Genomic DNA, 57671 nt, shown 5'->3' with positions numbered 1-57671 from the left:
TTTCTTTTTATCATTATGATGATTGTCTTTCTTTCACGAAAGGAACTGTATCGAAAACAATTTGCCTATTCCTTTGGAAAAGCTTGTTTTGACGGTAGTTTGTTTGTTGGGAGTTTCATTCTCTACTCAATAGTGGGAGCAATTAATTCACCGCAATATACTATTCATCATGCAGTTCCTGATGCGCTTTTGTTTCCTTCAGAAAAGGTATGGTTATCTGGATTTTTAGGCCTTGTAATTGCAGCCCTAGTCTTATTCCTGATCCATAGATATCTTTCCGGGGAAATTTCATTCGAAGAAGAAGAGTTTCCTGAAAAAAGAATTCAAGCAATAATTGAGTGCTTCGCGGGTAATGAAACTAGTCATTTAGCATATTTAAGAGATAAGAGTATTTATTTTTTTCAATCTGCTGGCAAGGACAAATTATTTTTCATGTACCGTAAAAAAGCCGATAAATTAATTGTAATGGGTGAACCCGTTGGAGACCGAACCTTTTTACGAGAGGCCGTTTCACAGTTTATGAAGGAAGCAGACCAAGCAGGCTATCAGCTGGTGTTTTACGAGATTAATAGTGAAATGACCCTGATGCTTCATGAACTTGGTTTTGACTTTATAAAAACGGGAGAGGAAGGTTATGTAAAACTTTCTGAATTTACCTTAAAGGGTAAGAAGCAAAGGGCACAACGGGCTTTGATAAATAAATTTAAGCGTGAAGGTTATAGTTTTTCGTTAATAAAGCCGCCATTTTCACAAAGGCAGATGAATGAACTGAAAATAATTTCTGATAGTTGGTTGGGTTCTCAAGACGAGAAGGGCTTTTCTCTGGGTTTTTTTGACGAAGACTATTTAAATCGGGCACCTGTGGCTATAGTGCGTGATTCTAAGCAAAATACAGTGGCTTTTGCATCCTTAATGCCTTCCGGGGGGAAAAAGATTCTATCAGTTGATTTGATGAGGCATAAGAAAAGTGCACCATCTGGAATAATGGATAAAATTTTTATTAGCCTTTTCGAATATGGTCAAAAAAATGGCTACGAGTTTTTTAATATGGGAATGGCACCATTATCTAACGTTGGCCGCTCAGAATATAGTTTTATTGAAGAAAGGGCAGCACATCTAATATATGAATATGGTTATCACTTTTATGGCTTTCGTGGGCTGCGTTCATACAAGAATAAATACGTAACTGAATGGCATTCTAAATATACTGCCTATCGTAAGCGTAACTCTGTTTTGGTAACAATGCTGCAGTTAGCAAGTGTAGTTAATCAACATGCTGTTGATGAACATAGAAAGTTCAGTTTGATGATTGCACATTTTTTTAAATAAAAATTCGAAAAAAACTTCTTTTGGATACTCTCGGGTTGCTTGGGAATATCCAAAGGAAGTTTTTATTTATAGAAAAAATATTACTTAGTGTTAAGTCCAATATTGTAGTCTTCGTCTGACATTGCTTCCACATCGCCAAGAAGATAGCCATTACCGACCTGTGAAAAGAAATCGTGATTTGAAGTTGTTGTCGAAATTCCATTCATTACGACTGGGTCAACATCTTCAGCGGTATCGGGGAAAAGCGGATCTAGACCGAGGTTCATTAAGGCTTTATTCGCATTATAACGCAGAAAGGTTAATACTTTTTCAGCCCAGCCGACTTCATCATAAAGGTAATGTGTATATTTTTCTTCGTTATTGTAGAGGTCGTAGAGCAAGTCGTAGATCCAAGAAGACAACTTTTCCTGTTCTTTTTTATCCGCTTCACGAAAACCTAACTGGAATTTGTAACCAATGTAGGTTCCATGGACAGATTCATCACGCAAAATCAACTTGATGATTTCGGCAACATTTGCCAGTTTATTGTGTCCTAGCCAGTATAAGGGAGTGTAGAAGCCAGAATAAAACAGGAACGTTTCTAGGAAAACAGAAGCAACTTTTTTTTCAAGAGGAGTGCCCTCATGGTAGATGCTATCAATTTTTTGAGCTTTGTACTGTAAATACTTATTAGTATGAGTCCATTCAAAAATTTCTTCGATCTCTTTAGGAGTGTTCAACGTTGAAAAAATTGAAGAGTAGCTTTTAGCATGGACGGATTCCATAAATTGAATGTTATTCAGCACTGCTCGTTCATGCTGAGTACGGATATCTTTCATGAGGGAATCCATCCCGTCTTCAGATTGGACAGTGTCCAGTAAAGTCAAACCGCCAAAGACACGTTCAACTACTTTTTTGTCTGCTGGAGCAAATTTACGCCAATCAGAAAGATCATTTGAAAGGGGGATCCTCGTATCCAGCCAAAATTGTTCTGTTAATTTTTCCCAAGTAGCTTTATCGATTTGATCTTCCAGTTTATTCCAGTTGATTGCTTGATAATAATCTTTCATTTGTCTGGGTCTCCTTAATTATTAAATGACACAGCTTTCACATTCATTTGCGCCAACCTCATTTTGATCATCGGTGAATGTACGTACATAATAAAGTGATTTGATTCCTCTTGCATGTGCATAATTACGTAAGATAGAAAGGTCACGAGTTGTCATCTTATCCGTGTGCCCATCTTTCCATTCATACAACCCTGCTGGAATAGTTGAACGCATGAAAAGAGTTAGGCTCATTCCCTGATCAACATGCTGCTGGGCAGCTGCATAGACATCAATTACTTTGCGCATGTCAGTATCGTAAGCAGAGGTGTAATATGGCAAGGTTTCATTTGAAAGGTAAGGAGCAGGATAATAAATTTTACCGATTTTTCGTTCTTGGCGTTCTTCTATTCGATTAATTATAGGATGCAGGCTTGCTGTTGTGTCGTTGATATATGAAATTGAACCATTAGGCGCAACTGCCAGTCTATTTTGATGATAAAGCCCGTCACGTTGAATTGCTTCTTTTAATTCAGCCCAAGCAGCTTCATCTGGAATAAAAATACCTGCAAATATTCTTTTCACTTTCTCTGTTTCAGGAGCAAAGTTCTTTGTGAGATATTTTTCGAAGTAACTACCATCAGCATATTTGCTTTTTTCAAAACCTGCAAAAGTTTCATGGCGTTCCTTTGCGATAGTGTTTGAAGCTTTCAAAGTCCAGTAATTCAAGAGCATAAAGTAAATGTTTGTGAAATCAAGGGATTCTTTTGATCCATAATGAATTTTATTTTTTGCAAAAAAAGCGTGTAATCCCATAGCCCCTAAACCAATAGTATGCCCAAGCCGATTTCCCTTTTGAATTGAAGGGACAACATCTATATCTGAATGGTCTGTTACAAATGTAAGTGCCCGTACCATTGTTTCAACGGAATTGCCAAAGTTATCGGAAGCCATAAGATTTACAATGTTAGTTGAACCAAGATTGCAGCTGATATCTGTTCCTAACTTATCAAAACTTTGTGTATTGTTGACAATTGATGGCTGCTGGACTTGTAGTATTTCAGTACACAGGTTGCTCATTATAATTTTACCGTTAATTGGATTTTCTTTGTTAGCGGTATCAATGTTCAGAATATACGGATATCCCGATTCTTGCTGCAGTTTACTGATATCAGCTTCAAGTTCCCTTGCCTTAATTTTTTTCTTAGGTATATTCGGATTAGCTACTAAATTATCATATTCCTTGGTTATATCGACATAAGAAAAAGGAACTTTATATTCACGTTCTACACCCCAAGGATCAAAGAGGTACATATCTTTGTTTTCACGTGCCAACTCATAGAATTTATCAGGCACTACTAATCCTAGTGATAATGTCTTGACCCGGATTTTTTCATCTGCATTTTCCTTTTTTGCAGAAAGAAAGGAAACCACGTCTGGGTGAAAGACATTAAGATAGACCACACCTGCACCTTGACGCTGGCCCAGCTGATTGGAATATGAAAAACTATCTTCTAAAAGTTTCATAACAGGAACGACTCCTGAAGCCGCACCTTGTATGTTCTTAATAGGCGCTCCCGCTGCGCGAAGGTTGCTAAGGGAAATTCCCACGCCTCCGCCGATACGGGAAAGTTGCAGTGCAGAGTTTATTCCGCGTCCAATCGAATTCATATCATCTGTAATCTGAATAAGAAAACAAGACACAAGTTCGCCTCGGCGTTTGCGTCCTGCGTTAAGAAACGAAGGAGTTGCAGGCTGATAGCGCTGGTGGATAATTTCGTCTGCAAGAGCTAACGCAAGCTTTTCATCACCATCTGCAAAAAAGAGTGCATTTGCTGCAACTCGATCAACAAAGCTTTCTAAATAAAAGGCGTTATCGTTGGTTCTCATAGCGTATTGTGCGTAAAATTTGTATGCCGCCATGAAAGTTTTAAACTTAAAATGAACATTTTCCAAAAATTCATAAAGGTGCTCAATAAAATGAAAGTCATACTTTTCAATAAACGACTCTTCAAGGTAATCGTTTTTTATAAGGTAAGAGAAGCGTTCCCTTAAAGAGTTAAATGTTTTCAGATTTGGTGCCACATTTTCTTTTAAAAAGGCTGCTAAAGCTTCTTTGTCTTTGTTAAGCGGGATCTGCCCCTTAACAGGAATATTAATTTCATTATTCAGATCATAATAAGTTACTTTATTACTGTCTAATTGTTTAAGCGTCAATCTTAGTCACCACTTTCTGAATTTTTAGTACCCTGATGAATTTTACGTTAAAAATAAAAAGAGCTCAACGAGTTTTGAATGTCGCCGTCAACCACGCTGAGCAAATCATAGTATAAATCTTTTTATAAAAACCGACAATCAAGCAATAAATTTTTAATCGGTTTTTACTTGTAATGTTATACAACTAAACTTTTCAACAGATCTGGGCGAAATCCGTTAATAATTGGAGCATCGTTTTTCTCGATTACAGGAACGGACCGAAACCCCTTTTTCTTGAGGTAAGTGATATATTCAGGTTCACTGCTGATATTATGCTCCTCAAAAGAAATATGATGTTCCGTTAAGAATTTTTTTGTCATTTTGCATTGAATACAATTATTTTTTGTGTAAATTGATAATCTCATAGTTGGCACCTCGCATTGATATGTTGTATGCTTAGTATACATCATTTTACGAATTAATCAAGAAGCAAACACCATATATGGTATTTGCTTCTTTTGACGATATACGATATGTAGTAATTTTTGAAAAACCTTGAAAGTAAGGGGAACTAGGTTTAAGCCGTTTAGCAGATCTAAATTATGATATGAGGTAAAAAAGATGGTAAATTATTATTATTCAAAAAACCCAGAAGTAAAACATCAAGAGAAAAATTGGAATTTTGAACTTTTAGGCAAACAGCTATTTTTTATTACAGATAATGGAGTTTTTTCAAAAAAAACCGTAGATTTTGGTTCGCGGGTGTTGTTGGAGAATATCCCATTTTCAGATCTTTTACAAGGACCTGTCTTGGATGTTGGCTGTGGATACGGACCGCTTGGCCTGGCAATAGCAAAAAAATTTCCTCAAAAAAAAGTTGATATGGTGGATGTTAATGAGCTCGCTTTGGAATTGGCTCAAAAAAATGCTTTACTAAATAAAGTCAGTAATGTAAAAATTTGGGAATCAAATTTGTATAGTAATGTTGCTGAAAAAAATTATGCGCTCATACTTTCCAATCCGCCGATTAGAGCCGGAAAAAGAGTTGTACATGAAGTGTTATCCGATGCTTTTGCTCACTTAATGCCAGGTGGAAAGCTTATTATAGTGATTCAAAAAAAACAGGGAGCACCTTCTGCAAGAAAAAAGATGGAAGAAATTTATGGTAACAACCGAGTAGTGGGAAGAAACAAGGGGTATTTTGTACTTGAAAGCACTAAAATTAATCCTTAGGAAGGAGGGCTTCAATGCAATTGGATAAGCAGCAAAAGGAATATTTTATGCGTGAGGCTCTTTACGAAGCAAAAAAAGCTGCTGTGATCGGTGAAGTACCGATTGGTTGTGTAATTGTCTCAAAGGGTCAAATAATCGGACGTGGCCATAACTTGCGAGAACATAGTCATGATGCAACGATGCACGCTGAAATGCTTGCATTGCAAGAAGCCAATGCAGCTCTAAAAAGTTGGCGTTTACCGGATACTGAGCTCTTTGTTACCTTGGAGCCTTGTCCTATGTGCAGTGGAGCAATTATCAATGCAAGAATTAAAAAAGTGTATTTTGGTGCAATGGATCCTAAAGCAGGCACAGCAGGTTCTTTAATGAATTTGTTGGAGGACAGCCGTTTTAACCATCAAGCTGTAGTGGAGCAGGGATTACTAGTGGAAGAATGTGCGGCGATATTGAAAAAATTTTTTAAACAGGTTCGCAGAAAAAGAAAAAAATCCAGGCACAGAGACTAGCATTTTTATGTAATTTCATGTATTATAGAAAGTGCCGCAAGGCCTTGAGACAATGTCGTCCTTGTGAACTGTGTCAGGTCCGGAAGGAAGCAGCACTAAACTTGGTATGGCATGTGTCTCAAGTTAATATGACAAGTTACCTCTCGATCGTTGTGGTCGAGAGCTTTTTTTAAAATGAGGGGAAAAAAGGAGTGTCAAGATGGGATATCAAGCTCTCTATCGGGTATGGCGCCCACAGCGCTTTGCAGACCTGGTAGGCCAGCAAATGATTACGCAGACGTTGCAGAATGCAATTGTAACTGGACAAACAAGTCATGCATATCTTTTCACTGGACCGCGCGGAACTGGAAAAACCTCAGCAGCCAAAATTTTTGCTAAAGCTGTTAACTGCCATTTTCAAAAAGATGGCGAGCCTTGCAATCAATGCGATATTTGCCGTTCAATTACTTCGGGACGTTTAAATGACGTGATTGAAATTGATGCGGCTTCTAATAATAGTGTTGATGAAATTCGGGAAATACGAGATAAAGTCAAGTATGCACCAACAGTTGCAGATTACAAAGTTTATATCATTGATGAAGTCCACATGCTTTCTACAGGGGCCTTTAATGCGTTATTAAAGACGCTTGAAGAGCCTCCTGCCAACGTAGTTTTTATCTTAGCAACTACAGAACCTCACAAAATACCTGCAACTATTATTTCACGCACTCAGCGTTTTGATTTTCACAGAATAAGCAATCATGATCTCTTTGAAAGAATGAAATATATTCTGGAACAAAAGAAACTCAGTTATGAAGAAGGGGCTTTGCAAGTTATTGCTAAATCTGCTGAAGGCGGTATGCGTGATGCACTTAGTATTTTGGATCAGGTGTTATCGTTTGGGGATGATACAGCTACTTTAAAGAATGCATTATTAGTGACAGGAAGCATTACCCAAGAAAAGCTTTACAGTTATTTACAGCTTGTTTTTTCACAACAAACAGCCAAAGCTTTAGCTGAACTGCATCTCCTTTTAGAAGAAGGAACAGACGGTAATAGGTTGGTGGAAGCTACAGTAAAATATTGTCGCGATCTGCTGATGTTCCAAACTGCTCCGGAAATATTGGAGAAAGAAAGTTTGGGAAAAGTAAATGAAGGCATTAAAAGCCTATCAAAAAAACTTATACCAGAAGAACTTTATGCGGCAATTGATGTTTTAGATCAGGAACAGCGTAATATGCATCTGACGAGCCATACTGATATTTGTTTAGAAGTTATGACCGTTAAATTGACGCATTTAAAGAGTGAATTTTCTAGAAAAAATGCTGTTCAATATGCTGAACCGAAACAGCTGACTGTACTGAAAAAGCAAATGAAAGAGCTGCAACAGCTTGTCAAAAAATTACAGCAGGGAAATCTGGAAAATAATGTACTACAGCAGCAAAATAAGCACAAAAAAACAGGTAATATTGGTCATACCAAGCAGACTGAAGTTATTAATTTGAAAAAAATCTATCCAATTTTAACTGCTGCAACTCGAGAAAATTTGATACAATTAAAAGATGTGTGGACTGATCTAATGAGTATGCTGTCGATTACACAAAGAGCGATCATGAATGTCAGTGAACCGGTAGCAGCTAGTTCTAAGGGTGTGATTATAAGTTTCCGCTATGACTTTCTTTGTGAAAAAGCAAGCGGAAATGATGAACTTAAAGAAGATCTTGTGGCCGATTTAGAAAAGCTTACGAAAATTCGCTATGACTTTGTTTTTTTACCTCAGAATCAGTGGCCAGAAGTTAGAAAACAGTTTTTACAAGAACATGGAAATGAACTTGAAAAAGAAAATGAACAAAGTAAAAAAAAGGTTGAAAAAAAGCCAAGTGAACCGCTTGTTAAAAAGGCTGTTGATATCTTCGGCAAAAATGTAACTGAAATCGTGGATGTTAAAGAAGACTAAAAAGGAGTACTTGTAATTATGATGCGTGGAATGGGAAATATGCAGGGTATGATGAAACAGATGCAAAAAATGCAAAAGAATATGAAGAAGGATCAAGAAGAGCTGGAAAAAGAAGAATTTACCGGTAAAGCTGCTGATGAAGCTGTCGTAGTTAAATTTACTGGAAAAAAGAAAATGACGCATATTCAAATTAAGCCTGAAGCTGTTGATCCGGATGATGTTGACATGCTCCAAGACCTCGTGATTATGGCAGTTAATGATGCAATGGATCAGATAAATAATGAAACACAAAGAAAAATGGGAAAGTATACTCAAAATATTCCTGGCTTTTAAAACTTAGTTTATAACTTGAGAGGGATGTCTTTATGCAGTATCCAGAACCAATTGCCAAGTTAATCGATAGTTATATGAAATTACCGGGGATCGGGGAGAAGTCGGCGACTCGACTGGCTTTTTTTACAATTGACATGGAAGAAGAAGATGTCAAAAATTTTTCCCAGTCTCTTTTAGCAGCAAAAAGAGACCTTCGTTACTGCAGTGTCTGCGGCAATATTACTGAAAATGATCCCTGCATAATTTGTGCAGATAAAGGCCGCGATCAGTCAAAAATAATAGTGGTTGAACAGCCTAAAGATGTTATGTCACTAGAACGGATGCGGGAATATCACGGTCTTTACCATGTTCTTCATGGTGTATTGTCGCCAATGGAAGGGAAAGGGCCAGAAGATATCAATATTGCCAGTCTTTTACGACGCTTGCAGCATAATTCAGCAGTCAGTGAAGTTATTATTGCAACTAATGCTACTCCTGAGGGTGAAGCTACTGCGATGTACATTTCACGGTTAATCAGACCTGCTGATATTAAGGTAACTCGTCTTGCACATGGTCTCGCGGTCGGAAGTGATATCGAATATGCTGACGAAATGACACTTTTCAAGGCGATTGAAGGACGTCAGGAGATTTAAGTCAAAGAAAGAAGAGCGGGCAAATGTTCGGTAAAAAAAAGAAAAATCTTAAAGAAGTTTTCGATGAAAAGCTTTTAAATGCGGTTGATTTGGCGGCTTCCGAATGGGAACAAGCGAAACAAACACAAGCGGCTGTTCGAGAAGAAGACAGTGAGTTGAATGCGCAAACGAATCTGGCTGAGGCAAAATACACTCTTTTATATATGGAAGCCCGCAAAAGGAAAGTTAAGGGGCACTTGCAGTCTTCAATAATTGAGCACTAATTATAACAGATAGCATAATTACTCGTGGGACCGATCAGAGCAAGCAATATTTTGATCTGTCTCCTTTTTTATTATTAGACACTAGAACATTAGTAAAGTAAAATGAAAGAGTATCAGGTGAAAGAGGTTATTTAAGTGAGGGGAAAGTTTGTAACTTTTGAGGGTCCGGATGGATCAGGGAAAACAAGTGTTTTAAGGGAGATAACTGCTGGTTTTGTTCAACGGCATTTTGACAATTATCTTTTAACTCGTGAACCCGGTGGTAATCGGATAGCAGAAAAGATCAGGAATATAATTTTAGATAAGGAACTGAATGAAATGGATGCTCGAACTGAAGCGTTGCTTTACGCTGCGTCACGTAGACAGCATCTTGTTGAAACAGTTATTCCTGCACTTGAGTCGGGTAGACTTGTTTTCTGTGATCGTTATGTGGATAGTTCAATTGTTTATCAAGGAGCAGGTCGTAGGCTGGGTGAAGATGCTGTAGCACGGATGAATGCTTTTGCAACTGAGAATCTGCTTCCCGACCTTACCCTTTATTTTGACGTTCCGCCAGAAATTGGTCTGAAGCGAATAGTAAATTTTCGTAGTAATGAAGTGAATCGGTTAGATCAAGAATCATTAACGTTTCATAAAACGGTACACGAAGCATATCTGCGGCTTGCTAAAAAAGAAAAACGAATAATTACAATTGATGCAAGTCAGCCTTTTCATACTGTGGTGGATGAAGCTCTAAAACAATTGAAGTTGGCACTACCTAATTTTATTGAGTAACTTTTTAAAAAATGGAGGGAAACACTATGAAAATGATCATTGCAATTGTGCAGGATAAAGATAGTAATCGTCTCAGCAATCAATTTATAGAAGAGAATATTCGCGCAACGAAGCTTTCGACAACAGGTGGGTTTTTGAAATCTGGGAACACAACTTTTATGATCGGGATAGAAAATGATCGTGTTGAAGAAGTGCTTGAATTGATCAAGGAAACGTCACGAACAAGAAAACAGTTTATGACACCTCCGATTAATTTGGATGCCTCCATGGATTCTTCAGCAGCTTATCCTGTAGAAGTTCAAGTCGGCGGGGCAACAGTTTTTGTTTTACCAATTGATTCGTTTCAACAATTCTAGGACAAGATAAATGAATTCTATTACTGAAAAAGGGCTGCAGCCTCAACTTAATGACTACTTTGCAAAGATGATCAATAGTCAAAAATTGGCACACGCGTATATTTTTGCTGGTCCAGAGGGTTCTGGGAAAAAAGAATTAGCTACTTGGATTGCACAGGGGATCTATTGTGAAAATTGTGTTGCTGGTCATCCATGCCAAAAGTGCGCAGAATGTATTCGTATTGCATCCGGTAATCAGCCAGATGTAGTTCATGTTGCTCCAGAAGGCCTCTCTATCAAAGTTGACCAAATCCGGTTTTTAAAAGATGAATTCAGTAAAAGCGGTGTTGAAAGTAACCGCAAGGTTTTTATAATTGAAAATGCTGAAAAGATGACAAGTAGTGCTGCTAATAGTCTGCTTAAGTTTTTAGAAGAACCTAGCGGGCAGGTTATTGCCTTCTTATTAACTGAAAAGCCTAATTCCTTACTACCTACAATTATCTCACGCTGCCAGCTTTTTGAACTTCGTCCTTTAAGTGATAAGCAGTTGTTGTTTTTACTTGAAAAAGAAGGAATACCTGAGGAAAAGGCTGTTTTATTGAGTAGATTGACTGATAGTCCCACTCTGGCTAGAAAGCTGGCTGAAAATAATGACTTTGAGAAACTTAGTGTAAATGTTTGTCAATGGTACTTACATATATTACAGAATGACTGGCTTTGTTTTGTAGAAGTTCAAACGAAATTATTAACATATATTTCGAACAAAGAAGATGAAAAAATAGTTTTTGACCTGCTGTTACTTTTAGGGAAGAATTCCTTAGAATTGCGCAGTGGAGGAGAAGACCAAAGTGCTTTTAAAAAATATCAGTCTCAGCTTAAAGAACAACTTGATAAACTTTCAATAGACAAGGTTTCTGCAGGTACAGAACTTTTTTTGGAATCATTACATCTTCTACAGATCAATATCTCATTTCAAAATACTATTGAAGCATTGACACTTAAACTTTGTCGATGTTATCACGGATAGATGAAGGTGATTTTTTGAATAAGCGAGAATTATATGACGGGTTTGCTCAGATGGGGGCGGAAACCCAGAAAATGCTTGAGAGAATTGAAGCAATAAAAGTAGAAATGACGAGAGTTATTGAGCGTAATGCAGAACTCGAAACTGAAAATCAGCATCTGCGTGCACACCTTCAAGAGTTAGAACAAGAAAAACAAAGTAATGGCCAGGCAGAGCTTTCAAAGTCAAAAAAAAATTTGGAAATGCTTTATGAGGAAGGATTTCATGTGTGCAACGTAGATAATATGTATGGAACACGCAGGATTAATGATGAACCTTGTGTGTTTTGCCAAGACGTTATTTATGGGGAGAGACGCTAATGCCTTTTGAAAAAACAAGTAGTTTCCAACAAGAAGCCAAGGGAGCTCTTTACCTTGTTCCAACACCAATTGGAAATTTGGAAGATATGACTATTCGTGCTATTAAGGTCTTGCAGGATGTAGATTTGATTGCTGCTGAGGATACACGAAACACGCAAAAGCTGCTTAATCATTTTGAAATTAAAACACCTCAAATCAGTTTTCATGAGCATAATACGCAAGAACGGATCCCACTATTGCTTCGCAAACTAAGCGCGGGACAAAAGATAGCTCAAGTTAGTGATGCGGGAATGCCATCAATCAGCGATCCAGGGCATGAACTCGTTGTGGCTAGTATCAAGAATAAAATTCCGGTTATTCCATTACCGGGTGCTAATGCAGGCATAACAGCCTTGATTGCTTCAGGAATTGCTCCGCAGCCTTTTTTATTTGTTGGGTTTCTTTCACGCAAGAAAAAAGAAAAAAATGAACAGTTAGCAGATTTAGGGCACAAAAAAGAAACATTGATCTTGTATGAAGCTCCTCATAGATTAAAAAAAACGCTTAAAGCCTTAGTCTCAAGCTTGGGAGAAAAAAGAAGAGTTGCTCTATGCCGCGAACTTACTAAGAGATATGAAGAATTTTTACGCGGAACTTTAGTACAAGCGCTTAACTGGAGTGAAACGGAGCAAATCAGAGGAGAATTTTGTATAATTATTGAAGGTGCAAGCGAAACTTATACCCCCCAATCATTGGAAAGGGTCGTACCTGTAAATGAACAGGTGGAACAGCTGATTAATAATGAGGGGTTCAAAACTAACGAGGCAATTAAAGCGGTAGCGAAAAAAAATAACTTAAAGAGACAAAATGTTTATAATAGTTTTCATCATATTGATTCAAAGTAGGAGGTCAAAAAAGTGGCTGAGAGGATATTCAGCGAAAAACATCAGGTTCTATTCTATGAAACAGACCGTACTAGAAAAACCACAGTTGGAATGCTGGTTAATATTTTAATGCTGGCTTCGCAGGATCAAAGTATTGCGCTGGGTTTAACTGAAGAAAAAGTTAATGCGCTTGGATATGGCTGGGTAATTACACAGCATATTATTGATATTCAGAGAATGCCGAAGTATGAGGAAAAGATACGGGTTTTTACTAAAGCAGATTCCTATAATCGCTATTTTTGTTACCGAGATTTTTGGATTGAAGACGAGCAAGAGAAAAAAATAGTTCAGATGCACAGTGTTTTTGTTTTAATGGATCAAAAAAAAAGAAAGATAGCACGTGTCTTGAAAAATTTGATTGAGCCGTATGATTGTGAATATTCAACTAAAGTTGAAAGAACACCGAATCCTAAAAAATTAACAACAGCAAGGCGGCTTCCAGCTAAGCATTACCGGGTACGTTTTATGGATATTGATTCTAATCAGCATGTTAATAATGTACACTACTTTGATTGGATGATTGATGGACTCAGCGAAGGGTTCTTGTTACAACATCAACTACGCCGGATGAATATTAAATATAAACAAGAAATTCACTATGGTGAAACGGTGGAAAGCAATACAGAAATTGACGATAAAAAACTTGAGACATTTCACGTAATTAAAACTGCAAGTGGAGAGAGTTGCCGTGCTCATTGCCTTTGGGAAAAAAATAATTTTTAGGTGTAAGCAGCTGTAAAAAACTGCTTTTATTTTTAGGCAATACATTTTTAGTTTTAAAAAACCAGAATAATGAACAGCTTTGTTTTCTAAAAAGTGTGCTATAATAACAAAGCATGTATTCATGCAAATTCGGGGTAGGAAATAAGGCGTTAAGTGCTGGAAGGACGGAATGTGTCTTCCAGACGAAAGATAAAACCTGCGATCTTATTTCCGCATTCGCCGCAACTTTTTGTGGCAACTCCAAAGAGGAGATGTCTTTATGAACAGTTTTGTTGCAAGATTGACAACGCGAAATGTTGCGTTGCTTGGTTTTTTGGTGGCGCTAAACATTGTGGTTGCCAAATTTTTGTCTTTTGGAATCTGGTCGCTTAGAGTGAGCTTTACCTTTGTGATCGTCTTTTTTATGGCTCTTTGGTTCGGACCGTTACTTGCAGGAATAGCCGCAGGATGCGCAGACATTGTTGGAACCTTAATTTTTGGTGGAATTGGCGGATACTTTTTTGGCTTTACCATTTCTGCTTTTATCGGGGCCTTTGTGTATGGACTCTTCTTTTATCGCAAAGAAGTTCAGTTATGGCGTATTATAGCTGCAGTTTTAATTAATGTCCTTTTAGTTGACGCGTTGCTTAATACTTTCTGGCTTATGGAACTTTATCATGCGTCTTTTTGGGCGCTTTTCCCAACACGAATAGTGAAAGAGCTGCTTATGATTCCTGTACAAATTTTATTACTTTACTTTGTAGGAAATAATAAAACATTGCGAAGCCTGAAAAACAGAATTTGAAAAATCTGCGTATATGCGTATAGATGAGACAAAGTCAGACTAAAAAAATATTTGTTAGCATAAAGCATAATATTTAAAGTGTCAAATTTTCGTTTCTGGTATTTTTTTAAATAGTGATAAAATGAAGGCTTAGAAATTTTTACAGGCCTTCTTTTTTTGCTTTTTAATTGCTGCATAAAAAAGCTTGAAATACCTAAAAAGATAATCAGGGGAATTTCTTTTCTAAGTGTGATAGTATTATTATTGGAATTTAACTAAGAATTGGAGCGGAATTTAAGAAATGAAAATATTGGCCATTGATACTTCGAATCAACCTTTAAGTATTGCATTACTTGAAGATGAAAGACTATTGGCAACTACAACTACTAATTATTCTAAAAATCATAGTGCAACGTTAATGCCGCAAATCGCTTCTTTGATGGCGCGTGTTGGGCTTAAACCTGTTGACATTGATCGAATTGCTGTTGCACAAGGACCAGGTTCTTACACAGGTCTTCGGATAGGTGTTACAACTGCTAAGACATTGGCCTTTACTCTCGATAAAGAGCTAGTAGGTGTATCGAGTCTGGCAGTATTGGCTAAAGCGGTACACTGTGAAGGTGTTGTAATTGTACCGCTTTTTGATGCTCGCCGGGAAAACGTCTTTGCTGGAATTTATCAAGAAAAAGATGGGAAATTAATAACTCTGCAATCTGACCAGCATGTTGCATTAAATGAACTTTGTGCAGAGTTAAAGAAGTATCAGCAAGTTATTTTTGTTGGTAAAGATACCAAAAAGTTTAATGCAAAGATTTCTGATATGTTAATGAAGCAAAATGTCATCTTTGCCTCATCAGAATTAAATTATCCGCAAGCTTATGTTATCGGATTGTTGGCTTTACGAAAATGTCCCGTAGAAATCCAAAATTTTGTTCCAAATTATTTGCGTTTAACTCAAGCGGAAGTTCAATGGAAGAAGAAAAATAATGGGAGCAGCTTTGATGAACCACTTGTTGAAAAAATTTAAAGATGTGCTGGATAAGGTCCATTTTAAAAAAAATAAGCGGGAGAATTTACATTTTGAAAATGGACAGGTTACGATCGGCAAACATGAATATCTATTATGTAGAGCGCTAGTTCCAGATATTCCTGAAATGTTTAAACTACAGCGTTTGGTATATCCGCAAGATAATTCTTGGGATCCTGCTGTTTTTGAATCTGAACTGCAGAACCGTAAGGAAAAGCTTTACTTAATTTTGCGCCACAATGATCAATTGATTGCGTTTATTGGAGGAACTTTTTCGATTATAAAAAGAGATGTTCATATTACGAATATAGTGGTACTGCCTTCCTTTCAAAGCCAAGGAATAGGAAGCTTTTTACTAAAGAAATTGATGAGATACGCTGAAAGATTGTCTTTTAAGACTATGAGTTTGGAAGTACGTTTTAATAATGTACGTGCGCAAAAGCTTTATAGTTCTCTTGGATTTAAAAATAATGGGCTTACGAAAAACTATTATCATTCAAATCACGAGGATGCTGTGAATATGAAGTATATAATTAAAAAAGTGAAAAGGGAAAATAGAAAAAATGAATAGTGATAAAAAAGAACTAATATTGGCCTTTGAAACAAGCTGCGATGAAACAAGTGTCGCAGTTGTTGAAAATGGTGAGCAGATTCTTTCAAATGTCATTGCAACCCAGATCAATAGTCATAAACGTTTCGGCGGTGTTGTTCCTGAAGTTGCGAGCAGACACCATATAGAGCAGATCACCTTATGTCTGCAGGATGCTCTTTCTGAAGCGGCGGTTACCTATAGTGATCTTGATGCTGTTGCAGTAACATATGGGCCAGGGCTGGTTGGAGCACTTCTAGTGGGTGTTGCTGCAGCTAAAGCTGTGGCTTTTGCTCATGACTTACCCTTAATACCTGTTAACCATATGGCAGGTCATATATATGCAGCTCGTTTTGTTGCCCCACTTGAATTTCCAGCACTTGCGCTTTTAGTTTCAGGTGGACATACCGAGCTGGTTTATTTACCTGAACCAAATCGGTATGAGATAGTAGGTGAAACTCGTGATGACGCGGCAGGAGAAGCTTTTGACAAGGTTGGGAGAGTTTTAGGTTTGACTTATCCTGCTGGAAAAGAGATTGACGAGTTGGCGCACAAAGGAAGGGATTCTTTTGATTTTCCACGGGCAATGTTGCAAGAAGATAATTATGACTTCAGTTTTAGCGGTTTAAAAAGTGCATTTATTAATACAGTACATCATGCGCAGCAAGTAGGCCAAAAGCTTGAAAAGTGTGACTTGGCTGCTAGTTTTCAACAAAGTGTGGTAGATGTTTTAGTTACTAAGACTGTGAGAGCTTTGCATGCTTTTCCGGTCAAGCAACTTATTTTAGCAGGAGGTGTCGCCGCAAACCAAGGGCTACGGCGAGCACTAGAAAATGAGCTGACACATTTCAATGAGGTTCAATTAATTAAAGCCCCATTGTTTCTTTGCGGTGATAATGCAGCAATGATCGGTGCTGCAGGTTATGTTGCTTGGAAGAATGATGTTTCAGCTGGACTTGACCTTAACGCAGAGCCCAGTCTTGAGTTTCCATGGGTTAAAGGGGCAGTAAAATAAAAGATAAAAATGACGTGCTGTATAAATCTTGGACATCAGATCCAAAGTTTATATGGCACGTCATTTTTATTTGGATGCAAGCTTAATTTCAATAAAGTTCGGTAATTCGAATTTTTTTATGTTAAGTCTTCACTTGCAAAGCTTTTTTCTTCCCATTGTTCTTCAAGCTGATTTTTGGAAGCTTCTGCTTTTTTCAGCTTCTCTTGCAGTTTCTTGATCTTAGCAGGATCTTTGTAATTTTCTGGTAAAGTCATCAGTTGTTGTAGCTTATTTGTTTTAAGATCAAGTTCTTCGATTTGTTGTTCTAAAGAAGAAATTTCACGTAGGAGTTTGCGCTTTTTCTTTTGCAGTTCCTTATTTTCAAAGTAATTACCCTGAAGCGGTTTTTTCAATTCAGTATTAAAAACAGGTTTTTTCTCTGCTTGTGCTTCTTTAATGGCTCTTTCTTCTTCTTTTTTATCCAAATAATAATCATAATCCCCTAGATATAATCGACTGCCCTTAGATGATAATTCAAGAACAGTGCCGGCTAATTTATTAATAAAATAACGGTCATGTGAGATAAAGAGTACAGTGCCATCAAAGTTTTGCAGGGCTGTTTCCAAGACTTCCTTACTGTTGATATCTAAATGATTAGTTGGCTCATCAAAAATCAAGAAATTGTCATGGTCAAAAGCTAACTTTGTTAGCAATAACCTTGCCTTTTCTCCACCTGACAGATTATGAACAAGTTTTTTTACATCATCGCCAGAAAAAAGAAAGCTGCCTAAAATTGAACGAATATCGCCTTCAGATGTTGTTGGATGTTCATCCCAAAGTTCTTGCAAGACAGTTTTATTTGCATGCAGATTTTTTAATTCCTGATCGTAATAACCGACTTCAACATTTGTACCAAAACGAACATTGCCCCTGAGCAGTGGTACTTTGCCTAGGACGCTTTTAAGCAGAGTCGACTTTCCGATTCCATTAGGGCCGATAATTGCCATTATCTGGTGTTTTTTCAGTTCGATATTGATAGGCCCTGAGATAGGGTAGTTATCATATCCTATATAGGCTTCAGCAACTTTTAACACGAGGTTGCCACTTTGTTTTTTTGCCGTAAATTGAAAGTGAGGGCCTGACACAGCAGTATCAGGTTTTTCGAGCCGTTGCATTTTTTCAAGCTGCTTTCGCCGGCTTTGCGCACGTTTTGTTGTTGAAGCGCGCACAATATTACGTGCTACAAAATCCTCTAATTTTTCGATCTTAGCTTGTTGTTTTTCGTACTCCTTGAGTTTTTGCTGATAACGTGTTTCTTTTTTTTGAATGTAGGATGAATAGTTTCCTGTATAATGTTCTGCACCCTTAGGAGTTAATTCATAAACTTCCCGAGCTACTTTATCTAAAAAATAGCGGTCATGTGAAATGAGCAAAAGTGCTCCAGAATATGTCTGCAGGTAGTTTTCAAGCCAGCCAAGCGTCTTAATGTCCAGATGATTTGTAGGCTCATCTAAAATCAGTAAGTCTTTTTTTTCAAGCAGCAGTTTTGCTAATGCAAGTCTTGTTTTTTGCCCACCTGACAGTGTTGCTACTTTGCGCTGATAATCTTTTTCGAAAAAGTTAAAGCCGTGTAAAACCGAGCGAATTTCAGATTCATAACCATAACCGTTGGCTTCTTTAAAATCATGTTGCAGCTGATCATATGTTTTTAAAATATTTTGATATTCTGTATTGTTCTCATTGCCAGCAGCAATCTTTTGTTCAAGTTTGTGTATCGTGTTTTCCATTTGCTGTAGATCCTTAAAAACTGTCAGCATTTCTTCATAAATCGTATTTTCAGTTTCTAGTCCAGTATCTTGAGCAAGGTACCCAATTGTAAGTTTTTTATTTTTAATAATTTGCCCTTGATCTGCAGATTGCTGGCCGACAATTATTTTCACAAGTGTTGATTTTCCCACACCATTATGGCCGACTAATGCAATTCGCGATTTTTCCTGGATGTCCAGATTAACATTTTCAAAGAGGACATCACTTCCGAAAAAACGTGCAGCTTTTTGAACTTGTAACAAAATCATAATCTACAGCCTCCCTCTTTAGCTTTTTAATTAGTAACGACAATGCTTTGAGCACTTGTCAGCTTAGCTCATTTCTTTATTGCATGAAAACATAATTTAGTGTAGCATAGTGACGGTAAAAAGTAGTGCATGATCTATTTTATTTGTGAAATTCTCTAATAAATAATTTCACAAGTTTTATGCTATACTACAATTAGTAAAATTGTTTTATTATTTTCGAAAGGAGGAGCGTCATGGCGACAACAAAAATACCGCATGCAACGGCAAAAAGATTGCCTATTTATTACCGGTATCTTCACTTTTTATCTGATGCTGGTAAACAACGGGTTTCTTCTACTGAATTGGCCGACGCGGTCAAAGTTGATTCAGCAACTATTCGCCGCGATTTTTCCTACTTCGGTGCTTTAGGCAAACGCGGTTATGGGTATGATGTGGAAAGTCTGTTAGCGTTTTTTAAAAAGACTTTGAAACAGGATAAATTAACCAATGTAGCTTTGATCGGCGTTGGTAATCTTGGACATGCTTTATTAAATTACAATTTCCACCAGAGCAATAATGTTCGTATCAGTGCAGCCTTTGATATTAATGAAGACATTACAGGAACTATCCAAAGCGGTGTACCCATTTATCATATGGACGATATGAAAGAACAGCTGACTGTTCAACAGATTGAGATTGTAATTCTGACGGTGCCTTCAAATATAGCACAGGAAGTTACTAATGAATTAGTCGAAGTTGGGATAAAGGGAATTCTGAATTTTACTCCATTAAGGATTACGGTCCCTAACTCAGTCAGGGTGCAAAACGTGGACTTGACTAATGAATTACAAACGTTGATTTACTTCCTTGATAAATTTGGTCAAGAAGGCGAATCAGAAGTCGATTAAACTAGTTACATACACTGAATAGAGAATGTACAAGTCCAGGTATTTGTTTTGTGCGGGATATTATCAATGGTTTATGAGCTTTGATAATCACAGCAATGCATAATAGTACCTGGTTTTGTTTACACAAATTGAAGAATAATAATTACTGTGTTCATTAAAATGTGAGCAGTCATTGAAGTCAGTAATCTACCGGTTTTTGCATAAAGACAACAAAAGGCTAAACCAATTACAGCATAGGTCAAGAAATGCCCATCAGCATGTGCAATGCTGAATAACATGCTTGCTATTAACGCGGCACCTAAAGGGTTGATAAATGTACTGAGGTTACCAAATAAAACCTTGCGGAAGATGAATTCTTCCATAATAGGCGCAGCAATAAGAAGATAGACTAGATAGAATGGGTAATTTCTGATTATTGCTAATGCCTGAGCAGTATTTTGTGAATCGGGTGTTTGAAACAGAAAAGATATTTCAAAAAAAAGAGTAAGCCGCTGGAGTAAAAGGACTATTGCTGTACCCGCAATTCCCCAAAGGAAGCATGTTAAGGCTGACTTTTTCTTCTGATTTTCAAAACGATTTTTATAAACAAATTTATTATTCAGAATAAACATCGCAACTATTCCTAAAAATCCTAATAGGGCGGTTGAGTAAAATAAGAATGTATTATTTTTGAAAAACGAAAAAATAATTCCAGGTATAACCATCACAAAGGTATAAATAGACAATAGTCCGAGCGAATTTTCTTTTACTTTCATTGATTATCTCCTATTAAAAAATTTCAAAAGTAAGTATAACATAAAAAACGCATTATTAGCAGTTGGGATACAAGAGTGACAAAACGCTTGCAATTAATTTATAAATTGATTATAGTAATAAATGTGGTTAGCACTTAGAGAGACAGAGTGCTAAAAGCATAACAATATTGGAGGGATATATAGTGCTCAAGCCTTTAGGAGATCGAGTTATTTTAGAAGTTCAAAAAGAAGAAGAACAAACTGTTGGAGGAATTGTGATTGCAAATAATGCAAAAGAAAAACCTCAAACAGGCAAGATTGTTGCGGTTGGAAGTGGCCGTGTCTTAGACAATGGTGAAAAAGCAACTTTATCAGTCAAAGTTGGAGAAACGGTTTTGTTTGATAAGTATGCCGGCACAGAAGTTAAGTATGAAGATAAACCATACTTGGTTGTCCATGAAAAAGATATTGTTGCAATTGTTGACTAATGTTCTTTTATCTTGCGAACTATTCTATTATGAGGTGAATAATTAATGGCAAAAGAAGTTAAGTTTTCAGAAGATGCACGTTCAAAAATGCTTGCTGGTGTTGACCAATTAGCTAATACTGTTAAGTCAACATTGGGACCAAAGGGAAGAAATGTTGTGTTGGAACAATCTTATGGTTCACCAACAATTACAAATGATGGTGTAACGATTGCTAAGGCAATTGAACTTAAAGATCATTTTGAAAATATGGGTGCTAAACTTGTTTCCGAAGTTGCATCAAAGACAAATGATATTGCTGGTGATGGAACAACGACAGCAACTGTTCTAACACAGGCAATCGTAACTGAGGGAATGAAAAATGTTACTGCGGGAGCTAATCCAGTAGGAATTCGTCGTGGTATCGAATTAGCTACAAAGAAAGCTGTCGATGCGTTGCATGAAATGTCTCACAAAGTTGAATCTAAAAGTGATATTGCCCAAGTTGCCGCAATTTCTTCATCTAACGAAGAAACAGGTAAACTGATTGCTGATGCAATGGAAAAAGTCGGTAATGACGGTGTTATCACTATTGAAGAATCAAAGGGTATTGATACATCATTAGATGTTGTAGAAGGGATGCAATTTGATCGCGGTTATCTTTCACAGTATATGGTGACAGATAATGATAAGATGGAAGCCGACCTTGATAATCCATACATCTTAGTAACAGATAAAAAGATTTCTAATATTCAAGAAGTTTTAAATCTTTTGCAATCAATCGTGGAACAAGGACGTCCATTGCTGATCATTGCCGATGATGTCGATGGTGAAGCATTGCCGACACTTGTTTTGAATAAAATTCGTGGTACTTTTAACGTAGTTGCTGTTAAGGCGCCTGGATTTGGTGATCGCCGTAAAGAAATGTTGCAAGATATCGCTACTTTGACAGGTGCAACTGTTATTACTGATGACCTTGGACTTCAGTTAAAAGATACAAAGATTGATCAGCTCGGTTCTGCTGGAAAGATCACGATTACAAAAGAAAAGACAACAATTGTTGAAGGAGCCGGCAACAAAGAAGCAATTGCTGAAAGAGTTAACACAATCAAGAAGCAAATTGCTGATACAACGTCGGACTTTGATCGTGAAAAACTGCAGGAGCGTTTAGCTAAGTTGGCTGGAGGAGTTGCAGTTATTAAAGTAGGTGCTGCAACTGAAACAGAACTCAAAGAGCGCAAGTATCGGATCGAAGATGCTTTGAACGCTACGCGTGCAGCCGTTGAAGAAGGTTTTGTTCCTGGCGGTGGGACTGCTTTGGTAAACGTAATCAATAAAGTTGCTGCTATCAAAGAAACTGGTGACGTGGAAACAGGTGTTAATATTGTTAAACGTGCACTAGAAGAACCTGTACGCCAAATTGCTGAAAATGCAGGGCTTGAAGGCTCAGTAATTGTTGAAAAGTTAAAGTCACAAAAGCCGGGTACCGGTTATAATGCAGCTAATGATGAGTGGGTTGACATGGTTGAAGCAGGAATTGTTGATCCTACTAAAGTAACTCGTTCAGCTTTGCAAAATGCAGCTAGTGTTTCAGCTTTGTTATTGACAACTGAAGCTGTTGTTGCTGAAATTCCAGAACCTGAAAAACAAGCACCAGCGGCTCCTGCACCAGGTGCAGGCATGGGCGGCATGATGTAATTAATTTCTAAAAAATGGCTGGAAATGCCAGTTTTTTTAAAAGTAAGAAGGGCATCTTTCCAATTGTGGGAAGATGCCCTTCTTACTTTTTATAATTGAACTTTTTAACTTAGAAAAACGTCTATTTTACAAAGAGGCTTTAATAAAAGGGTGCAACTACAAATAAAATGTGATAAATTATTTTAATAAGGAACCGAGCTTGCAAAAGATTGTTTGAGCTTGTATCCTTTATTTGTTTTTGAAAGTATTATTTTAACGAATAAGCACACAAAGGAGAAAATGAAAATGTGGCGTTATTTAAAACGGTTGTTGATTGGTAAACCGTTAAAGACAACAGATGAGGGTGGTCAGCAGCTGACTAAGTTCAAAGCACTGGCACTGCTTTCTTCAGATGCCTTATCGTCTGTTGCTTATGGAACTGAGCAAATTACAGCTGTTTTAGTCCTCTTGTCCGCTGCGGCTACTTGGTATGCCCTGCCTGCAGCAGGTATTGTACTTGTTCTCCTGTTTGCAATTACAATGTCATACCGACAGATTATCCATGCCTATCCTTCAGGAGGAGGGGCGTATGTTGTAGCAACTAAAAATTGGGGGACCGGGACTGGCCTTGTTGCTGGAGGGTCGCTATTAGTTGATTATATGCTGACTGTAGCTGTATCGGTAACATCCGGAACTGAGGCAATTACCTCTGCAATTCCTTTCTTGCGTGGGTATAGTGTCGCAATTTCAATCATTATTGTGTTATTCATCATGACTTTAAATCTACGCGGTATGCGTGAGTCAGCTTCATTTTTAACGATCCCGGTTTATCTTTTTATTGTGATACTGGCAGTAATGATCGGCTGGGGCCTTGTAAATATTATAAGTGGTCATGTTGAATATAGCGCAGCCGCTCCAGTAGGCAGCTTTGTTCCAGGAATGTCACTGCTTCTATTTTTAAAGGCTTTTTCAGCAGGATCTTCATCTTTGACAGGAGTTGAGGCAATTAGTAACGCAGTTCCTAATTTTAAAAAACCAAAGCGTAAAAATGCTGCAAACACATTAGCGCTGATGGCTTTGATTTTAGGGATATTTTTTGCTTCGGTTACTTTTTTGAGCTATTATTTGGGAATTATGCCTAATAGTAATGAAACAGTCTTATCACAGATCGGGATGTCCGTTTTTGGGCATGGAATCTTGTATTATCTTCTTCAATTGTCAACAGCCATGATCTTAGCTGTTGCTGCAAACACAGGTTTTTCTGCTTTTCCGATCCTTGCTTATAATCTTGCTAAAGACAAGTTTATGCCTCATATGTTCATGGACCGTGGAGATCGTTTGGCTTATTCTAATGGAATTATTTCTCTTGCGGTTGGAGCGATTGTTTTGATTTCAATCTTTCATGGTCAAACCAGCCGCTTAATCCCGCTTTATGCTGTAGGGGTTTTTGTGCCCTTTACATTGTCACAATCTGGAATGATTATTCATTGGTTCCGCACTCATGATCACAATTGGGTCCTTAATTCACTTATCAATTTGTTAGGGACAGTGATTTCATTTTTACTAGTCGTTTTTTTGTTCTTACTGCATTTTGATAATGTTTGGCCATATCTGATTATTATGCCGGCTTTACTATATGCTTTTTATAAAATCCATGATCATTACATTACCGTTGCCGCTCAGTTGCGTTTAAGCCAAGAAGCAGCAGAATTGCATGATTATGCGGGATCTACCGTAATTGTACTGGTCAGTTCGGTTACCCATGTAACAACTGGGGCTATTAATTATGCGCGTTCAATTGGTGACTATGTAATTGCAATGCATGTTTCATTTGATATCAATCCTAAAAAGGAGCATGAGACTGCCAAAGAATTTAAAGAATCATTTCCAGATGTTAGATTTGTAGATCTGCATTCTTCTTACCGTTCTGTGCCTGCACCTGTTTTGCGTTTTTGCGATGTTATGGCTAAAAACTCTGCTCATAAAAATTTCACTACGACGGTTTTAGTTCCGCAGTTTGTTCCTCGCAAACCGTGGCAGAATATCTTGCATAATCAAACAAGTCTGCGTCTAAGAGCTGCACTAAATTCGCGTGAAAATATTATTGTGGCTACCTATAGCTATCACTTAAAAAAGTAGAGTATTTTAATGATAACCATGGTATAAAAATATTTGGAGTTTATGGTATAATAGTTAGCAATTAATGCATTAAGGATCTAAAGTTTTAAGTTCTTCTTTGGATGATTACTGAAAGAAAGAGGACGGCGTATGTATAGAATTGTTGCGTCCTTATTTGCGACGATGGTTTTGTCATTTATTTTGACACCATTAATTCGTAAATTGGCTGTAAAAATCGGAGCGGTTGATAGTCCGAATGCCAGACGCGTCAATAAGGTCCCAATGCCTACAATGGGTGGCTTGGCAATTTTTGGGGCGTTTAATATTTCATGTTTTTTTTTGATGAAACAGCAATATCCCACGCATCAGCTTTGGGTACTATTCATTGCCGAGTGTGTTATCATTGCGACAGGGATTTTAGATGATATTTATGAACTGACTCCTAAACAAAAGTTGACTGGAATTACACTGGCGGGATTGATAGTCTTCTTTTTTGCAAAGGTTAGAATGACAACTCTGACGGTTCCTTTCTTGGGAACGCTTAATCTGGGCCTGCTTAGTTTACCAATAACGTTGATATGGATATTAGCAATTACGAATGCAGTTAATTTAATTGATGGTTTGGATGGCTTAGCAACGGGAGTGTCGATTATAGCCCTTTTTACGAGCGGTTTGACTGGCTTTTTCTTTCTAAATGTTACAGGTACATTCGTTTCTATGTGGATTTTTACTCTTGTTTTTGCATTGCTTGGTTTTTTGCCCTTTAATTTTCATCCTGCCAGTATCTATTTAGGTGATACAGGGGCTTTATTTATTGGATTTATGATTTCTGTTTTTTCGTTATATGGGTTAAAAAATGCAACCTTTATTACGATAGTAATTCCTGTGATTATTTTAGGAGTTCCGATTACTGACACAGTTTATGCAATTCTAAGACGAGTCTTAAACAAAAAGCCTATTTCTCAGGCGGATAAACATCATTTGCATCATCGCTTAATGGAGATGGGATTGTCACACACACAAACAGTTTTGGTAATTTATGGTATTGCGTTGATTTTTTCGTTTATTTCATTGTTATACCCTATTTCTAATGTTTTAGGCTCAGTTTTGCTGACAGTTGCAACTATGTTTGGCTTAGAATTATTTGTGGAGTCGATCGGACTTGTAGGTTCAAAACGTAAACCGCTTTTAAATTGGATTAGTAAGATCATTGGTAATAAAAGAAAAAAATAAAAAGGTGAGTTGTTTGAAAATTTATTTTTTCAGAAGCTTACCTTTTTATTTTGCTTAGTTTTTGTATGGTAATTCGATATAGTCAAGCATTCCTTTTTTTATGGTAGCTGTGCCATTTAAAAGATCAATAATTCTTTTTTCAAAGTACTGAGCTTCTTTTTGCTTAACAGATACATTGAGGGTTACGTTTACTAAGTACTGAATGTTTATCACCGAAATTTTTTTTTCTTTCAGATAATGCTGTAACGTGCCAAGTTGAGAATAAGCAACTTCAAGTTTATAGATCTGCTGGGGTTGACAGATAACAAGAGCCTCTTTTGAAAGAGATTTGCTGGTAGCTTGACTATATGCACGTATTAGTCCGCCAGTTCCTAATTTAATTCCACCAAAATAACGTGTAACTACGGCTACAGTATTACGAACATCTTTTTTTTTCAAAACTTCTAGAATGGGATGCCCAGCAGTTCCAGAAGGTTCTCCATTGTCGCTGGATCGCTGAATTTCATTGTTCATTCCAATAACATAGGCAAAACAATTGTGTGTAGCCTTAGCATATGTTTTTTTTACATCTGCTATGAACTGCGATGCCGCTTCCTGTGATTCTGTGCGTTCTACACTACAGATAAATTTTGATTTCTTGATCACTAACTCAGTTGCTAATTTTTTCTTGATAGTAATATATTGTTGCAGCATGATAAACTCCTTTAGCGTATTTTGCGTATTTTAAAGTTGTGAAAGGGGGAAGAAATAATCGAAGCAAATATGTTATTCGGCAGATGGGAGATTGCAAGAAAACCTCCACTGCTTTCATCAAAAAGTCAAATAAATAAAATGATTTCTAAACCTGCACTGATAATTGAAAAGTCTAAGATTTTTTGTCAGAGATGCGGACAAAAGACTAGTAAAAAGAGAGCTTCCTTGCCGAAAGAAAAGTACTATTGTCCGCAGTGCTTGAATTTTGGGCGAATAACTAGTTTAGATACATTATACACTATCAGTGAGCCCAACTTTTTTAGCGTTCCTGAAATGATTTTAACCTGGCTTGGAGAGCTTTCTCCCTATCAGCAAAAGTCTGCCCAACATTTGATGAAAGTTGTAAATAATAATGAAACTTTTTTGTTATGGGCGGTTACTGGTGCTGGAAAGACTGAGATTCTTTTTCCGGCCCTTGCGCATGCCCTTGAACAAAAGAAGAGAGTTTGTATTGCCTCTCCGCGCATAGATGTTTGCAATGAACTTTACCCTCGTTTAAAAGCAGCTTTTTCCCAAATAACAATTACTCTGCTTCATGGGCAACAGAAGCAAAAGTATCAGTACACTCAGTTAGTGATTTGTACTACACATCAGCTTGTGCGATTCAACGCAGCCTTTGATATTTTAATTATTGATGAAGTTGACGCCTTTCCCTTTAGAAATGACCATCTTCTTGAGTTTGCAGTTAAAACAGCAAGAAAAAGGAAAAGTGCTTTGATAATGTTGACGGCAACACCTACAAAAAAGCTCTTGCAAAAGGCAGGAAAAGGAGTGTTTTCTTTTGATTATCTTCCATTGCGTTATCATGGTGCACCTTTACCGCAGCCGCAAGTATTTTGTGAAACGTGGAAAAAGAATATTCAGCAAGAAAAAATATCTATACGCTTAAAAAGAATTTTTGCTGATTGGGAAAAACAGGGATATCCATTTTTGATTTTTGTTCCGCGGATAAATTTACTTAAACCGATTTTTCGGATTGTAAGACAGAACTTGAAAGAAGATATTAAAGGAACGACTGTTCATGCTTCAGATGAACATAGAATTGAAAAAATTGAAAAAATGCGTTCTGGATATTTTCGCTACCTTGTAACTACTACAATCTTAGAGCGGGGAGTAACTTTTCCTTTTTTAAATGTGCTGGTTCTCGGTGCTGATGATGAGATATTTACACGAGCTGTACTTGTACAAATTGCAGGTAGAGTGGGCCGAAATAAAAAGCGTCCAACAGGAGACGTCTTTTTTATTTGTGAGATGCAGAATAAAGAAGTCAAAGAAGCATGCCGACAGATAGCTTTTGTAAACAGAAAAGGAGCGGTTTTAAAAAATGAAACAATGTCTTCTTTGCCAAAAAAGAATAGTTGAAAATTTCAGCTTTAAATGGTTGTTTTCATTTCAAACGAGCGGGATAAAGCAGGTTTGTTCAACATGCATTAATTCTTTTGATTCATTGAAAGGAAAGGCAGTTTGTACAGGATGTGGACGGCCTGGAAATTACCAGAACTATTGTACAGATTGTGAGAAATGGGTGACTTTAGGGGCTGCCGAGTTATTATGCAACAGATCCCTATACTGTTATAACAGGCAAATGAAAGAATACTTTGAACGCTTCAAATTTTCGGGAGATTACTATTTAAGACTGGTTTTTCAAAAAGAGTTGGAAGCAAAGCTGAAGGAAAATTACCATAAAGGCTGGCTCTTTGTTCCGATTCCAGTTTCCAAAGAGGTTTTTGAAAAACGGGGGTTTAATCAAGTAGAAGGGTTGTTTGAAAACATTTGTCTGTCGAAAATGCTAAGCGTAAAAAAGATATCAAAAAAACAGCAATCACTTTTAAAGAGACGTGAAAGGATGCAGGCTGCCCAGCCATTTGAACTAACCACAGGTTTTGAAAAAGAGATTAAAGGTAAGAACATTTTATTATTAGATGATATTTATACTACAGGAAGAACTCTTTATCACGCTCAGGCTTTGTTGAAAAAAGCTGGAGCAAAGAAGGTCCATTCTGTTACCTTGGCAAGATGATATCATTTGTTAATTGTAAAGCTTTCCATTATAATAGAATAAACGTTGATAGATTGTAGATAATCTATTCTAACTGTTTAGTCGTGAAAGGAGAGGTTTGTTATGCTAGATTACAACATTCGTGGAGAAAATATAGAAGTAACGGAGGCTATTAGGAGTTACGTCCAGAAAAAGCTTAACAAACTCGAAAAGTATTTCGAGGATACTTCTGAATCTATTGCCCATGTGAATCTTAAGGTTTACTCTGATAAGACCTCAAAAGTTGAGGTTACTATTCCCTTGCCATATTTAGTGCTAAGGGCTGAGGAAACCTCGCCTGATATGTATGCAAGCATTGATCTTGTGACTGATAAGTTAGAGCGTCAAATTAGAAAATACAAGACAAAGATAAATCGAAAATCTCGGGAAAAGGGTTTCAAAGAATTTAAGTTTGAAGATGAACAAAGTAATAAGTCTACCGAAGAAAATGGTTTTGATATTGTGCGTACAAAACATTTTTCATTAAAACCAATGGATAGCGAAGAAGCTGTTTTACAAATGGATATGCTAGGACATGACTTCTTCATTTATGAAGATGCAGAAACGAACAGTACTAATATTGTGTATCGCCGCAAAGATGGACGGTACGGGTTAATTGAAGCTGATGAATAGTGTGATTCAGTAAGATGAAATCTTAGGCGGGTTATCGGTTCGAATGATAACCTGTTTTTTGTGTGCTATAGAGAATGGACGCAAGTTGTTTCAAATTGTATTAAAAGATGATAAAATACAACATGGTATACTGTTTTTATGAAAAATAACCGAGTTAATATTGAATCTAAAGTTTTTTGAGAAAGGAAATATGACATGGCTAATGTCCTAAAAAAATGGGTTGAAAGCGACAAACGCGAACTGAAACGTCTAGGAAAAATAGCAGATAAAGTGGAAGCTTATGCAGATGACATGGCTGCACTAAGTGATGATGAATTAAAAGCAAAGACAACAGAATTAAAAGGCAAGTATCAAGGAGGTGCAACCCTAGATGACCTTCTCCCTGAAGCGTTTGCTGTTGTTCGTGAAGGAGCAAAGCGGGTTTTAGGTCTGTATCCGTTTCGTGTTCAAATTTATGGTGGCATCGTTTTACACGAGGGTAACATTGCGGAAATGAAGACTGGTGAAGGGAAAACCCTAACTGCTACTATGCCGGTTTACTTGAATGCATTAGCGGGCAAAGGAGTTCATGTTGTGACTGTCAACGAATACTTGTCAAGCCGTGATGCCAAGGAAATGGGCGAGTTATATACTTGGCTTGGATTAAGTGTTGGATTAAATATTTCAGGCAAAACTCCTGACGAGAAAAGAGAAGCTTATAAATGCGATATTACTTATTCGACAAACAGTGAATTAGGCTTTGACTATTTGAGAGACAACATGGTTGTCTACCGTGAAGATATGGTCCAACGCCCTTTGAATTTCGTGATAGTTGATGAAGTTGACTCGATTTTAATTGATGAGGCACGTACGCCTTTAATTATTTCAGGACAAGCAGAGCAATCAACGACTCTTTACACGAGAACTGATCGTTTCGCTAAGACACTCACAGAAAAAGCGGACTATAAAATCGATCTTGAATCAAAGACGGTATCTTTAACTGAAGAAGGAATTAAAAAGGCTGAAAAATACTTTGGCTTGGAAAATCTTTATGATCCTGATAATACTGCACTAACGCATCATTTGGACAATGCTTTGCGGGCTAATTTTATTATGCTGCGCGATAAGGACTACGTTGTTTCAAATGGAGAGGTGCTGATTGTTGATCAGTTTACCGGTCGTATTATGGAAGGCCGCCGCTATTCTGATGGATTGCACCAGGCAATCGAAGCAAAAGAACATGTTGAGATTCAGCAAGAAACTAAAACAATGGCGAATATTACCTACCAGAACTTTTTCCGTATGTATAAGAAGATTGCCGGAATGACTGGGACGGCAAAGACTGAGCAGGAAGAATTCCGTGAAATCTATAACATGGAAGTCATTTCTATTCCAACTAACAAGCCTGTTATTCGTGAGGATCGGCCAGACTTGTTATATCCTACTCTTAAAAGCAAGTTCAAGGCGGTAATTGAAGATATTCGTGAACGTCACGAAAAGGGTCAACCAATTCTTGTTGGTACAGTTGCCGTTGAGACTTCAGAGTTATTATCTCAATTACTTGATCAAGCTGGTATTCCACATGCTGTCTTGAATGCGAAAAATCATGCTAAGGAAGCTGAGATTATTATGAATGCCGGGCAGCGCGGAGCTGTGACGATTGCTACAAATATGGCCGGACGTGGTACTGATATTAAGCTGGGACCTGGTGTACGTGAAGCTGGTGGTTTAGCAGTAATCGGTACCGAAAGACATGAATCCAGACGTATTGATAATCAGTTGCGTGGCCGTTCTGGACGTCAAGGGGACCCTGGTATGACACAGTTTTATCTTTCTTTGGAAGATGACCTGATGCTGCGGTTTGGCTCAGAACGTGTTAAAGCTATTCTTGAAAGATTTAAAGTTGCAGATGAAGATGCAGTGATTCAAAGCAAAATGATCTCACGTCAAGTAGAGTCTGCACAAAAGCGAGTTGAAGGAAATAACTATGATACCCGTAAGCAGGTGCTGCAATATGATGATGTAATGCGCGAGCAGCGTGAGGTTATCTATGCACAAAGGCAACAGGTTATTATGGAAGATGAATCACTCAAACCGATTATTATGCAGATGATCAAGCGTACTGTAGAGCACGTTGTTCAAATGCATACTCAAGGCGAGAAGAAAGATTGGAATTTACAGGCAATTCTTGATTTTGCAGTTGCTGCAATGGTTAACGAAGACAGTATTTCTTTGTCTGACCTGCAGGGTAAGGAGCCTGCAGAGATTATTGCATATCTGGTTGATAGAGCGGAAGCAAATTATGCTCTTAAGGAGAAACAGCTCTATGATGCTTCCCAAATGCTAGAGTTTGAAAAGGTTGTTATTTTACGTGTGGTAGATTCTCGTTGGACTGATCATATTGATGAGATGGATCAGTTGAGACAATCAATCGGCTTGCGTGGATATGGTCAACTGAATCCGCTGGTTGAATATCAAACAGATGGTTTTAGGATGTTTGAACAAATGGTAGGGGACATCGAATATGATGTTACACGCTTGTTCTTGAAAGCAGAGATTAGACAAGACATTAAACGTTAAAAGCAAAATAAAAGCTGAAGGGAGAATCTGGGGAATGTTTCGCATACTCAGGTTCTTTCTTAATCTAATGGTCGTAGGAAAGGAATGTTATTAATGGACAACGGAGAGTATAAAAAAATTATAGAAAAAATGAATAAACAAGTCGCAGACTTTAGGAGGTCTCTTTGACTTAGATAGCTTGAATGAAAAGATTTCTGAAAACGAAGAAAAAATGGCTGATCCTGATTTTTGGAATGATCAGCAAAATGCACAAAAGGTGATTACCGCAAATAATCAGTTGAAGACGAAATATGATAACTTTAAATTGTTATCTGGCACAGTAGAGGATATCGAAATACTCTATGAACTTTTTCAAAGTGATAATTCTGATCAAGAGTTGATAAAAGAGTTGGATAGTAAAATCTCAGCTGTTCAAACGAAGATGAGATCTTATCAGCTGGAACTACTGTTTAACGGCAAATATGATAAAAACAATGCTATTTTAGAAATTCATCCTGGAGCAGGCGGAACAGAATCACAAGATTGGGGCGCAATGCTTTTGCGGATGTACGATCGTTGGGCACAACAGCATAATTTTGAAGTTGAAATGCTTGATTATCAATCAGGGGACGAAGCAGGAGTTAAAAGTGTTTCTTTAGGCATTAAGGGAGAAGATGCGTATGGATATCTTCGCAGTGAAAAGGGAGTTCATCGTCTGGTAAGAATTTCTCCATTCGATGCTGCCGGCAGAAGACATACTTCGTTTGCATCTGTCAATGTGATGCCTGAACTGGCTGATAACGTTGAAGTTGAACTGAGACCAGAAGATATTAAAATGGAGGTCTTCCGCGCCAGCGGGGCTGGTGGGCAACATATAAATAAGACATCCTCTGCTGTACGTCTTATTCATCAACCCACAGGGATTGTAGTTTCGAGTCAAGCCCAGCGTTCACAGTTTCAAAACAGGGCAACTGCCGAAAATATGCTGCGTTCACGTTTATATGAATTGAAATTAGAAGAACAGGAAAAGAAAAAGGCACAGATTCAAGGTAATCAATTGGAAATTGGCTGGGGCTCTCAAATTCGTTCATATGTTTTTCATCCTTATTCGCTTGTTAAAGATCACCGCACAGATTATGAAACAGGGAATATACAAGCTGTTATGGATGGTGAACTTGATGGTTTTATTAATGCCTATCTTCAATTTAAGCTCAAAAAAGAAAATCCACAATAAGATAATTGAAACTTAAATGTAATATTATTGCAATATCCCTCTTTTTATTAATGATATAATATCTTGGTGCGCAGCCGAATAAGGGGAGGAAAGCTAGTTGATAGAGTTCAAACATGTTTCCAAGAAGTATGCTAATCAGATTACTGCTGTTGATAATTTTAACCTTAAGATTCAGCAAGGAGAGTTCGTTTATGTAATTGGCCCAAGCGGTGCTGGAAAGTCAACTTTTATTAAGATGATGTACCGTGAGGAAAAACCGACTTTAGGTCAGATCAAAGTAAATGAATATGAGCTTGAAAAGATCAAGAATAGTAAAATTCCCTTTTTCAGAAGAGAACTCGGAATCGTTTTCCAAGATTTTAAACTGCTATCTAAACTTACTGTTTTTGAAAATATTGCTTATGCACTGCAGGTAATTGAAAAAGATCCGGTTGAAATTAAAAAAAGAGTCAATCATGTTCTTAAATTAGTCAAACTTGTTTCTAAAGGAGCTGCGTTTCCAGCTGAACTTTCAGGCGGTGAACAGCAACGAGTTGCGATTGCACGGGCAATCGCAAATAAACCAAGTATTTTGATTGCAGATGAGCCGACTGGTAATCTTGATCCCGAAACAGCTGAAGGAATTATGAAAATTTTGGAAAAAATTAATATACAAGGTACTACTGTTGTAATGGCAACTCATAATAGTCATATTGTTAATGAATTTAGGCACCGTGTAATTGAAATTGAGAATGGACACGTTATTCGTGATCAGGATGAAGGGAGTTTTTTCCAAGATGAAGCTAGCAACTTTTAAGCGCCACCTTGTGGAGAGCTTTAAAAGCCTGAAGCGAAATGGCTGGATGTCGGTGGCAGCATTTAGTGCTGTAACGGTTACTCTTCTCTTAGTCGGTGTTTTACTGACTATTTTACTGAATGTAAACAAAATAGCATCAGATGTTGAAAATGATGTACAGGTTCGCGTGTTAATTAATCGCGGGACAGCACAGCAGCAGCGCAACCAGTTAAAAAACAAATTGAAAGCGGAAACTGCCGTTAAAAAAATTACATTTTCCAGTAAGGAACATGAACTAAAAAATGTAATAAAAAGCTATGGTAAGGGTTTTAAACTTTTTGGTGGCGATGGGAATCCTCTGTATGATGTTTTTATTGTTCAGACTAAAGAACCCAAACAGACAGTGCAGATCGCAAGAAAAGCAAAAAATATGAAGTTTGTGTATGATGCTAAATACGGTGGAACTTCAGCAAAAAGATTATTTGCGATCGTGAACAGCATTCAAAGATGGGGCATGGGAATAAGTTTATTGTTGCTGTTTGTTGCAGTATTCTTAATTTCAAACACAATTAGAATTACTATCCTATCAAGGCAAAATGAAATTTCCATAATGCGTTTGGTTGGGGCGACTAATAGTTTCATTCGATGGCCATTTGTGCTTGAAGGAGCATGGACAGGATTATTTGGGGCAATGCTGCCATTAATAATAGTTGATTTTGGTTATGTGTGGACGCATCGAGTTCTATCCCAGACATTAGCAAGTACGAGTTATCGATTATTATCGCCAGGAGTCTTCCTAGTTGAAATTGATGCATTGTTGATTTTAATCGGTATTTGTATAGGAGCATTAGGAGCAACTTTTTCGATGAGACGTTTCTTAAAAATCTAATTTAAGATATAAAAAAATCAATTCGTAAAAATTATTTTTATTTAAAAGATAATAACAATTATAAAAAAACAGGTACTGGGGTGAAACTAATGTTTAGCTCAGTATCTTTTTTTAGCTCGCTGTTTTTAAGCAGCCATTTTTATTAGATTGAATTAACTATTCCCAACCTGTCTTTGTGCTCCCTTTGAATAGTTGTTATACTTAAGAATGGAAAAAAACATAGGAGTGTAGATATGTCGATTATAGAAGCTATTTTTCTGGTGGTACTTCAACCTATTTTTTGGTTAGGTTTTTTGTTAGTTGCTGGTATACATTTTAAACGTGTAAAAAGTGAAAGAAGCCATTATCATGTTGCAATTAATCGCGACTTTTACGAGGGCCGGCATTATTTAAAAAATGGAATTTTATTTTCTGTAATAGGTTCTGCGATCCTTATAGCAATCGGGGTGGTTTTCCCGCTTTATTGGGTTTTAATCTATGAAGCGACTGCTTTTTTGGTGATTTTATTAGAACTGGTTTGGGATGTCAGTCTGTTCTTTTTATTAGTAACTTGTCTTTTACCAATAAGTATCCAAGCTATTCGTACTTTGGCTCCTCAACTTTTAAGTACTCAAATCGATAAAATAGTTCCCCGAGATTTTAATTCCGCATCTTTTATGCTCCTTTGCACCTTGTTTTTTTTGTTCAGATGGTTGATGATCAGACGCTTTTCACCTGAATTTTTGGTACCGCAAGTTAGACAAGGCAAAAGAGGAAGAAAACTTGTTTCTTATACATGGAAGGAATTCAGTGTTGTTCCGTTAATTGTATTAGTACCTGGCAGTTTTTCACAAGAATTAGTCCCCTTTTGGCCATTAATCACTTTTAACGGGAAACATTATGCCTTTTTAGTTTTACCGCTTGTATTGTCAGGTTTTGTCCGTATCTGGCGCAGTTCTATAAGAACAGGGGCAGCAAATGAAAGCCTCCAAGCATTCAGGCTTTTTTCCTTTTGTTTGTGCGGTTTTATTGTAACTGTTTTTTTACCACAAACAGCTGCCGTCTTTTTTGCAGTGTTGGTTCTATTAGTCATCTTGCGCTTTATTCAAAGATATGCAAAGATGAAGAAGAAGGGTAAATGGTATGTAGAGACATATGATGGGGTACGAGTAATCGCAATACAGCCGAATACACCTGCAGCCAAGATGAATCTGGAACCAGGAGATATTATCCTTGAGTGTAATGGAAAAACAATTGCAAATGAAAATGAATTCTATATGGCGCTAAAACTTGTACCGACTTTTTGCAGTCTTAAAGTCAAAACTTATGAAGGCGAACTAAAACTTACAGAAAGTGCTGTTTTTACAGATTCACCTCATGAATTAGGATTAATATTATTCCATTGATTTTGGAGGGAACATTTTGAAAAAGATATTAGTTGTCGATGATGAAGTTGCAATAGTTACATTGTTAAAATACAATTTGGAACAAGCCGGTTATGAAGTAGCAACAGCATTAGACGGCCAAACAGCGCTTGAAATGGCCCAAAGCGACGGCTTTGACTTCATTTTACTTGATTTGATGCTGCCTAGAATGGATGGGCTTGAGGTCACTAAGCACTTGCGGCAAGAAAAAATCAAGACTCCTATTATGATTTTGACAGCTAAAGGTGAGGAATATGATAAAGTAATTGGTCTTGAATTAGGGGCTGATGATTATATGACAAAGCCCTTTTCTCCTCGTGAAGTAATTGCGCGTATTAAAGCAATTGCTAGAAGAACCGATAGTAATATAAAAGTCGAGGAAGAAGGAAAAGATAAGTTTTCTGGAGAAGATAGGACGGAATATTTTGAATTTCCAGATTTTTCTGTAGACTTGATTAACTATACAATTACGAAGGATGGGCAAAAAATTAAGTTAACACCGAAGGAATTTGAATTGTTGACTTATTTTATCAGAAGACAGCACCGCGTTTTGAGCAGGGATAAGCTTTTAAACGGTGTTTGGGGTTTTGATTATGTTGGTCAAACACGTATGGTAGATATGCATGTCAGCCATTTGCGAGAAAAAATAGAAAAAGACCCGAAAAACCCGCATTATATAGAAACTGTGAGAGGGTTCGGCTATCGTTTTGAAGGTGAAAAGAATCAGAATAATTAGGACTTTTTTCAGCGATGCAATTATCATTTTTATTTTTCTGACAGTAATTTTCTTGTTGGTTATCCGGCAAGTTCGTAATGGCTCAGTCAGTGCCTGGGGAGTTGAAACTTTTTTATTATTGTCTGTTACAGCAATAATTTTGGCAGCAGTAGATATTTTTGGCAGGTATTTGCGGTTTAGAAAACGTAAGCAAAATTTAGAAGCTCTCAATTCCAGACTAAGTAATATTATTGAAGGAACAAAAGGGAAACATGTTTTGTTGGAGCCCTCTGACCCTTATTATGAATTGTCGCAGTCTATCAATGCTGTTCAGAGTATGAAAGACATGATCTCTAAAAGTTTCGTGACACAGCAAAGAGGCTACTTTTCTTTGATTGAATATTTAACGATTGGTGTTATGGTCTTGGATCAGGACCGCAAGATATATCTTAGCAACCATGCAATGAGTGATTTAATCGGACGGGAAATGAATCTTAAAAAGCAACTTTATGTAAATGTATTAAGGACGTATGAACTGAGTCAGCTGATCGAGAGAGTTTATCAGGATAGACAAGATCAACATGCAGAAATAAAATTGGATTTTTCTGATAAGGTTGTTGATGCACATGTGGTTTATGTTCCAGTAAGCGAACATCATTTTTTGGTGATGGCACTTTTATATGACATTACAGAACTAAAGGAAATTGAAAGAATGCAGATGGACTTTGTCGGTAACGTGAGTCATGAGTTGAAAACACCTATCACAGCGATTACCGGTTTTAGCGAGACTCTTTTACAAGGCGCGTTAAAAGACCCAAAAGCTTTGAAGGAATTTTTGAATATTATTCATCAAGAAAGTTTAAAATTAACTGAGCTGGTTGAAGATATTTTGTCACTTGCAAGGATTGATGCAAGTCCGGAACTTAAGCTGGATGAAATTGATATACGCAAATTTATAATTAATCTTTTACGACCATTTAGACCGGAAATTAGTAAAAAAGATATTCACGTTGAAATTCAGATTCCAAATGGTTGTACTGTTCAAGTTGACCAGAATAAACTAAGACATGTAATTAATAATCTGGTGCAAAATGCTATCAAGTATAATAATTATAAAGGGAATGTTTGGCTGAAAGGAACTATTAAGAAAGATTCTTGGTTTATCAGCGTAAATGATAATGGATATGGGATTCCTAAAGATGAAAAGGAACGTATTTTTGAAAGGTTTTATAGGGTCGACACTTCGCGCTCACGTCAAAATGGCGGAACAGGTTTAGGACTTTCTGTAGTTAAGGAGTATGTAGAAGCAATGTCTGGCAAGATAACAGTAGATAGCCAGGTAGGAGTCGGCTCAACCTTTACAGTTATCTTTCCCCTTGAACTTCCTACAGCACCTTTGAATGAGAGCACTAAATAGCTGATTACCAGTATAAGTCTGTAAAGATTGGGCTGTGGCAAAAATAATCCTTTTGTCATGGCCCTTTGACATAAATATTTAAACAAGTTTCGACTTTACTTTAGTGTATGAGAAATTGCACACGCTAAAAGAAAAGTATAGAATCAAAATAATCAAAAAGTTTTAAATAGTTGACTAAGGGTGCGAAACTTTATATTTAAAAATGGCTAGGAGTGAAAAAGTTGAGAAAAACCTTCAATAATGAGTTGAGTAAAATGCATGTTCGTTTTGCAGAAATGGGAATGATGGTTCATGAGGCTATATTTCGCGCTGTGAAGGCTTTTGTTGATCATGATAAAGCGCTGGCCCACAATGTGATAGTACGGGATCAAGCAATTAATGAATGTGAAAATGAACTTGAAAAAATGACATTGGAAGTTATTGCACTCTATCAACCGGTTACTGCAGACCTTCGTGATGTTATTACTATTTTGAAAGCTAGTTCTGATATTGAGCGGATCGGCGATCATGCAGTTAGCATGTGCAATGCAACGATTAGAATGAAAGGAAGTCAAAGAATTGCTGAAATAGAAGTTGAAATTGCCAAAATGGGTGACTATACGTGTTCTATGGTTGAACATGTTCTTGATGCGTATGTTAATCGAAACTTGGAACGAGCTTATCAGATAGCGAAAGATGATCGCTTTCTTGATGCAGAGTTAAGAAAGATCAGGCAACGCTGCATGACTGTTATGCAGGCTGCTCCTGCTTCGGTTTTCAGTGGTTCTTATTATATTTCCGTAGCTACTTACTTGGAAAGAATAGGTGACTATGTTACTAATGTTTGCGAGTGGATTGTTTTTTTACAATTAGGAGAAATTGTAGAATTGAACCCGAGTTCGAAAAATAATTTGTAATTTTATTTAAACTTGTTTGAAGTTACTGTGATTGATTTGCTAAAACCTAGATGAAAATGTACAATTTTAATAGTTAAACTCTGGCAGAAAGATAGTTTAAGGAGGAACATTTTAATTGAGAAAGGACACAAAAAAAATAAAACGTTCAACTAACCGTTATTTAGCAGGCGTATGTGCAGGGCTGGCAGAATACTTAAACTTTCCTGTGTGGGTTATACGGATAACTTTTCTGATTCTTGCTCTTATTCCACACTTGACATTTTTAATGATTGCCATCTATCTCATGTTAATTGTAACCATTCCGGCTTCTGAGAATAATTCTTTCTTTAGTTTAAGTTCTTTATTTAAGCAAGAGTCGAATTCGAAAAGAAAAAGAAAACGTACTCGACGCGTTATTAAAGATGTACACGAAAAAGATATTCATTAGAAACACAATTTTGGAGGAAGATAAATGCTGTTTTTGCGACGTGTTTTGATTAACGCAATCATATTTATAGCTGCTGCGGGGTTTTTCCCACAATATTTTTACGTTTCCAGTATCTGGATATCGCTAATAGCTGCAGTTACTTTGGGTTTACTGAATGCTTTTGTCAAACCAGTTTTACTGATTTTATCATTACCGATTACTTTCATGACTCTAGGGCTGTTTTATTTTGTTATTAATGCTTTTATGCTCGAAATGACATCATTTCTAGTTGGTAACTCCTTCAAATTTTCAAGTTTCGGAGCTGCTTTTTTTATGGCTCTGATTTTAGGCTTTATCAACCTGATAATCACTAATTATTTTCAAACAGATCACTAAGCATTAGAATAGTATTGTTTATAAAATACATTAGTTAGGTAATTCGTGTAGGGGGTTTTTATTGTGGATAATACTGTTAATGTAAAAAGTCTGGTTGAAATGACTGGATTGAAGGTTTTTTCTGGTGAGAAATACTTGAAAACAAAACTTATTTCTACAAGTGATATTTCACGGCCAGGACTTGAGTTAACTGGGTACTTTGATTATTATCCTGCTGAAAGGATTCAAGTGCTGGGAATGACAGAGATATCCTACGCACGAAAAATGGATAAAAAAAAGCGTGAGGATGTAATGAATAAGTTATGTAGAAATGAAGTTACACCTTGTTTTATTATTTCACGTTATTTGCCTGTACCTGAAGAATTGGATATTGCTGCCAAGAAGAGAGGCATCCCAGTTTTAAGGTCTAAATTACCAACTACGCGGCTTTTATCAAAAATGACAGATTATTTGGAAACACAGCTTGCAGAAAGAAAGTCATTGCATGGGGTTTTAGTGGATATTTATGGTTTAGGAGTGCTTATTACTGGTGATTCGGGTGTAGGCAAGTCAGAAACAGCCCTTGACCTGATCAAAAGAGGGCATCGTCTGATCGCCGATGATAGAGTCGAAGTCTATCAAAAAGACGAGCAGACTATTAGAGGGGAAGCTCCTAAAATTTTAAGACATTTGTTGGAAATTCGTGGGATTGGGATCATTGATGTCATGAATCTCTTCGGAGCGGGTGCAGTCCGTGCCGAGACAGATATTTCTTTGATCGTTCATTTGGAAGATTGGGGACCGGATAAAAAGTTTGACCGTCTGGGCAGCGGTGAACAGAAACTCAGAATTTTTGACGTCGATGTCCCTAAAATTTCTATTCCAGTTAAAATTGGAAGAAATCTTGCCATTATTATTGAAGCTGCAGCTATGAATTTCAGGGCCAAGACAATGGGGTACGACGCAACTAAGCTTTTTGAGAGCAATTTAAATAATCTTATTCGTGAAAATTCTAATGAACAGTAAGGATGTGTTTATTAAGTGAATTATTTACTGAGTGCCCTTGATCCTGTTGCCTTTTCTTTAGGACCTCTTGAAGTCCATTGGTATGGAATAATTATTGCTACAGCGGTGGTCTTGGCTGTTGCTTTGGCAGTTAACGAAGGTAAAAAAAGAGGAATTTCGGAAAATGACATCTATGACCTGCTGCTATGGGCAATGCCATTTTCAATTATTTCAGCACGTATCTACTATGTAGTGTTCGAATGGAACTATTATTCGCAGCATTTAAATGAAACTTATCGTATTTGGGATGGCGGTATCGCAATTTACGGGGCACTGATTGGTGCAATAATAGTTGTTAATATTTTTTGCAAACGCAGACAGATATCTGTTTGGTTAATGTTAGATGTGATTGCTCCCACAGTAATTATGGCGCAAGGAATCGGCCGCTGGGGAAACTTTATGAACCAAGAAGCTCATGGTCAAAAGACAACTTTCAGCTTTTTGCAAGGGCTACATTTGCCAGGCTTTATTATTAATCAAATGAACATTAACGGTACATATTACCAACCGACATTTTTATATGAATCATTATGGGATCTTGGAGGATTTGTCGTGTTGCTTTTGCTGCGCCATCGAAAGGGCCTTTTCAAACGAGGTGAGGTTTTTTTTAGCTATGTTATTTGGTATTCATTTGGGCGCTTTTTTATTGAAGGAATGCGTACAGATAGTTTAATGCTGGGAGTAATGCGCGTTTCACAATGGCTGTCAGTTATTTTATTTGTTGCTGCAATTGTCTGGCTTTTTTTACGTCGTTACTGGAAACCTCTTAATCCTTGGTACTTGGATGGAAAAGAAGATAGATATGAAAAATAGGAGTGGTAGCTGTGTGTGAAAGAATTGCTGTAATCGGAGCTGGCTCTTGGGGAAGTGTTTTGGCAAATACTCTGGTTTTAAATGGTCTAAAGGTCCGTATATGGTCGCGCAGACAAGAACAAGTTGATGAACTGAATAATCTTCATACCAATCGGCATTATTTAGCTGATTTTGAATATGATTCGAGGTTACAAGCAACAACTGAGCTAAAAAAAGTAATTGAAGGAGCAACTGTAATTTTGTTGGTCGTCCCTACAAAAGCTATTAGAATGGTTTCTCGCCAAATTGCAGCACTTTTAGCCCCAAACGACAAAAAAACTGTGATTGCTCATGCCAGTAAAGGATTAGAGTTGGGGACCCACAAAAGAATTTCTGAGATTATTGCTGAGGAGATTCCTGAAGATAGGCGCAATGGGATTGTTGCTTTATCGGGACCAAGCCATGCAGAAGAAGTTGCCTGTCATGATCTGACTCTGGTTACAGCAGCCTCTGAAAATCAAGAAGCTGCGAAGCATATACAGAAAATTTTTATGAATGAATATTTCCGTGTTTATACTAATAGCGATATCATCGGTGTAGAACTTGGAGCTGCTTTTAAAAACATTATTGCTTTAGGAGCTGGTGCACTTCATGGATTGGGCTACGGAGATGATGCTAAGGCTGCTTTGATAACCCGTGGGCTTGCGGAGATTGCTCGTTTAGGAGTTGCTTTAGGGGCAGAACCGCTGACCTTTATTGGTTTAACAGGCGTCGGCGACTTGATTGTAACTTGTACGAGTGTTCATTCACGCAACTGGCGTGCAGGAGATCAGCTTGGGCGTGGAGAGGACTTAAAAAAAGTTGTTGCTAATATGGGAATGGTAATTGAAGGTATTAATACAACTAAAGCTGCATATGAACTTGCCCAGCAAGAAAAGATTGAAATGCCGATTACAGAAGCAATCTACGACGTTATCTACAAGGGCCGTAAAATCAAAGATGCCATTTTAGAGCTGATGAAACGTGAAGGACGTTCAGAAGAAGAAACAAAAAATTAGAATGCTTACTAAAAGTAAGCTATAATAATAAAAGAGCTTCATGAAAATTAGGTCTTGGCTGAAAGAAGAAAGGAAAGGTAAAATTAATTTGGCAAAACAATATGATGTGATTATTATCGGCGCCGGTCCAGGAGGAATGACGGCTGCATTATATGCATCACGTGCTAACCTATCTGTGTTAATACTTGACCGGGGAGTGTACGGCGGACAAATGAATAACACTGCTGAAGTTGAAAATTATCCAGGATTCAAATCTATCTTAGGTCCGGATCTTGCAAAAAAAATGTATGACAGTGCACTACAATTTGATGCTCAGTATGCGTATGGGACTGTTCAAAGTATCGACGTTTCTGATGAAGGACTAAAGACAATTAGGACAGATAGCGATGTCTTTGAGACAAATGCATTGATTATTGCAACTGGTTCTCAGTATAAAAAGTTGGGTATCCCAGGAGAAGAAAAATATAGTGGGCGTGGAGTTTCTTACTGTGCGGTATGTGATGGGGCTTTTTTTCGTGATCGTGATGTTGCAGTTGTTGGGGGTGGAGACTCGGCAATTGAGGAAGGTTCATATTTGGCACAAATGGTTAAGAACGTCAATGTGATTCACAGACGTGATCAGCTGCGGGCGCAAAAAATTTTACAGGAACGTGCATTCCAAAATTCTAAAATTAATTTTACTTGGAATACTATAGTCATTCAAATAGAAGGCGATGGGCAAAAAGTTACTGGTGTGAAAATCCACAATAAAAAAACGGGTGTTGATGAGGTCATGCCAGTTTCTGGGGTATTTATCTACATCGGTTTATTGCCTATGACTGAAACGGTTACTCATCTTGGAATCACAGATGAACAAGGCTGGATTATTACAAATGACAAGATGGAGACTAGTGTTCCGGGAATCTTTGCAGTAGGAGATGTCCGAAAAAAAGATTTACGGCAGATTGCTACAGCTGTTGGCGACGGTAGTGTTGCAGGACAAGAGGCTTTTAATTATCTTGAAAGTTTAAAAGACATTCAAAGAAGTTAGTTTACTGTTTACTGATTAAAAAGTTTAAAAATCAAAGGCTTGCAGTTTTTTGCAGGTCTTTTTTTAAGCCTAAGCTACTGATATAGTTGATGACTAAAATGGTAGTTTCTAAAATAATTTAATCAATTTTGCATAAAATTTCATGTCCATCAATATAGCACTAGGACTACTGAAACATTTAGAAGGCGATTAAATAATTTATCCTTTTTTGAATAAAAGCGGTTTATTTATAGTATACTATCAGTAGAATAATTTAGGAGTGATTATGTTGAGTTGGAAAGATAATTATACTGTATGGGCTGATTTTGCAGGCCTTGATCCGAAATTACGCAGTGAATTAACAGAAATAAAGGATGATCAAGCGGCTCAAGAGGATGCCTTCTACGCACCGCTTGAATTTGGAACAGCAGGAATGCGTGGGATTCTTGGACCGGGAATCAATCGAATGAACATTTATACTGTCAGACAAGCAACAGAGGGACTAGCATTGTTTATGGATACATTGGCTGAAAGTGTAAAAAAACGCGGTGTAGCAATTAGCTTTGATTCGAGACATCATTCACAAGAATTTGCACACGAAGCGGCGCGTGTGTTGGGCATGCATGGCATTCCAAGCTTTGTTTTTGAAAGTTTGCGTCCGACACCAGAACTTTCCTATACAGTTCGCCACCTTGGAACTTATGCTGGGATTATGATTACGGCAAGCCATAATCCAAAGCAATACAATGGCTATAAGATTTATGGTGAAGATGGTGGTCAAATGCCGCCTAAAGAATCTGACTTAATCACTAAATTTGTGCGTCAAGCAAGTGATCTGTTTAATATTAAGGTAGCAGATGAAAAAGAACTGAAATCTTCAGGATTATTACAGATTATTGGAAAAGAAGTTGATGAAGCTTATTTAGCTGAAGTCAAGAAGGTAACCATTGACCAAGACCTTGTAGCAAAAGAAGGAAAAACCATGAAATTGATTTTTTCTCCGCTCCATGGAACTGGAGCTGTTTTAGGGGAAAAGGCCTTGAAACAAGCTGGATTTACTAATTTTACAATGGTAAAGGAGCAGGCCAAGCCGGATCCTGAATTTTCTACCGTTGTAAAACCTAATCCAGAAGATCCAGCAGCTTTCAACTTGGCAATTGAGCACGGTAAAAAAGAAGACGCCGACCTTTTGATAGCAGTTGATCCAGATGCCGACCGTTTAGGAGCAGCAGTTCGACAGCCTTCCGGAGAGTACCAGCTGTTGACAGGTAACCAAATCGCTGCTCTAATGTTGAATTATATCCTGACAGCCCGCAAAAAAGCCGGGACCCTTCCACAAAATGCAGTAGTTGTAAAATCAATTGTTTCTAGTGAATTTGCGACAGCAATCGCTAAAAGTTATGACGTAGAGATGGTTAATGTTTTAACAGGTTTCAAGTTTATTGCAGAGCAGATTAAGCACTATGAAAAAACTAAGGAACATACTTTTATGTTTGGCTTTGAGGAAAGTTACGGATACCTTGTCAGACCCTTTGTACGCGATAAAGATGCAGTGCAGTCTCTTGTCTTGTTAGCTGAAGTAGCTGCATACTACAAGAGCATGGGACAAAATCTTTACGATGGGCTTCAAGAACTTTTCCAAAAATATGGCTTCTTTGCTGAAAAGACAATTGCTTTAACTTTTGATGGTGTTGAAGGTGCTGAGGAAATCAATACATTAATGGCTAAATTCAGAAAAAATGCACCCACTGCTTTTGCTGGAGTTAAAGTAGCTGCAATAGAAGACTTTGCAAGTTCAGAAAAGAAATCAACATCTGGAGAAGTTTCACGCATTGAACTTCCAAAGGCTAATGTTTTGAAATACATTCTAACTGATGGTTCTTGGATTGCAGTTCGCCCTTCAGGTACGGAACCTAAGATTAAGTTATACCTTGCAACAGAAGCTCAAACACAAGAAAAAGCTTTATTAAAGAGAAAAAAGTTTGAGGACGAAATTAGAGATTTTGTAAAAAAATAAGCAAGCTTTAAAATTTAGCTTAATACCGATATACTTTAACAGGGACAGACATTAAGAATTTAAATGGTCTGCCTCTGTTATTTTTAAATAGTTAAATTTTTTAAAACTTTTTTTGTGGGCGGTGATGAATTGAAAAACAGTAATTTAAAACGTAGAGCTATCATTAAAAATGAGTTATGGAATAGTGATGTGGTGAGTGCCGGAAAATTCGCAAAAAAATTTGGTGTCAGCCGCCAGACTATTGTGGGCGACGTTGCTTTGCTTCGTGCAGAAGGAGAACCGATTATTGCAACGGTAAACGGATATCGCATTAAGGAAAAAAGTACCGCTTTTCATGGGATTTTGGCCTGCAGACACAGTTTAGACCAGACTCGTTTAGAATTGGAGACAATTGTTAAGCTTGGAGGAGAGGTTATCGATGTAACGGTTGAACACAATGTGTATGGGCAGCTTACCGGAACGCTGGGAATTGCGACTGAAGCAGATATAAACGATTTTATGAGCCGGACAGTACATGGAGAACATCACCTGCTTTCCAGCCTTACGAATGGAATTCACTTACATGAAGTTGCTTGTGAAAACGAATCTCAATTCAAAAAAATAAAGGAACAACTTTCCAAACTTGGGATTCTTTATAAATAATGAACTTGACGTGGTAGAAAGAAAAGTATAGTTTAAACTTAACTATATGTCTTGACACCCTTTAAAAGTCTGTTGGACAATGTTGGAGGAAGCTAATGAAATCACGTAACCTAACTCTTTTGCTAGACCTTTATGAGTTAACAATGGCAAATGGGTTCTTTGAAGAAGTTCCTGAAAAAAAGGGGTATTTTGATCTATATTTCCGTAAGATTCCCGACAAGGGCGGTCTTGTTATTTATGCAGGACTTGCCCAAGTGATCCAATATCTTAATGAACTTCAGTTTAGCGACTCAGATATTGAATATCTTAGGAAGATGGAAACTTTTTCACCTGCCTTTTTGGAGTACCTGAGTAATTTTAAATTTGAGTGTGATGTTTGGTCAGTTGAAGAAGGGACACCAGTTTTTCCTAATGAGCCCTTGATAACTGTCAGGGGACCATTAGTTCAGGCTCAGCTGCTTGAAACAATGTTGTTAAACATTGTTAACCATGAATCATTGATTGCTACAAAGGCACGCCGGATATGCATGGTAGCACGGGGAAGGTCAGTGATGGAATTCGGCTCAAGGCGTGCTCAAGGTGCTGATGCCGCGACTTATGGTGCACGTGCAGCGGTAATTGGGGGATGCTCTGGGACTGCAAATGTTTTGAGCGCAAAACTCTTTGGGCTAAAGCCGCTTGGAACTATGGCACATAGTTGGATTCAGTCTTTTTCAACGGAAAGAGAAGCTTTTTTGGCATGGATGAAAATTTACCCTCATAACTGTCTTTTACTTGTAGACACTTACGATGTTTTGAATTCTGGTGTCCCTAACGCAATTAAAATCTTCGAACAGTTAAAAAAAGAGGAGCTTTACAGTAATATCGGAATAAGAATAGATTCGGGAGATATTACATATCTGACTAAGAGAGCTCGTAAAATGTTGGATGAAGCGGGTTTTAAGAATGCAACAATTACTGTCTCAAATGCACTTGATGAAGATGTTATCCAAAACGTACTTGAAGAAGGAGCATCAATTGACAGTTTTGGTGTGGGTGAAAAGCTTATTACTGCTTCTTCAGATCCGGTTTTAAGTGGTGTTTATAAGCTTGTCGCTACACAAGAAGATAATAAGATTATTCCAAAGATAAAGCTCAGCAATACCGTCGAGAAAACCACGATTCCCGGCTTCAAAAATCTTTATCGTTTATATGATAAGGAAGGAGAAGTCCAAGGAGATCTTCTGAGTTTATATGCAGAAAAAATTCGTGGAAACAGCAGAATTTTTAATTCAGATCCGAATAAGACTCAACAAAAAAAGAAAATGCATGGACTGGTACTAAAACCTTTGCTGGTTCAGATTTTTAAACAAGGAAGATTAGTTTATAAACAACCAAAAACGATGGAGATTCAAGAAACATCCAGTCAAAAAATCGGAAAACTGCCAGCAGCATGTTTGCGTTTGAAAAATCCAGATATTTACGATGTTTATTGGACACATCAGCTCAAGGAATTACGGGCAAAAATGATTGATGAGTTTTCTGACTAATAAATTTAAATGCGTGCGAAAGTATGTTCGCTATGTTAAAATTAATAGGCGTGATAACAGGCCGTGACAAGCCAATTGTCATGGCCTTTTTTGCAGGTGAAGAATGCAGTGATAATAGGAGGTTGATGACTTGATAGAAAGACAAGAAGAACGTAATTTTGAACTGGTTTCATCATATAAGCCGACGGGCGATCAGCCAACGGCTATTCAAGAACTCTCTCAAGGAATTTTAGATGGTGAAAAAGCTCAGGTTCTTTTGGGAGCAACTGGAACTGGTAAAACTTTTACAATTTCGAATGTGATCAAGAATGTCAATAAGCCTACTCTTGTGCTGGCACATAATAAGACACTTGCAGGTCAATTATACAGTGAATTTAAAGAATTTTTTCCTAACAATGCAGTTGAATACTTTGTTAGTTATTATGATTACTATCAACCTGAAGCTTATGTACCTTCAAGTGATACCTATATTGAAAAAGATTCAAGTATTAATGACGAAATAGATAAATTACGGCATTCGGCGACCAGTTCATTGTTAGAACGCAATGATGTAATTGTCGTGGCTTCTGTTTCTTCGATCTTTGGCCTGGGTGATCCTCATGAGTATCAGGCTCATACTCTTTCTTTGCGAATTGGACAGACACTGGAGCGAGATACTTTATTGCGTCAGCTGGTAGATATTCAATTTGAAAGAAATGATATTGATTTTCAACGTGGGCGTTTTCGTGTACACGGTGATGTTGTTGAAATCTTTCCTGCCTCACGTGATGAACGTGCGCTACGGATTGAGTTTTTTGGAGATGAAATTGATCGTATCCGAGAAGTAGATGCACTTACTGGTGAAATTGTTGCAGAACGCGAGCACGTTTCCATTTTTCCTGCTACGCATTTTATGACAAATAAGGATATTATGGATAAAGCAATTTCAGGAATCCAAACTGAATTGGAAGGACAACTTAAGAAACTAAGAGATGCTAATAAGCTCCTTGAAGCACAGCGGCTTGAGCAAAGAACGACTTATGATATCGAAATGCTGCGTGAGATGGGATATTGTTCTGGTATTGAAAATTATTCACGGCATATGGACGGACGAAAGCCTGGGGAACCGCCTTACACATTACTAGACTTCTTTCCTAAAGACTTTCTGCTGGTTGTTGATGAATCCCATGTAACGATGCCACAGGTAAGAGGAATGTACAACGGAGATAAGGCTCGTAAGCAGATGCTCATTGACTACGGTTTTAGGCTGCCTAGTGCTCTTGACAATCGCCCCTTGACCCTTACAGAATTTGAGAATCATGTCCATCAAATTGTTTATATGTCAGCAACTCCGGGGCCTTATGAGTTATCTCAGACTAATAAAGTTGTACAGCAAATTATCAGGCCTACCGGTTTATTGGATCCATTAATAGAAGTACGACCCATCATGGGGCAAATGGATGATCTTGTAGGAGAGATTAATAAAAGGGTAGAGCGCCATGAGCGGGTTTTTGTGACCACATTGACCAAAAAAATGTCTGAAGACCTAACTGATTATTTAAAAGAACTTCAAATCAAGGTTAAATATCTTCATTCAGATATTAAGACACTAGAACGGACTAAAATTGTACGAGATTTACGTCTGGGTGTTTTTGATGTCTTGGTTGGGATAAACCTTTTGCGTGAAGGAATAGACGTACCTGAGGTTTCTTTAGTAGCAATTCTTGATGCTGATAAAGAAGGCTTTTTGAGAAGTGAACGTTCTTTAGTACAAACTATAGGGCGTGCTGCACGAAATGAAAACGGACGTGTAATAATGTATGCTGACAATGTTACTGATTCGATGAGCGGTGCAATAGAAGAAACTAAAAGGCGCCGTAGTATCCAAGAAAAATATAACGAAAAAAATCACATTATACCCCGTACTATTAAAAAGAAAATTCGAGCTTTAATTTCAATTACCAAGCCGGTAAAGGGCGGCAAAAGTAAGAGCTTCAGCGCCTTGGAATTCAAAGACATGGAAAAAGACGAACAAAAAGAAATGCTTTTAAAATTGGAAGAGCAGATGCGTTCTGCTGCCAAACAGCTGGATTTTGAGCAGGCAGCAACATTGCGAGATACAATCATTGAATTAAAAGGTCAGCAAGATAAGTAGTGCATGTTTAAAGAAAGAGGGAAGGAATTTGGTACAAAACAAAATAGTGATCCAAGGAGCCCGTGCACATAATTTGAAAAATATTAACGTCACTATACCTAAAAATAAGCTAGTCGTGATTACTGGGTTGTCTGGATCTGGAAAAAGCTCTTTAGCTTTTGACACGCTATATGCTGAAGGTCAGCGTCGTTATGTTGAGAGTTTGTCAGCTTATGCGAGGCAGTTTTTAGGGCAGATGGATAAACCTGATGTTGATTCGATTGATGGCCTCTCACCTGCAATTTCTATTGATCAAAAAACAACTTCTAAAAATCCCCGTTCAACTGTAGGGACAGTAACTGAGATAAATGACTATTTGAGGCTTTTGTGGGCACGTGTGGGGACTCCGTTTTGTCCTAATGATGGACATGAAATAACAAGCCAATCTCCGGAACAGATGGTAGATCGAGTGCTCAAGCTTCCTGATAGAACTAAGGTGCAAATTCTTTCTCCAATTATTCGTGAAAAAAAAGGACAGCATAAAAAAATTTTTGAGAAAATTAAACGTGATGGTTTTGTACGTGTACGCGTTGATGATGAGCTGCATGATATTGAAGAAAAAATTGAACTTGATAAAAATAAAAAACATTCAATTGAAGTAGTTGTGGATCGTCTTATTATCAAGGATGGTATCCGTTCACGCCTTTTTGATTCTTTTGAAGCTGCTTTGAGGCTTTCCGATGGTTATGCTAACGTGGATGTGATTGGCAATGAACCGCTGCAGTTTTCCGAAAACTTTTCTTGTCCTTACTGTGGATTTACTATCGGTGAACTTGAACCGCGTTTATTTTCATTTAATGCTCCATTTGGCGCTTGTCCTGATTGTGACGGCTTAGGCATCAAACTTGAAGTTGACCGTGATCTGGTTATACCGGATCCTGCAAAGTCTTTGGCTCAAGGAGCAATTGAACCTTGGAATCCGATTAGTTCACAGTATTACCCGTCGTTATTGGCACAGGCTTGCAGCGCTTTTGGAATTGATATGAGGGTTCCTTTTGAAGAACTTGAAGACGGCCAGCAAAATCTTGTTTTATATGGAGCAAAGGAACAAACATTTCATTTTCATTATGAAAATGACTTTGGCGGAGTAAGAGATGTTGAAGCTCAATTTGAAGGAGTGATTCCTAACATTCAGCGCCGCTACCATGAAACAAACAGTGACTTTACCCGTGATGTAATGCGCAAATATATGACAAGTTTAACTTGTCAAACTTGTCATGGCTACCGTTTGAACAGAAAAGCACTAGCAGTAAAAATTAATGGGAAACATATAGGAGAAGTTTCTGACTTTAACATTGCGGAAGCACTTGCCTTTTTCAAAGAACTTAGTTTTAGTGCGCAAGATGAAAAAATTGCACGTCCTATTTTAAAAGAAATCAAAGATCGCTTAACTTTTCTGATAAATGTAGGACTTTCATATTTGACATTAAGCCGCTCTGCAAGAACACTTTCTGGAGGAGAAGCACAAAGGATCAGGTTGGCAACGCAAATTGGATCTAATCTCTCTGGAGTATTGTACATTTTAGATGAACCTTCTATTGGTCTACATCAAAGAGATAATGATCGGTTGATTGCTTCTTTAAAGAAAATGCGGGATCTGGGTAATACGCTGATTGTGGTAGAACATGATGAAGATACGATGAGAGCTGCAGATTATTTGATTGATATTGGTCCAGGAGCAGGCAGTAATGGCGGTCAGGTAATGGCTGCAGGAACTCCTAAACAAGTTGCCCGTAGCAGTAAATCGTTAACTGGACAATATCTCTCAGGTAAAAAATTTATTCCTGTTCCTGCTAAAAGACGCCTAGGAAATGGGAAAGCAGTAAGAATAATTGGTGCAGCTTCAAATAATTTAAAAAAAATTGATGTTTCCTTTCCGTTAGGGACTTTTATTGCAGTGACAGGAGTTTCTGGTTCTGGTAAATCAACCTTGGTTAATCTGATATTAAAACGTGCTTTGGCTCAGAAACTAAATGGGAATTCAGAAAAGCCGGGGCGTTTTAAACAGCTTTTGGGTGCTGAGAACTTGGAAAAAGTTGTTAACATTGACCAAAGTCCGATTGGACGTACTCCGCGTAGCAACCCTGCAACTTATACTAGTGTTTTTGACGATGTTCGTGAGCTTTTTGCACAAACCAATGCAGCTAAAATGCGTGGTTACGGCAAGGGAAGATTCAGCTTTAATGTTAAAGGCGGCCGTTGCGAATCTTGCAAGGGTGATGGAATTATTAAGATTGAGATGAACTTTTTACCAGATGTATATGTTCCCTGCGAGATTTGTCACGGAGCACGGTATAATTCAGAAACACTTGAGATCGAATATAAAGGGAAAAATATTGCCGATATTTTAGATATGACTGTACAAGATGCTCTAGATTTTTTTGGTGCAATTCCTAAAATAAAACGTAAACTGCAAACGATTGTTGATGTAGGATTGGGTTATGTTAAATTGGGACAGCCTGCAACAACTTTATCTGGTGGCGAAGCCCAGAGAATGAAACTTGCCTCTGAACTTCATCGTAAGTCTAACGGTAAAAATTTCTACATTTTAGATGAGCCCACAACTGGACTCCATACTGCTGATATCGAAAAATTATTAGATGTTTTGCAAAGGCTCGTAGATAATGGAAATACAGTTTTAGTAATTGAACATAACCTAGATGTAATTAAATGTGCTGATTATTTAATCGACCTTGGTCCTGAAGGTGGCGAAGGCGGCGGAAAAATAGTTGCAGCCGGTACGCCTGAAAAAGTCGAAAAAAATTCAGGCAGTTATACTGGAAAATATCTGCATCGGGTTTTAGAAAGACAGCGAGAACATTGATACTCTTGCATTTTTTCTTTGAAATGCTTAAAGTAGATTTAAAAGATGAATTTAAAAAAAGGAGTGTTTGGTAATGGCTAAAGTTGAAAGTTTTACTTTGGATCATACAGCAGTTAAGGCCCCATATGTACGTTTAATCACAGTTGAAAAGGGCAAAAAGGGTGATCAGATTTCAAATTATGATTTGCGTTTGGTCCAGCCAAATGAAAATGCAATTCCAACTGCTGGATTACATACCATTGAACATATGCTGGCTGGTTATCTGCGTGACCGTCTTGATGGTGTAATTGATTGTTCTCCATTTGGATGCCGAACAGGTTTTCACTTAATTGTCTGGGGTGAACATGATACTGTTGAAGTTGCAAAGGCTTTGAAGGGTGCGTTAGAGCAAATTACAAAATCAAGTTGGGATGATGTCCAAGGAACGGATATTAGGAGCTGCGGTAATTATCGTGATCATTCTCTTTTTTCTGCAAAAGAATGGTGTAAAAAAATACTTGGTGAAGGCATCTCTTCAGATCCGTTTACACGCAAAGTGGTTGAATAAAGATTAGTAAAAAATTTTCTAAAAAGGGGCTGTGACAAAGCTTTGGTTTTGTCGCGGCCCTAATTTTATCATTGCTTTTGTTTTTTGTGTTTATGGTTATCTTTTAAGTGTGCCGTAATGGAAAACTTGAATGTTTGATTTTAAACTTTGTGTGAAAAAGCAAGAAATGTTATTTTTGCAAGGCAGATAAATTAAGAGTTTATCACAAAATGAAATTAAAAATATAATTATGACACACCCGGTGTGCTATAATTGTGAAAAGAACCTGAGATGGGGGACTGGTAATGGGAAAACAACTGAAGCTTGTTGTGATTACGGGAATGAGCGGAGCAGGTAAAACAGTGGCAGTTCAGAGCTTTGAAGATCTGGGATACTTCTGTATTGATAATATGCCACCAACTCTTTTGCCTAAATTCTGGGAGTTGGTACGCGAATCAGGTAAAATTGACAAAGTCGCTTTAGTAATTGATTTACGTTCGCGCGCTTTTTACGATGAAATTATTGAGATGTTACGCAATCTGGGAAGCGATGGCTTAATTGATGCAAAAATTCTCTTTTTAGATGCTTCTGATGAAGAGCTGGTGGCTCGGTATAAAGAGACAAGAAGGTCGCATCCTCTGGCAATGGAGGGGCGTCTTATGGACGGTATTAAATTAGAACGAGACCTTTTGAAAGATATTAAATTAAAGGCACAACTTGTTGTAGATACCAGTAAACTTACGCCGCGACAGTTACGCGAAGAAATTTTTCATAACTTTGATGTTAGCAAATCATCTTCTTTCCATGTTGAGATACTCTCTTTTGGTTTCAAATATGGACTTCCGATTGATGCTGATATTGTGATGGACGTTAGATTTTTACCTAATCCATACTACATTGCATCATTGAAAAACAAAACTGGTCTTGACCAATCTGTCTACGATTACGTAATGGATTCTGACAAAACGACTATTTTTTATCAGCAGTTTATGACACTGCTGCGTAACATTATTCCTGGGTATAAAAAGGAAGGTAAAACCAGTCTCACGATTGCAATCGGCTGTACAGGTGGACAGCACCGTTCGGTAGCACTTGCTGAAAGAATAGGCAAAGCGCTTGATGAAGATTATCCGGTAAGAATTTCTCATCGTGATGTAAAGAAAAGAAAGGAGACGTCAAATCGATCATGAAAAGACAGGGGAATAATCAAAATCAGCCTCCACGAATTGTTGTGATTGGTGGAGGAACTGGACTTCCTGTCATTTTAAAAGCTTTGCATAAAAAAAATGCTGATGTGACAGCGATTGTTACAGTTGCAGATGATGGCGGGTCATCCGGCGTTATCCGAGATTATATTAACGTTGTACCGCCAGGAGATATTCGTAACGTTTTAGTAGCACTTTCGGATATGCCGCAGATCTACAAAAAAATTTTTCAATACCGTTTTGTTTCAACAGATCAATTTTTTTCAGGACATGCGATTGGTAACTTAATTATTGCGGCGTTATCTGAGATGAATGATAATGGAATTTTTTATGCTGTTCAGGAACTTTCTAAAATGATGAACGTTGAGGGCCATGTTTTTCCTGCTTCTAATGAACCACTTGTTTTGAATGCTCGATTCTCAGACGGTACAGTTATAGCTGGAGAATCTGAAATTTCGGCGGCAGCAAAAACGATTGAAAGAGCATGGGTTTCAGGAATGAATGAAAATGTACCGCATGCTGTAAATGAAGTAATCTCTGCTATTATGGAAGCAGATCAAATTGTACTAGGCCCAGGAAGCTTGTTTACAAGCATTTTGCCCAATTTGATGATTTCAAATTTGGGAAAAGCTGTCTGCAAAACAAAAGCTGAAGTAATTTATATTTGTAATATTATGACGCAAAAGGGGGAGACTGAACGTTTTTCAGATGCTGATCATGTCCGTGTGTTGAATAAACACATGGGTAAAAAATTCATTGATACGGTTTTGGTAAATACGGAAACAGTTCCTAAAAAATATATGGATTATCAAAAAAATGGCGAGTACTTGTATCAAGTTAAACATGATTTTAATGGTTTACGAAAAGAAGGATGCCGAGTAATTTCCAACAATTTTTTGAGATTGCAAAATCATGGTGTTTTTCATAATGGTCCACAGGTTGTAGATGAATTGCTGCGCTTAACAGGAAGGCCGTTGTCATGGTTTGATGATGAGTGTAATTAAGGTCTTTAAAAGGGGGGAGTTCCATTGTCATATGCTAGTGATGTAAAAAAAGAACTTACGACTTTGGAAGTTCACTTTGGAAATGCGAAAGCAGAGTTAATGGCGTTGATTAGAATGAACGGGGCTTTGAGTATTGTTAAGCATCATTTCATTCTTAATGTTCAAACAGAAAATCCAGCAATAGCTCGCAGAATCTATAAACTGCTAAAAAAGTTTTACGATGTTGAAAGTGAATTGCTCGTCAGACGTAAAATGAAACTCAAAAAAAATAATTTATACATTGTACGTTTAAAAAAAGGCAGCGAATCAATATTAAGGGATTTAGGAGTTCTAGATCATTATGAGTTGCGAACAACAGTAAATCTTGGCTTGCTTAATGATGATGCTAAAGTCCGTTCTTATTTACGGGGAGCTTTTTTAGCAGCCGGTTCGGTAAATAATCCAGAAACAAGCAGATACCATTTGGAAATTTATTCTCTTTACGAGGAACAAAATGATGCTATCTGTCAATTAACCAATCGTTACGGGCTTAATGCACGTAAAACTGAAAGACGCAGCGGCTATATTACTTATCTTAAAGAAGCTGAAAAAATTGCTGATTTTTTGTCCTTAATAGGAGCAACAAATGCGATGCTTAAATTTGAAGATATTCGGATTGTAAGGGATATGCGGAATTCTGTTAACCGGATTGTTAATTGTGAAAATGCAAATATGAATAAGGTGGCTGATGCTGCAAATTCTCAAATCGAAAACATTAAGTATATTGACGACCGTTTAGGGCTTAACAAGCTTCCTCCTAAACTACAAGATGTTGCCAGAACAAGGATAATGAATCCTGAAGTTAGCTTAAAAGAATTAGGTGAGATGGTTTCAGGAGGCCCTATTTCAAAGTCGGGAATTAATCATCGGTTACGTAAAATAAACGAGTTGGCAAATCGATTGCGTAACGGGATGGAAGTATAATAATAATCAGTTAAGGGGAATATTAGTGTACCAAAAGTAATACCAGATTTTTAGAATATAAAAAAGACTGCGATTACTTTCTCACAGTCTTTTTTATATTCGCTTAGCAATGCCTTGTTTAGTTAACGTGAGGTTATTTAATATCTTTCTTATTCTTCATGATCCCATCGATCAAACCATAATCGACAGCTTCTGAAGCTGTCATGAATTTATCACGTTCAGTATCACGATTAATTGTTTCAACGTCTTGGCCAGAACTTTCAGCTAAAATTTTATTAATCAGCTTTCTGGTTCTTAAAATGTGCTCAGCAGCAATATTAATTTCCGTTGCTTGACCCTGCGCACCACCTAGAGGTTGATGGATTAAGATTTCTGAATTTGGCAAAGCAAAACGTTTTCCCTTTTTACCAGCAGTAGCAAGTACACTTGCCATTGAAGCTGCCATTCCCATTACGATTGTCTGGACGTCAGCTTTAACAAAATTCATAGTATCGTAAATTGCCAAGCCGGCTGAGACGCTCCCACCTGGAGAATTGATATAAATAGAGATGTCTCTTTCAGAGTCTTGTGCATCTAAAAAGAGCAGCTGCGCAATAATTGCGTTAGCCATATCATCATTTACCTCACCTGAAAGCATGAT

55 protein-coding genes, 1 other RNA gene and 1 riboswitch (2 of these 57 running past the window's edge) are annotated in these 57671 nt (G+C 37.5%); of the genes, 49 read left to right on the top strand and 7 right to left on the bottom strand.

All coding sequences use genetic code 11. The annotated features are described in order from the left end of the window. Positions 1 to 1329, top strand: partial view of a bifunctional lysylphosphatidylglycerol flippase/synthetase MprF gene (gene mprF / locus FD46_RS09000; RefSeq protein ID WP_057896815.1) — the 3' portion only. 1257 nt of this gene lie to the left of the window's left edge; the window shows 1329 of its 2586 coding nt (coding positions 1258–2586); the start codon falls outside the window, past its left edge; its stop codon occupies positions 1327 to 1329. A gap of 80 nt (positions 1330 to 1409) precedes the next feature. Here mprF and nrdF read toward each other — a convergent pair whose 3' ends face one another. From nrdF to nrdH, 3 genes are all read right to left on the bottom strand, one after another. Continuing rightward, positions 1410 to 2378, bottom strand: coding sequence for a class 1b ribonucleoside-diphosphate reductase subunit beta (gene nrdF, locus FD46_RS08995; RefSeq protein WP_057896814.1), 969 nt, complete (start codon positions 2376 to 2378; stop codon positions 1410 to 1412). A gap of 21 nt (positions 2379 to 2399) precedes the next feature. Beyond that, on the bottom strand, positions 2400 to 4571 hold the full coding sequence (gene nrdE / locus FD46_RS08990) for a class 1b ribonucleoside-diphosphate reductase subunit alpha (RefSeq protein WP_057896813.1): 2172 nt from the start codon (positions 4569 to 4571) through the stop codon (positions 2400 to 2402). A 176-nt stretch (positions 4572 to 4747) separates the two neighbouring features. Continuing rightward, positions 4748 to 4975 (bottom strand): glutaredoxin-like protein NrdH, encoded by a 228-nt coding sequence (gene nrdH / locus FD46_RS08985; protein ID WP_057896812.1) that lies wholly within the window; start codon positions 4973 to 4975, stop codon positions 4748 to 4750. Positions 4976 to 5171: 196 nt separating this feature from the next. On the opposite strand from nrdH, the gene FD46_RS08980 reads away from it, so the two are divergent. The 17 genes from FD46_RS08980 to tsaD all read left to right on the top strand — a co-directional run bounded on the left by FD46_RS08980 (position 5172) and on the right by tsaD (position 16985). Next, positions 5172 to 5783: a class I SAM-dependent methyltransferase gene (locus FD46_RS08980; RefSeq protein WP_057896811.1), complete on the top strand. Its 612-nt coding sequence runs from the start codon at positions 5172 to 5174 to the stop codon at positions 5781 to 5783. A 14-nt stretch (positions 5784 to 5797) separates the two neighbouring features. After that, on the top strand, positions 5798 to 6289 hold the full coding sequence (gene tadA, locus FD46_RS08975; RefSeq protein ID WP_057896810.1) for a tRNA adenosine(34) deaminase TadA: 492 nt from the start codon (positions 5798 to 5800) through the stop codon (positions 6287 to 6289). Positions 6290 to 6330: 41 nt separating this feature from the next. Beyond that, an RNA gene (ffs, locus tag FD46_RS10265) (signal recognition particle sRNA small type) lies at positions 6331 to 6417 on the top strand. A gap of 71 nt (positions 6418 to 6488) precedes the next feature. Beyond that, entirely contained in the window at positions 6489 to 8225 is a 1737-nt protein-coding gene (dnaX, locus tag FD46_RS08970) for a DNA polymerase III subunit gamma/tau (protein ID WP_057896809.1), read from the top strand. A 15-nt stretch (positions 8226 to 8240) separates the two neighbouring features. Next, entirely contained in the window at positions 8241 to 8558 is a 318-nt protein-coding gene (locus FD46_RS08965; RefSeq protein ID WP_420805349.1) for a YbaB/EbfC family nucleoid-associated protein, read from the top strand. Positions 8559 to 8590: 32 nt separating this feature from the next. After that, positions 8591 to 9190 carry a recombination mediator RecR gene (gene recR / locus FD46_RS08960; protein ID WP_057896807.1) on the top strand — a complete coding sequence of 200 codons (600 nt, stop codon included), beginning with the start codon at positions 8591 to 8593 and terminating at the stop codon, positions 9188 to 9190. A 23-nt stretch (positions 9191 to 9213) separates the two neighbouring features. After that, on the top strand, positions 9214 to 9453 hold the full coding sequence (locus FD46_RS08955) for a YaaL family protein (RefSeq protein WP_057896806.1): 240 nt from the start codon (positions 9214 to 9216) through the stop codon (positions 9451 to 9453). Between the two features lie 135 nt (positions 9454 to 9588). After that, the gene (gene tmk, locus FD46_RS08950; RefSeq protein ID WP_057896805.1) at positions 9589 to 10227 is read left to right on the top strand and encodes a dTMP kinase; all 639 of its coding nucleotides are present in this window, start codon (positions 9589 to 9591) and stop codon (positions 10225 to 10227) included. Positions 10228 to 10253: 26 nt separating this feature from the next. Then, positions 10254 to 10583 carry a cyclic-di-AMP receptor gene (locus FD46_RS08945; RefSeq protein WP_057896804.1) on the top strand — a complete coding sequence of 110 codons (330 nt, stop codon included), beginning with the start codon at positions 10254 to 10256 and terminating at the stop codon, positions 10581 to 10583. A gap of 10 nt (positions 10584 to 10593) precedes the next feature. Further along, a complete protein-coding gene (gene holB / locus FD46_RS08940; protein WP_057896803.1) occupies positions 10594 to 11589 on the top strand; it encodes a DNA polymerase III subunit delta' in 996 nt (331 codons plus the stop codon). Between the two features lie 14 nt (positions 11590 to 11603). Next, positions 11604 to 11945 (top strand): DNA replication initiation control protein YabA, encoded by a 342-nt coding sequence (locus FD46_RS08935; protein WP_057896802.1) that lies wholly within the window; start codon positions 11604 to 11606, stop codon positions 11943 to 11945. Further along, positions 11945 to 12829 carry a 16S rRNA (cytidine(1402)-2'-O)-methyltransferase gene (rsmI, locus tag FD46_RS08930; protein ID WP_057896801.1) on the top strand — a complete coding sequence of 295 codons (885 nt, stop codon included), beginning with the start codon at positions 11945 to 11947 and terminating at the stop codon, positions 12827 to 12829. The genes FD46_RS08935 and rsmI overlap by 1 nt, the downstream gene beginning before the upstream one ends. Before the next feature lie 12 nt (positions 12830 to 12841). Then, positions 12842 to 13591, top strand: coding sequence for an acyl-[acyl-carrier-protein] thioesterase (locus FD46_RS08925; protein ID WP_057896800.1), 750 nt, complete (start codon positions 12842 to 12844; stop codon positions 13589 to 13591). 128 nt (positions 13592 to 13719) lie between these two features. Further along, a riboswitch (THF riboswitch) is annotated at positions 13720 to 13815 on the top strand. Positions 13816 to 13850: 35 nt separating this feature from the next. Next, entirely contained in the window at positions 13851 to 14375 is a 525-nt protein-coding gene (locus FD46_RS08920) for a folate family ECF transporter S component (protein ID WP_057896799.1), read from the top strand. 280 nt (positions 14376 to 14655) lie between these two features. Beyond that, positions 14656 to 15381, top strand: a complete 726-nt coding sequence (gene tsaB / locus FD46_RS08915) for a tRNA (adenosine(37)-N6)-threonylcarbamoyltransferase complex dimerization subunit type 1 TsaB (RefSeq protein ID WP_057896798.1) — start codon at positions 14656 to 14658, stop codon at positions 15379 to 15381. Then, complete coding sequence (rimI, locus tag FD46_RS08910; RefSeq protein WP_057896797.1) at positions 15356 to 15952, top strand: ribosomal protein S18-alanine N-acetyltransferase; 597 nt, start codon at positions 15356 to 15358, stop codon at positions 15950 to 15952. The genes tsaB and rimI overlap by 26 nt, the downstream gene beginning before the upstream one ends. Next, positions 15945 to 16985 carry a tRNA (adenosine(37)-N6)-threonylcarbamoyltransferase complex transferase subunit TsaD gene (gene tsaD, locus FD46_RS08905; protein ID WP_057896796.1) on the top strand — a complete coding sequence of 347 codons (1041 nt, stop codon included), beginning with the start codon at positions 15945 to 15947 and terminating at the stop codon, positions 16983 to 16985. Before rimI ends, tsaD begins: the two co-directional genes overlap by 8 nt. Positions 16986 to 17101: 116 nt before the next feature. Here tsaD and FD46_RS08900 read toward each other — a convergent pair whose 3' ends face one another. Continuing rightward, positions 17102 to 19039, bottom strand: coding sequence for an ABC-F family ATP-binding cassette domain-containing protein (locus FD46_RS08900; RefSeq protein WP_057896795.1), 1938 nt, complete (start codon positions 19037 to 19039; stop codon positions 17102 to 17104). Positions 19040 to 19272: 233 nt separating this feature from the next. On the opposite strand from FD46_RS08900, the gene FD46_RS08895 reads away from it, so the two are divergent. After that, on the top strand, positions 19273 to 19926 hold the full coding sequence (locus tag FD46_RS08895) for a redox-sensing transcriptional repressor Rex (RefSeq protein WP_057896794.1): 654 nt from the start codon (positions 19273 to 19275) through the stop codon (positions 19924 to 19926). Positions 19927 to 20045: 119 nt separating this feature from the next. Here FD46_RS08895 and FD46_RS08890 read toward each other — a convergent pair whose 3' ends face one another. After that, positions 20046 to 20681: a CPBP family intramembrane glutamic endopeptidase gene (locus tag FD46_RS08890; RefSeq protein ID WP_057896793.1), complete on the bottom strand. Its 636-nt coding sequence runs from the start codon at positions 20679 to 20681 to the stop codon at positions 20046 to 20048. A gap of 182 nt (positions 20682 to 20863) precedes the next feature. On the opposite strand from FD46_RS08890, the gene groES reads away from it, so the two are divergent. The 4 genes from groES (at position 20864) to FD46_RS08870 (ending at position 26152) form a co-directional block, all read left to right on the top strand. Beyond that, positions 20864 to 21148, top strand: coding sequence for a co-chaperone GroES (groES, locus tag FD46_RS08885; protein ID WP_057896792.1), 285 nt, complete (start codon positions 20864 to 20866; stop codon positions 21146 to 21148). A gap of 45 nt (positions 21149 to 21193) precedes the next feature. Further along, positions 21194 to 22822: a chaperonin GroEL gene (groL, locus tag FD46_RS08880; RefSeq protein ID WP_057896791.1), complete on the top strand. Its 1629-nt coding sequence runs from the start codon at positions 21194 to 21196 to the stop codon at positions 22820 to 22822. Between the two features lie 285 nt (positions 22823 to 23107). After that, entirely contained in the window at positions 23108 to 24940 is a 1833-nt protein-coding gene (locus FD46_RS08875) for an APC family permease (RefSeq protein ID WP_057896790.1), read from the top strand. 129 nt (positions 24941 to 25069) lie between these two features. Next, entirely contained in the window at positions 25070 to 26152 is a 1083-nt protein-coding gene (locus FD46_RS08870) for a glycosyltransferase family 4 protein (protein ID WP_057896789.1), read from the top strand. Between the two features lie 54 nt (positions 26153 to 26206). Here the strand turns inward: FD46_RS08870 and FD46_RS08865 are convergent, their stop codons facing one another. Then, positions 26207 to 26845 (bottom strand): YigZ family protein, encoded by a 639-nt coding sequence (locus FD46_RS08865; protein WP_057896788.1) that lies wholly within the window; start codon positions 26843 to 26845, stop codon positions 26207 to 26209. 138 nt (positions 26846 to 26983) lie between these two features. On the opposite strand from FD46_RS08865, the gene FD46_RS08860 reads away from it, so the two are divergent. From FD46_RS08860 to whiA, 26 genes are all read left to right on the top strand, one after another. Next, the gene (locus FD46_RS08860) at positions 26984 to 28267 is read left to right on the top strand and encodes an ATP-dependent helicase ComFA (protein WP_157047108.1); all 1284 of its coding nucleotides are present in this window, start codon (positions 26984 to 26986) and stop codon (positions 28265 to 28267) included. Between the two features lie 223 nt (positions 28268 to 28490). After that, complete coding sequence (locus FD46_RS10425) at positions 28491 to 28925, top strand: ComF family protein (RefSeq protein WP_162257999.1); 435 nt, start codon at positions 28491 to 28493, stop codon at positions 28923 to 28925. A gap of 102 nt (positions 28926 to 29027) precedes the next feature. Continuing rightward, on the top strand, positions 29028 to 29576 hold the full coding sequence (gene hpf, locus FD46_RS08850; protein ID WP_057896785.1) for a ribosome hibernation-promoting factor, HPF/YfiA family: 549 nt from the start codon (positions 29028 to 29030) through the stop codon (positions 29574 to 29576). A 195-nt stretch (positions 29577 to 29771) separates the two neighbouring features. After that, complete coding sequence (gene secA, locus FD46_RS08845; protein ID WP_057896784.1) at positions 29772 to 32135, top strand: preprotein translocase subunit SecA; 2364 nt, start codon at positions 29772 to 29774, stop codon at positions 32133 to 32135. A 93-nt stretch (positions 32136 to 32228) separates the two neighbouring features. Beyond that, positions 32229 to 33348 (top strand): peptide chain release factor 2 gene (prfB, locus tag FD46_RS08840; RefSeq protein WP_187329028.1). Its coding sequence is split into 2 segments (ribosomal slippage): positions 32229 to 32300 and positions 32302 to 33348, totalling 1119 coding nucleotides; the frame shifts between segments, so codons are not numbered across the junction. 97 nt (positions 33349 to 33445) lie between these two features. After that, positions 33446 to 34144, top strand: a complete 699-nt coding sequence (gene ftsE / locus FD46_RS08835; RefSeq protein ID WP_057896783.1) for a cell division ATP-binding protein FtsE — start codon at positions 33446 to 33448, stop codon at positions 34142 to 34144. Further along, entirely contained in the window at positions 34125 to 35012 is an 888-nt protein-coding gene (gene ftsX / locus FD46_RS08830; protein ID WP_057896782.1) for a permease-like cell division protein FtsX, read from the top strand. Before ftsE ends, ftsX begins: the two co-directional genes overlap by 20 nt. Before the next feature lie 233 nt (positions 35013 to 35245). Then, positions 35246 to 36397 carry a PDZ domain-containing protein gene (locus FD46_RS08825; RefSeq protein WP_057896781.1) on the top strand — a complete coding sequence of 384 codons (1152 nt, stop codon included), beginning with the start codon at positions 35246 to 35248 and terminating at the stop codon, positions 36395 to 36397. A gap of 16 nt (positions 36398 to 36413) precedes the next feature. Further along, complete coding sequence (locus FD46_RS08820) at positions 36414 to 37151, top strand: response regulator transcription factor (RefSeq protein WP_057896780.1); 738 nt, start codon at positions 36414 to 36416, stop codon at positions 37149 to 37151. Further along, entirely contained in the window at positions 37129 to 38547 is a 1419-nt protein-coding gene (pnpS, locus tag FD46_RS08815; RefSeq protein WP_235805608.1) for a two-component system histidine kinase PnpS, read from the top strand. The genes FD46_RS08820 and pnpS overlap by 23 nt, the downstream gene beginning before the upstream one ends. A 221-nt stretch (positions 38548 to 38768) precedes the next feature. Continuing rightward, entirely contained in the window at positions 38769 to 39443 is a 675-nt protein-coding gene (gene phoU, locus FD46_RS08810; RefSeq protein WP_057896778.1) for a phosphate signaling complex protein PhoU, read from the top strand. 115 nt (positions 39444 to 39558) lie between these two features. After that, on the top strand, positions 39559 to 39870 hold the full coding sequence (locus FD46_RS08805) for a PspC domain-containing protein (RefSeq protein WP_057896777.1): 312 nt from the start codon (positions 39559 to 39561) through the stop codon (positions 39868 to 39870). 24 nt (positions 39871 to 39894) lie between these two features. Then, the gene (locus FD46_RS08800; RefSeq protein ID WP_057896776.1) at positions 39895 to 40245 is read left to right on the top strand and encodes a phage holin family protein; all 351 of its coding nucleotides are present in this window, start codon (positions 39895 to 39897) and stop codon (positions 40243 to 40245) included. Positions 40246 to 40308: 63 nt separating this feature from the next. Beyond that, complete coding sequence (gene hprK, locus FD46_RS08795) at positions 40309 to 41250, top strand: HPr(Ser) kinase/phosphatase (protein ID WP_083479408.1); 942 nt, start codon at positions 40309 to 40311, stop codon at positions 41248 to 41250. A 15-nt stretch (positions 41251 to 41265) separates the two neighbouring features. Next, complete coding sequence (lgt, locus tag FD46_RS08790) at positions 41266 to 42102, top strand: prolipoprotein diacylglyceryl transferase (RefSeq protein ID WP_057896775.1); 837 nt, start codon at positions 41266 to 41268, stop codon at positions 42100 to 42102. A gap of 11 nt (positions 42103 to 42113) precedes the next feature. Then, positions 42114 to 43139: an NAD(P)H-dependent glycerol-3-phosphate dehydrogenase gene (locus tag FD46_RS08785; protein ID WP_057896774.1), complete on the top strand. Its 1026-nt coding sequence runs from the start codon at positions 42114 to 42116 to the stop codon at positions 43137 to 43139. Positions 43140 to 43227: 88 nt separating this feature from the next. Then, positions 43228 to 44169: a thioredoxin-disulfide reductase gene (gene trxB, locus FD46_RS08780; protein ID WP_057896881.1), complete on the top strand. Its 942-nt coding sequence runs from the start codon at positions 43228 to 43230 to the stop codon at positions 44167 to 44169. A 268-nt stretch (positions 44170 to 44437) separates the two neighbouring features. Next, the gene (locus tag FD46_RS08775; protein ID WP_057896773.1) at positions 44438 to 46165 is read left to right on the top strand and encodes a phospho-sugar mutase; all 1728 of its coding nucleotides are present in this window, start codon (positions 44438 to 44440) and stop codon (positions 46163 to 46165) included. Between the two features lie 129 nt (positions 46166 to 46294). Beyond that, positions 46295 to 46807 (top strand): transcription repressor NadR, encoded by a 513-nt coding sequence (locus tag FD46_RS08770; RefSeq protein WP_057896772.1) that lies wholly within the window; start codon positions 46295 to 46297, stop codon positions 46805 to 46807. 95 nt (positions 46808 to 46902) lie between these two features. Next, entirely contained in the window at positions 46903 to 48336 is a 1434-nt protein-coding gene (locus FD46_RS08765; protein ID WP_057896771.1) for a nicotinate phosphoribosyltransferase, read from the top strand. A gap of 130 nt (positions 48337 to 48466) precedes the next feature. Next, a complete protein-coding gene (gene uvrB, locus FD46_RS08760; protein WP_057896770.1) occupies positions 48467 to 50470 on the top strand; it encodes an excinuclease ABC subunit UvrB in 2004 nt (667 codons plus the stop codon). 28 nt (positions 50471 to 50498) lie between these two features. Beyond that, on the top strand, positions 50499 to 53333 hold the full coding sequence (gene uvrA, locus FD46_RS08755) for an excinuclease ABC subunit UvrA (RefSeq protein WP_057896769.1): 2835 nt from the start codon (positions 50499 to 50501) through the stop codon (positions 53331 to 53333). A 73-nt stretch (positions 53334 to 53406) separates the two neighbouring features. Further along, complete coding sequence (locus tag FD46_RS08750; protein ID WP_057896768.1) at positions 53407 to 53880, top strand: S-ribosylhomocysteine lyase; 474 nt, start codon at positions 53407 to 53409, stop codon at positions 53878 to 53880. Between the two features lie 284 nt (positions 53881 to 54164). Further along, the gene (gene rapZ / locus FD46_RS08745) at positions 54165 to 55049 is read left to right on the top strand and encodes an RNase adapter RapZ (protein ID WP_057896767.1); all 885 of its coding nucleotides are present in this window, start codon (positions 54165 to 54167) and stop codon (positions 55047 to 55049) included. Beyond that, complete coding sequence (locus FD46_RS08740; RefSeq protein ID WP_057896766.1) at positions 55046 to 56068, top strand: gluconeogenesis factor YvcK family protein; 1023 nt, start codon at positions 55046 to 55048, stop codon at positions 56066 to 56068. Before rapZ ends, FD46_RS08740 begins: the two co-directional genes overlap by 4 nt. A 24-nt stretch (positions 56069 to 56092) precedes the next feature. After that, positions 56093 to 57031, top strand: a complete 939-nt coding sequence (whiA, locus tag FD46_RS08735; protein WP_057896765.1) for a DNA-binding protein WhiA — start codon at positions 56093 to 56095, stop codon at positions 57029 to 57031. A 133-nt stretch (positions 57032 to 57164) separates the two neighbouring features. Here whiA and clpP read toward each other — a convergent pair whose 3' ends face one another. Beyond that, positions 57165 to 57671 carry the 3' portion of an ATP-dependent Clp endopeptidase proteolytic subunit ClpP gene (gene clpP, locus FD46_RS08730; protein ID WP_057896764.1) on the bottom strand. The gene runs 87 nt beyond the window's last position, so the window shows 507 of its 594 coding nt (coding positions 88–594); its start codon lies beyond the right edge, outside the window; its stop codon occupies positions 57165 to 57167.

It is taken from the genome of Liquorilactobacillus oeni DSM 19972 (genome assembly GCF_001436275.1).
GTDB classification, from domain to species: Bacteria; Bacillota; Bacilli; order Lactobacillales; family Lactobacillaceae; genus Liquorilactobacillus; species Liquorilactobacillus oeni.
This window is presented reverse-complemented; position numbering and strand designations above follow the sequence as displayed.

Bases quoted from the DNA above. Each gene is read 5' to 3' on its own strand.
- nrdF (WP_057896814.1), bottom strand. From the start codon at position 2,378: ATGAAAGATTATTATCAAGCAATCAACTGGAATAAACTGGAAGATCAA.
- nrdH (WP_057896812.1), bottom strand. From the start codon at position 4,975: ATGAGATTATCAATTTACACAAAAAATAATTGTATTCAATGCAAAATG.
- FD46_RS08980 (WP_057896811.1), top strand. From the start codon at position 5,172: ATGGTAAATTATTATTATTCAAAAAACCCAGAAGTAAAACATCAAGAG.
- tadA (WP_057896810.1), top strand. From the start codon at position 5,798: ATGCAATTGGATAAGCAGCAAAAGGAATATTTTATGCGTGAGGCTCTT.
- dnaX (WP_057896809.1), top strand. From the start codon at position 6,489: ATGGGATATCAAGCTCTCTATCGGGTATGGCGCCCACAGCGCTTTGCA.
- recR (WP_057896807.1), top strand. From the start codon at position 8,591: ATGCAGTATCCAGAACCAATTGCCAAGTTAATCGATAGTTATATGAAA.
- FD46_RS08955 (WP_057896806.1), top strand. From the start codon at position 9,214: ATGTTCGGTAAAAAAAAGAAAAATCTTAAAGAAGTTTTCGATGAAAAG.
- FD46_RS08945 (WP_057896804.1), top strand. From the start codon at position 10,254: ATGAAAATGATCATTGCAATTGTGCAGGATAAAGATAGTAATCGTCTC.
- holB (WP_057896803.1), top strand. From the start codon at position 10,594: ATGAATTCTATTACTGAAAAAGGGCTGCAGCCTCAACTTAATGACTAC.
- rsmI (WP_057896801.1), top strand. From the start codon at position 11,945: ATGCCTTTTGAAAAAACAAGTAGTTTCCAACAAGAAGCCAAGGGAGCT.
- FD46_RS08920 (WP_057896799.1), top strand. From the start codon at position 13,851: ATGAACAGTTTTGTTGCAAGATTGACAACGCGAAATGTTGCGTTGCTT.
- tsaB (WP_057896798.1), top strand. From the start codon at position 14,656: ATGAAAATATTGGCCATTGATACTTCGAATCAACCTTTAAGTATTGCA.
- rimI (WP_057896797.1), top strand. From the start codon at position 15,356: ATGAACCACTTGTTGAAAAAATTTAAAGATGTGCTGGATAAGGTCCAT.
- tsaD (WP_057896796.1), top strand. From the start codon at position 15,945: ATGAATAGTGATAAAAAAGAACTAATATTGGCCTTTGAAACAAGCTGC.
- FD46_RS08900 (WP_057896795.1), bottom strand. From the start codon at position 19,039: ATGATTTTGTTACAAGTTCAAAAAGCTGCACGTTTTTTCGGAAGTGAT.
- FD46_RS08895 (WP_057896794.1), top strand. From the start codon at position 19,273: ATGGCGACAACAAAAATACCGCATGCAACGGCAAAAAGATTGCCTATT.
- FD46_RS08890 (WP_057896793.1), bottom strand. From the start codon at position 20,681: ATGAAAGTAAAAGAAAATTCGCTCGGACTATTGTCTATTTATACCTTT.
- groL (WP_057896791.1), top strand. From the start codon at position 21,194: ATGGCAAAAGAAGTTAAGTTTTCAGAAGATGCACGTTCAAAAATGCTT.
- FD46_RS08875 (WP_057896790.1), top strand. From the start codon at position 23,108: ATGTGGCGTTATTTAAAACGGTTGTTGATTGGTAAACCGTTAAAGACA.
- FD46_RS08870 (WP_057896789.1), top strand. From the start codon at position 25,070: ATGTATAGAATTGTTGCGTCCTTATTTGCGACGATGGTTTTGTCATTT.
- FD46_RS08865 (WP_057896788.1), bottom strand. From the start codon at position 26,845: ATGCTGCAACAATATATTACTATCAAGAAAAAATTAGCAACTGAGTTA.
- FD46_RS08860 (WP_157047108.1), top strand. From the start codon at position 26,984: ATGATTTCTAAACCTGCACTGATAATTGAAAAGTCTAAGATTTTTTGT.
- FD46_RS10425 (WP_162257999.1), top strand. From the start codon at position 28,491: ATGAAAGAATACTTTGAACGCTTCAAATTTTCGGGAGATTACTATTTA.
- hpf (WP_057896785.1), top strand. From the start codon at position 29,028: ATGCTAGATTACAACATTCGTGGAGAAAATATAGAAGTAACGGAGGCT.
- secA (WP_057896784.1), top strand. From the start codon at position 29,772: ATGGCTAATGTCCTAAAAAAATGGGTTGAAAGCGACAAACGCGAACTG.
- ftsX (WP_057896782.1), top strand. From the start codon at position 34,125: ATGAAGCTAGCAACTTTTAAGCGCCACCTTGTGGAGAGCTTTAAAAGC.
- FD46_RS08825 (WP_057896781.1), top strand. From the start codon at position 35,246: ATGTCGATTATAGAAGCTATTTTTCTGGTGGTACTTCAACCTATTTTT.
- FD46_RS08800 (WP_057896776.1), top strand. From the start codon at position 39,895: ATGCTGTTTTTGCGACGTGTTTTGATTAACGCAATCATATTTATAGCT.
- FD46_RS08765 (WP_057896771.1), top strand. From the start codon at position 46,903: ATGAAATCACGTAACCTAACTCTTTTGCTAGACCTTTATGAGTTAACA.
- FD46_RS08750 (WP_057896768.1), top strand. From the start codon at position 53,407: ATGGCTAAAGTTGAAAGTTTTACTTTGGATCATACAGCAGTTAAGGCC.
- rapZ (WP_057896767.1), top strand. From the start codon at position 54,165: ATGGGAAAACAACTGAAGCTTGTTGTGATTACGGGAATGAGCGGAGCA.
- FD46_RS08740 (WP_057896766.1), top strand. From the start codon at position 55,046: ATGAAAAGACAGGGGAATAATCAAAATCAGCCTCCACGAATTGTTGTG.